Raw genomic sequence first — 56458 nt, 5'->3', positions numbered from 1 at the left:
GATCGAATGTTTCTGGACGTCCCCGCTCGACGCACTCGCCATCGGTTCCTTCCTGTTGGAGAAATCGGCATGAGCACCCCTCCGGCCCTGCTGGTTTCGGTGGTCGTGCCGACCTACCGACGGCCGCGCATGCTGCGACGCTGCCTGCGGGCGCTGACCTGGCAGGACGTCGATCCCCGGCGCTTCGAACTCCTGGTGGTCGATGACGGCCCGGATCGCGAGACCCGCCGCGTGGTCGAAACGCTGGCCCGGGAACATGCCGCGCGCGGGTTGAGCGTGCGCTACCTCGACGCCGAAGGCACGCAAGGCCCCTCCGGCGCACGCAACCGGGGTTGGGAAGAGGCGCGGGCGCCCATCGTCGCCTTCACCGACGACGACACGATTCCCACGCCGTCGTGGCTGCGCCGCGGCCTGGACGCGATGACCGACGGCGTCGATGCCGTCGTCGGCCGGATACGCGTGCCGCTGCCGGACCGGCCGCGCGACCATGAGCGGGATACCGGTGGACTGGAACACGCGGAATTCGCCACCGCCAACTGCCTGGTGCGCAAGCGGGCGCTGGTCGCCGTGGGTGGCTTCGACGAGCGGTTCACGCTGGCCTGGCGCGAGGACTCCGACCTGCAGTTCACGCTGCTGGCGCACGGGCGCCGGATCGCGCGGGCCGAGGACGCCATCGTGCTGCATCCGGTCAGGCCGGCGCCCGTCGGCGTCAGCGTGGGCCAGCAGCGCAAGGTGTTTTTCGACGCCTTGCTCTACAAGAAGCATCCGCTGCTGTACCGGGCCCGCATACGCCGCCGCCCTCCCTGGAACTACTTCGCCATCGTCGCCGCCGCGCTGGCCACCGTGGCGGGCGCCGCGGCCGATCTTCCATGGCTGGCATGGTGCGGGTTGGCGGTCTGGTCGGCCCTGACCCTGCACTTCTTCCTTGCCCGGCTGCGCGGCGCCTCGCTCGCGCCGTCGCACGTGGTCGAGATGCTGGTCACATCGGTGCTGATCCCCCCGCTTTCGCTGTTCTGGAGGCTGCGCGGTGCATGGCACTTCAAGGCGAGATTCCTATGACCGGCACACCGGGCTCCCATCCCCTGTGGCAACCCGAACCCGGCAGCATCGCCGTGTTCCGCGCCCTGCAACTGGGCGACATGCTATGCGCCGTACCGGCGCTGCGAGCCTTGCGCGCACGCTTTCCCCGAGCCCGGATCACCCTGGTCGGCCTGGCGGGCGCGCGGGGATTCCAGCAACGCTTCGCCCGCCATGTCGACGAACTGGCCGTCTTTCCCGGACTGGACGGGCTGCCGGAACAGCCCGCCCGCGCGGACGCGCTGCCCGCCTTCTTCGACTGGGCCCGGGCGCAGCGCTTCGACGTCGCCCTGCAAATGCACGGCAGCGGCCGTCTGACCAACGACATCGTGCGACGCCTGGGCGCGGCGCGCATCGCCGGCTTCCAGCCCGAGCGAGAGCACGGCCTGGAACGCGACGCGTGGTGGATGCCCTGGCCTGACCACCTGCCCGAGGTCGAACGCTACCTGGCCTTGATGCGCTTCCTGGACGTACCCTGCCCGGACGCCGCGCTGGAGTTTCCGCTGACAGACGAGGACAGGCAGGCGGCTGCCCGGTTGGCCGAGCGGGAAGGACTCCGGCCGGACCGCACGGTGCTGGTCCATCCCGGCGCCCGCCTGTCCTCGCGCCGCTGGCCGGCCGAACGCTACGCGGCCGTGGCCTCGGCGGTCGCCCGGGCGGGCTTCGACGTGGCGTTGACCGGAAGCGGCGAAGAACGCGCGCTGACGCGCCGGGTCGGACGCCTGGCCGGTACCCCGCTGCGCGACCTGGCGGGCCGCACGGACCTGGGCGCGCTGGCGGCCATGCTCGAACGATGCCGCCTGCTGATCTGCAACGACACCGGCGTCTCCCATGTCGCGGCGGCGATGCGCACCCCCAGCGTGGTGATCGCCAGCGGCAGCGACGTGCACCGCTGGGCGCCGGCCGACCACGCGCGGCACGTGGTGCTCTGGCATGACGTTGCCTGCCGGCCCTGCGCCTACCCCGATTGCCCGATCGGCCATCCGTGCGCCCTCGGGATCAAGGCCTCGGACGTGATCCGCCAGGCCGAACGCATGCTTTGCAAGGAGCCCAGCCATGCCTGACACCCTCGCGCGACCATTGCGCATCCTGACCTGGCACGTACACGGCAACTATCTTTATTACCTCACCCAGGTGCCGCACGAGTTCCATGTCGTCACGCGCCCGGGCGGCGGGCCGGGCTACGCGCCGCTGGGACACGGTCTGCCCTGGGGCCGCAACGTCCACGAAGTGTCCGCCAGCAAGGTACGCGACATGCGCTTCGACTGCGTGCTGTACCAATCCAAGCAGGCCTACCTGGAGGATCGCGGGCAGTTGCTGACGGCCGCGCAGCGCCAGCTGCCGCAGATTTATCTGGAACACGATCCGCCGCAGCTGCATCCCACCAACACGGTGCACTGGTTCCAGGAGCCTCGCGGCACACTGGTCCACGTCACCCCGTTCAACGCCCTGATGTGGGACAGCGGTTGCACGCCCGCGCGCGTGGTCGAGCATGGCGTGCGGCTGCCCCCCGACATCGAGTATCAGGGCACGACACCGCGCGGCATCGTCGTGGTGAATCACCTGAAGCGGCGCGGCCGGCGCCTGGGGGCCGATGTCTACGACGCGCTGCGCGCCCGCGTGCCGCTGGACCTGGCCGGCATGGACGCGCAGTCGCTGGGCGGCCTGGGAGAGGTGCCCAACCTGGAGCTGCCCGCGCTCGTGGCCCGCTACCGCTTCTTCTTCAACCCCATCCGCTACACCAGCCTGGGGCTGGCGGTAATCGAGGCCATGATGGCGGGCGTGCCCGTCATCGGCCTGGCCACCACCGAGATGAGCACCGTGATCGAGAACGGCGCCAACGGCTATGTGGACACCCGCCTGGACTGCCTGGCCGATGTCATGCACGAGCTGCTGGCCGACCCCGAACTGGCCCGCACCTGGGGCCAGGAGGCGCGCCTGAGGGCCTTGCAGCGTTTCGGCATCGACCGCTTCGTGCGCGACTGGATGGACGTCTTCGCGCAAGCGACGCGCACGACCGCGGACCTGGCCGCCCAACCCGAGGAGATGCCATCATGAGCCCGCTTCTGCCACGCCGCATCGTCGTCACAGGCGGTGCCGGCTTCCTGGGATCGCACCTGTGCACGCGGCTGATCGAAGCCGGGCACGAGGTCCTGTGCGTCGACAACTTCTATACCGGCACCAAGGCCAACATCGCCCACCTGATCGGGCATCCTTCCTTCGAGCTGCTGCGCCACGACATCACCTTCCCGCTCTACATCGAGGCCGACGAGATCTACAACCTCGCCTGCCCCGCCTCGCCGGTGCACTACCAGCACGATCCCGTGCAAACCACCAAGACCTGCGTGCATGGCTCCATCAACATGCTGGGCCTGGCCAAGCGGCTGAACGCGCGCATCCTGCAGGCCTCGACCAGCGAGGTCTACGGCGATCCGAACCGCCATCCGCAGCGCGAGGACTACTGGGGCCACGTCAATCCCAACGGGATACGGGCCTGCTACGACGAAGGCAAGCGCTGCGCGGAAACGCTGTTCGCCGATTACCAGCGCCAGTATGGGCTGCAGGTCAAGATCGCCCGCATCTTCAATACCTACGGCCCCCGTATGCGGCCCGACGACGGCCGGGTGGTATCCAATCTGATCATGCAGGCGCTGGCGGGCGAACCCATGACCCTCTACGGCGACGGCAGCCAGACCCGCTCGTTCTGCTACGTGGACGACCTGATCGACGGCCTGATGCGCCTGATGAACAGCCCCGACGATTTCCACGGTCCGGTGAACCTGGGCAACACGCACGAGACCACGGTGCTCGACATCGCCCGCACCATCCGGAGCCTGGCCGGCTCGGCGTCGGACATCGAACGGCGGCCGCTGCCCCAGGACGATCCGGTGCGGCGCTGCCCCGACATCGGCCTTGCCCGCCGCATGCTGGGCTGGGAACCGGGCACGCCGCTGGAAGAAGGATTGCGGCGCACCCTGGACGATTTCCGGCAACGATTCTTCCCGCAACGGCCGGCGCCCGCCGCCCAGCTTGTAACCAGCCTTGCTCATGCGGCCGCCAGTCCGCCCTAGGATCTACAATTCGCCGGCAAGCATGCCGGCGCCCTGCCGTGCAGCGCTATCCCACGCGTGGCCATATATGCCGGGAGGGGCTATGAGACTGGCCGACTTCATCGACGCGAACCTGGACCTGCTACTGAGCGACTGGCGCAATTTCGCCCGGCAACTGGACCTGCGGCGCTCGGCCGTGTCCGAGCATGCCCTGCAGACCTCGGCCCGCTCGCTGCTGCGCCAACTGGCCGCGGACCTGCGAGCCGGTTCCGACGGTTCCGCCCCCGGGGAACGTCCGGCCGGCGCCATTCGCCAGGCCCACGTCCATGCCCGCAACCGGCTGCGAGCCGGCTTCACGCTGACCGAGATGGTGTCCGAGTTCTGCGCGCTGCGCGCCAACATCCTGGAGCGCTGGGTGCGGGAAACCGGCGAGATGGGCGCCGAGGCCTGCGACGACCTGGTCCGCTTCAACCAGGCGCTGGACCAGGCCCTGAGGGAGTCGATCTCCCGGTACTCGGCCGGCCTGGAACGGGCCCGCGACCTGTTCGTCGGCATCCTGGCCCATGACCTCAGGACCCCGCTGGGCGCCATCGCCATGTCGGCCCAGGCCCTCATGCTGGCCGACGAGCTTCCCGACCGCTGCCGCGAGGCCGCCACGCGGATCGGCCATAGCGGCTCGCGCATGCAGCGCATGATCGACGACCTGCTGGATTTCACCCGCACCCGCCTGGGTAGTCCGCTTCCGCTGGCGCTCTCGCGCAGCGACCTGGAAGACATCTGCGCGCGGGCCCTGGACGAGATCCGGGCCGTGCATCCGGAACAGACCTTCGTGCTGGAATGCCAGGGACGGCTGGCCGGCCGCTGGGACGCCAACCGCCTCGCCCAGTTGCTGGCCAACCTGCTGGGCAACGCGGTCCAGCACGGCTATGCCGACCGCCCGGTCGCGCTGCGGGTGCGGCGTGGCGAGGACGGCGTGATCGCCGAAGTCCACAACCACGGGGCTCCCATCCCGCCCCACATGCGGCACCAGATCTTCGACCCGCTGATGCGGGGGCCGCGCCACGGCATCGAGCGGCGCCGCGCGGGCCTGGGGCTGGGCCTTTACATCGCCCGGCAGATCGCGGTGGCCCACCAGGGCACGCTGACTGTCGCGTCCTCCGAATCGGGCACCACTTTCACCTTGTGGCTGCCCGACGATCCGTCCCCCGACTGACCGGCGCCAGCGGCGATCAGCTCCGGTTGTCCGTCTCCGGAGCCTCGGGCGTCTGCCGGCCCGGATCGGCGGCGGTTTCGCGGTCGACCCCGACAGGCAGCCCGATGCGAGACGGCATGCTGTTGGGATCCACCGGATGGTTGCCCACGGTGCGCTCGCGCTTGGCGCCGCCGGACTGCCCGCCCCGTTCGTCGGGCGGGATGCCGGCGTGCTCCTGCTTTTCGTGCTCGGGCAGTTCGGTCAGCTCGGCACCGGGATCTTCGTTGCCGGTCTCGTCCACCGCGGCTTCGGGAAGATTCGAGGGCGTGGACGCCTCGGGTTTGTCGCGCCTGGGATCGATGGGCATGGTGGCCTCCTTCGTGTCTGGCGGGCTAGACAGCAATATGCGTGCCTGTCCTTGTCTATACTGCGCCCTGGCGTTTCACGAGCACGTAGCATGACAGACCCTTTCTCGTCCTTGGCCGGCGCCTGGTCCAGGTTGGTGGTGGGCATCTCCACTACCAAGGCCGAACCGGCGCTGCGGCCCCACAAGGACGGCATCGGAACGTATACGGCGGCGCTTTTCGACCATCTTTCCCATCATGACTGCCGTCCGGTCGGCTACGCTTGGCCCGGTGGGCGTACCCGGCCAGTACTCGTGCACGGCAGTTATTTGCCGCACTCATACGGGCTGCTGACCGCGGGCCAGATGCTCGGCCTCGTGCGCCCCGTCAAACTGGGCGTGGATGTTTTCCACTGCACCGACCACATGGCATTCAGGACGACATGCCCGAGCGTCATCACCCTGCACGACGCCGCTCCGCTCAGTCACCCGGAATGGGCGTCTCCACGCCTGCGGATGCTGCGCAACCTGCTGCTGGCGCGGGCGGGAAGGCTCGGCGACGCATATATCGCGATCTCTCAGGCCGCGGTCGCCGAGCTTGTTGCCCATTTCGGGGTCGATGAACGAAAAATCCATGTCGTGCCCAATGGCATCGATCCCGTCTGGTTCGAGGCAGGAGACTCGGATGAACGCTACGCCCGGTTGCGCTCCAGGTTGGCGTTGCGAGGACGCCATTTTCTTTTCGTCGGAACACTGCAACCTCGCAAGAATGTCGATCGCATTCTAGACGCCTATCTTCTGCTGCCTGCCGCCTTGCGATGCGAACACCAGTTGCTGATCGTAGGACGGCCGGGCTGGCGCAGCGAGACGACCATCGCGCGCCTCCAGTCCATGCGCGACGAAGGAGTGATATGGCTGAACGACCTGCAGGACGACGGCGACGTGCGTGCCCTGTATCGCCACGCCGAAGCCCTGGTTTTCCCCTCGCTGCACGAGGGCTTCGGCCTGCCCGTGCTGGAAGCATTCGCGAGCGGCACCCCGGTGGTGACCTCCAATACCACCTCGCTGCCCGAAGTGGCCGGCGATGCCGCAATCCTGGTGACTCCCGAGAATACCGGCGAAATAGCGTCCGCCATGCAAGACCTGATCCGCTCTCCAAGCATCCGAGCCCAATGCGTGGCTCGCGGCCTGCGGCGATCACGGCAGTTTTCACTGGACCGCACCGCCTCGAGAACGGCCGAAGTCTATCGAAGCGTGATGTGAAGCATGCGCCGCTGTCCTGGGCGGGCGAACACGGAACCGGCTACCGGCCCAGCACTTCCCGGTAGCACCTGGCATAGCCACGCACCATGGCGTCCTCGGTGAATAACTCCAGGTAGCGGGCTCGGGCATTCCTGCCCCAAAGTCTCGCCTGCTCAGGATCGTTCCAGAAAAGGTCCATGGCCTCTCCCAAAGCTCGCGGATCCCGCGGCGGAACCACGAGGCCCGTTTCCTGGTGCAGGTTGACGAAACTCGTACCCGTACCAATTTCGCACGAGATCATCGGCAGGCCTTGCTGGGCGGCCTCCGCCAGGGCAAGACCAAAAGCTTCGGTGCGGACGTGCGATGGAAACACAAAACCGCTGGCAGCCGCCAGCACATCGGATTTTTCTTCGTCGCCGAGCAGGCCGAGGAAATGCACATTCTTCAACCCCAGAGCACGCGCGCGAGCCTCGAGCGCGGCACGTTCGGCGCCATCACCGATCAACGCCAGCGGGTAGTCGCGCCCCACCTGCGCTTCGAGCAGAAAGTCCAGACCCTTGTAGTACCGAGGCACGCCCAGGAAGGCGAAAAACCTTTCGCCGATCTGCTGGCGCCAGCGCCAGATGGCTTCCTGGTCTCGCGGCTTCACTATCGCAATGCCGCAGGGCACCACCTCTACCTTGTCCCGCCACTGCTGAAGCACCTCGCTGCTGGCGACGTAGTTCGGCGAAGTCGCGACGATACGCACCATGCGTGCAAGATGACGGTCTCGAAGCGGTCTGTAGAACTTCAACAACTGCGCTTGCTTGACGATGTCTGAGTGGTAGGTCATGACCGCCGGTGTCTCGACACCCGACATGAGATAGGCCAGGTCTCCAAAAGGCCACGGAAAATGAAAGTGCAGCAGATCGGCCCAGGCGGCTTCACGCCGGAAATTCACCAGGAACTGCAGCGACATCCCTGTGGACGCGACGTCCAGATTCCTGGTGTAGCGATGGATGGAGTACCCCGACGCATCGGCATCGATCATCTTTCCTCTTGGCGACAGCGTCAGGACCCGGCTCTCGATGCCCTGCGCCATACCTCGTGACGCAAGACTGTGGATGGCCTGCTCGATTCCACCGTAGGCATCGGGAAAGTAGATCTTGAAAATATGAAGAACACGCATAGCAAGGCGGATGGGCTTGAAGCGACTTTGATTCTAACCTCCCGGGCCGGAACTGCCGAGACGAACAGACGTGGCTGAACGCCTTACCTCCACCTATTGAAACAACCTTCAGGTCTTGCGCCAGTACAGCAGCGTCAGCAGCCCGATGCACGCGGCCAGCACCGCGGCCATGGTGCCGAACGCGCCGGTTACCGTGAAGGCCTCCGAGAACGAGCCGACCAGCAGATAGCCGAAAGGCATGGTGCCGTTGTAGGCCATGCCGTAAAGGCCGACCAGCGCGCCGCGCACGGATTCCGGGCAGCGGCGCTGGATGGTGGCGTTGGTCGAGGTGGCCGAGAAGCTCAGGCAGAAGCCCAGCAGCACGAAGGCCACGCCGCTGACGGCGCTGCTCCAGCTGATGGACAGCAGCGCCATCGCCACGCAGGCGATCCAGGGCGCGAACCGGAGCAGGTTGGCGGTGCGCGAGGCGATGGAGGACGACAGGACCACGGCGGCGGCCAGCGCGCCCATGCCGGCGCAGGCGAAGAAAACGCCGGTGTATCGGGCGGCGTCGTGGAAGACCCGGTCCGCCAGCAGCGGCACCAGCGTCTGGTAGCTGCCCGCCAGCAGGCCCATGCAGGCCAGGATGGACAGATACTTGGCGGTGAAGCGGTCGTCCAGCACATAGACCAGCGCATTGCGCAGGCCCCCGCGATCATGCGAAGGCGACGCGGCCGCCGCCGCGCGGCGCGGCATCGATCGCACGCACCAGGCCATGAACACCAGCGCGGCGGCATAGGTCAGGAAGGCTGCGGCCTGGCCGAACATGGGATAGATGATGGCGGCCATGCTCGGCCCCACCATGCGCCCCACGTTGTAGACCATGGTGTTCATGGCGATGGCGTTGGGCAGCAGCGCCGGGTCTTCCAGGCCGGTCAGCAGCAGCACCTGGCGGGACGGCGTCTCGATCGCGTTCAGCACGCCGGCGCACAGCGCCAGCCCCAGAATGATGGGCAGGGTCAGCCAGTGCAGCAGCGACAGCACCGCCAGGATGCAGGCCACGGTCATCGACGAATAAAGGACGCCGAGCGTCGAGCGGCGCGCGTTGGCCGCATTGACCCGCGCCCCCGCCAGGGGCGCGATCACCAGCTGCGGCCCATACAACAGGAAATTGAGCAGGGCCAGCACGGCGGCCGATCCCGACAGGTGGTAGACGACCAGGTTGAGCGTGACGTTCTGCGTCCAGCTCCCCAGCACCGATACCCCCTGCCCCATCAGGTAGCGCCGCATCGTGGGTTCGGACAATGCGGGAAACACGCGTTCGAGCTGCAGCATGGGACGGGGCGGCGTAAGTGTGGCGGGACGACCCTGGATGTTAGCTTACGGCGCGCCGTGGAACGCATCCACCCAGGCCCGCAGGGCCTCGATGGGCATGGGTCGGGCATACAGGAAGCCCTGCGCATAGTGCACGCCCTGGGCGGCAAGATAGTCGAGCTGCTCGCGCGTCTCCACGCCTTCCGCGGTCAGCTCCACCCCCAGCCGCGAAGCCAGCCCGATGATCATCTCCAGCACCGAGGCATTGATCGCATCCGTGCCGATGGCCGACACGAAGCCGCGGTCTATCTTCAGATAATCGACCGGGAACCGTTCCAGGTAGGCCAGCGAGCTGTGGCCCGTGCCGAAGTCGTCGATGGCCAGCTTCACGCCGCTGGCGCTGAGCACCCCCATGTGCTCGTAGACCTGCTCGATGGGGGGCAGGGGCTCGCGCTCGGTGATCTCCAGCACGAAATCCGCCGCCCCCGAACCGACCACTTTGCGCAGCCGGGCAACGTCGTCGACGATGCCCGGCTCCACCAGATGGCTGGCGGTGACGTTCAGGCCCACGCGGAATAGCGGCCCCATCGGACAGCGGCGCAGGTCGCGCCCCACCAGCTTGAACAGGTGCCGGGTCAGCGGAATCGCCAGGCCGCTGGACTCGGCCACGGCGAAGAACAGGTCCGGGCGTACGGCCCCCTGCCCGGGACGAAACCAGCGCATCAGCGCCTCGGCGCCCGCGCACGACCCGTCGCGCAGGTCGATGACGGGCTGATAGTGGACCTCGAACTCGCCCCGCCGCATGCCGCGCCGGATCGCGGCCACCAGCGAGAACCGGTACTTCAGGAAGTGGTGGCACAGATAGCCCAGCAGCAGGGCCAGCAGCACGACGAAGGGCGCGTAGCTGCCCGCCAGGCGCTTCCGGTATTCGGCCAGCAGGGCCGCATCCGCCAGGGAGCGCACCCGGAATGGATAGATCGTCGACACCACGTCCTGCACGAAATAGGCGCCGGGAGGCGGGACACCGACCCGCCGGCCCGCCAGCCCATGCCGGCCATCCAGGGCCTCGATGCCGATCCGGTAGCGGCCGGTGCCGCCGACGGCGTCCAGCAGATCCCGCAAGTAGCGGCCATCCACCGTGACGATGACACCGTCGCCGGCCTGGTCCAGGCGGATCGCCATCACCGCGGGCCGGTCCGGGACCATGGGCGTGCCGGGGACGAAATGAAAGGACCGCCCCGGCGGCACCTCGCCGTCCGGCAGCAGTTGCGCCAGCGGCAGCGTGAAGGATTCCGTGATCGAGGAACAATAGAGCACGCGGTGCCGCACCAGGACGATGGCGCGGAAATACGGCTGGAAGGCCGCCTCGCGCAGCGTGGCGTCGGCCTCGGCACAGGACTTGCCGGCCTGCGGCGCCATCTCGGCGGCCAGCCTGTCGGCCTCGGCGAAAATGGCATCGGCCTGGCGCATCACCACTTCGGCGGCGCCGCGCGCGTCATGGCGCGCCAGCAGGCTGGCCTGCAGATAGACAAAGGGTACCGCCACTCCCAGCGGCAACGCGGCGGCGGCCGCCACCAGCAGCCACCTCAGCCACCAACGCTTGTCGTGCCGTCCCTCGGTCGTCACGCCCCCCCCTTCACGCCCGGATCATGGGTCGCATCCTACCGTGCGGGCGGCACGCCCCGCTACTGGAACGCGGTCTCCAGGAAGCTGCGCAGCTTGCGCGAATGCAGCCGCTCGGGCGGCATCTTGCTCAGGATCTCCAGCGCCCGCAGCCCGATGTCCAGGTGCTGGCCCACCTGCCGGCGATAGAAGGCGCTGGCCATTCCCGGCAGCTTCAGTTCGCCGTGCAGGGGCTTGTCCGACACGCACAGCAGGGTGCCGTAGGGCACGCGGAAGCGAAAACCGTTGGCCGCGATGGTGGCCGACTCCATGTCCAGGGCAATGGCGCGCGATTGCGAGAAGCGCTGCACCGGCTCCAGGTGCTCGCGCAGTTCCCAGTTGCGATTGTCTATGGTCGCCACCGTGCCGGTGCGCATGATGCGCTTGAGCTCCCAGCCGGACAGTCCGGCCACTTCCTCCACCGCCTGCTCCAGCGCCACCTGCACCTCGGCCAGCGGCGGTATCGGCACCCAGGTCGGCAGGTCCGCATCCAGCACGTGGTCGTCGCGCACGTAGCCGTGCGCCAGCACGTAGTCGCCCAGCCGCTGCGAGGCCCGCAGCCCGGCACAATGTCCCAGCATCAGCCAGGCATGCGGACGCAGCACCGCGATATGGTCGGTGATGGTCTTGGCGTTGGACGGCCCCACGCCGATGTTGACCAGGGTGATGCCCGAATGTCCTTCGCGCACCAGGTGATAGGCGGGCATCTGCGGCAGCCGCGACATCGGCGCCGCCGGGTCCGGCACCGGATCGCCCGCGCGGGTGACGCGGTTGCCCGGCTCGACCAGCGCGTCGTAGTGGCCCTGCGCCACCAGCGTACGCGCGCGCAGGCAGAACTCGTCCACGTAGAACTGGTAGTTGGTGAACAACACGAAATTCTGGAAATGCGAGGGTGCGGTGGCGGTGTAGTGCTGCAGGCGATGCAGCGAGTAATCGATGCGCGGCGCGGTGAACGGCGCCAGCGGCTGCGGCCCGTCCGGCGGGTGGCGGTGGCTGCCGTTGACGATGGCATCGTCCGTGACCGCGAGATCGGGCGTATCGAACAGGTCCCGCAGGGGCCGCTTCAACGCCTCGATGTCCTCGCCCTCGACATAGATGCCGTCGGGAAACGCGAAATGCAGCGCGATGGGCACGTCGGATTCGCCGATCTCCACCGCGACGCCATGGTTGGCCATCAACTGGCGGAGCTGCTCGGTCAGATAGGAGCGGAACAGCTTGGGCTTGGTGACGGTGGTCTGATAGACGCCGGGCTCGGCCACGTGTCCATACGACAGGCGCGAGTCGACCTCGTCGTAGGTGTCCACGCGTATCCTGATGAACGGATAGCAGGCGCGGATCCGGCCGGGCGAGGACGCCTGCGTGGCGACCACTTCGCGGAAGCTGTCGCACAGGAAGGCGGTATTGCGCGTGTAGATGTCGATCAGGCGCTGGACGGCCGCGTCGGGATCACGGAAGGATTCGGCGGGCCAGGGAGCAGGATGGCGAAGAAGGACACTGGCGGGCGGGGTCATGATCGGCTTTGAGGAAGGGCTTGGCATAGCTTAGCCTACCGCGGCCTGGCCGGTCCGCCGCGCTCGTACTACACTAGCCCGCCTTAGCAAGGAGTCCCTCATGCTGCTCGCGGTAATCGCGATCGCCGTCGGCGCCGCCATCGGGGCGCTGCTGCGCTGGGTATTGGGGCTGGGCCTGAACGCCCTGCTGCCGGCCATGCCGCCGGGCACCCTGGCCGCCAATCTCATCGGCGCCTACATCATCGGCCTGGCCGTGGCCTATTTCGCCGGCAACCCCGCCCTGCCGCCCCATTGGCGGCTGTTGATCATCACCGGCTTCTGCGGCGGCCTGACCACCTTTTCCACCTTCTCGGCCGAACTGGTCGCCCTGATCCAGCAGCAGCGGCTGGGCTGGGTGGCCGCGACCATCCTGGTCCACGTGGGCGGCTCCGTCGCGATGACCCTGCTCGGCATCGCCACCTACGCCGGATTGCGGCAGTCCTGACCCCGCAAGGAGACACACCGTGAACGGCTTCCAACTGACCTTCTTCACCCAGCAGGACCGGCGCCACGGCGGCCAGCCCCTGGCCCACTGGCTGCTGGCTTTCGCCAAGGCGCAGGGCGCGCTGGGCGGCACCCTGGTGGCCGCCGGCGAAAGCTTCGGGCACACCGGCCGCTTCCACTCGGCACGCTTCTTCGAGCTGGCGGACCAGCCGGTCGAGGTGTCGATCGCGGTCGATGCGCCGACCTGCGACCGGCTGCTGGCGGCGCTGGCCAAGGAACCGATCGACCTGTTCTACGTGAAGCAGCCGGTGGAGTTCGGGCGGGTGGGCGCCCAGGCGCCGGCGGCGGGCTGAAACGATCGGATCATTTGCAAAAAAACCCCGCCGGCTCGGACGGGGTTTGGCTAGGGCCTGTTCAGGCCGCCGTGCTGATGACAGCCTCGATGCGGTTGCCTTCGGGGTCGACCACGAACGCCGCGTAGTAGGCCGGACCGTAGCGCGGCCGCGGCCCCGGCGCGCCATTGTCGGCGCCCCCGTGGCGCAGGGCCGCCTCGTGGAAACGGTCGACGGCATCCCGGCTGGGCGCGGAAAAGGCGAGATGGAACCCCGGTCCCGGCACGCTCTCTCTTTTCGAGCATTGCTTGAGCGCGAACTTGTCGCCCCCTCCGGGAAGGCCGTACCCGACGGCGTGCCGGTCGGGATCGCCGTCGAAGTCCGTCCAGACACGCTCATAGCCCAGAGGCCCGAGTACCGCGTCGTAAAAACCGGCGGCGGTACGCAGGTCGGCCACGCCGAAAGAAAGATGGTGGAGCATCGAGGCGGATGGGCGTACCCGTCAGAACGGGATGTCGTCGTCCATGTCGGCGAAGTTCGGCGCCGAGCTCGACTGCGAGGCCGGACGCTGCTGGCCGCCGCCACCGCTGGCCGGGCGGTTGGACTGGCGCGGGGCCGGCGCGGAATCGCCATAGCCGCCTTCGCCACCACCGCCGCCGCCTTCGCGGCCGCCCAGCATCTGCATCTGGTCGGCGACGATCTCGGTCGTATATTTATCGGCGCCAGTGTCCTTGTCCTGCCACTTGCGGGTCTTCAGGCGGCCCTCCACGTACACCGAACGGCCCTTCTTCAGGTATTCGCCGGCGATCTCGGCCAGGCGGTTGTAGAACACCACGCGGTGCCACTCGGTTTCCTCGCGGCGTTCGCCCGAGTTCTTGTCCTTCCATTGGGACGTGGTGGCGATGGACACGTTGCAGATCGCGGCGCCATCGGGCGTGTAGCGAACTTCGGGGTCGCGGCCCAGGTTGCCGACCAGGATGACTTTGTTGACGGATGCCATTACCACACTCCTATTGACTGTATTCACCGGCCCGCAGCGAGGCGGAGGGATTGTAGCCACCCCCGCCCGGCGCGGCCACGGGCCACAAGAAAAAAAACATCATTGGTTGAAAATGCGCCGACCGCAATACGGTCTCGTGCGTAAATGGGACAGAAAGGGCTCAGGAGGCGGGGTGGGACACCCGCTCCGGCTGCGCGGCCCGCCTGGCGGGCAGGGGCTTCATCCCCCAGGCCGCCAGCAGCCATATTACCGCCAGCCCCGCCGCAGACTGGAATACCGCCGCGGGCCCCAGGTGGGAGAGCAGCCAGCCGCCCAGCGCCCCGCCGGCGAAAAGCCCGATGGCCTGGCTCGTATTATAGAAACCCAGGGCCAGCCCCTTCAGCGACGGCGGCGCCACGCGGGACACCAGCGAAGGCTGCATGGCCTCGAGGATGTTGAACACCGAGAAGAAGGCGATCATGGCGCCGACCAGCCAGCCATAGCGGTCCTGCGCCCACGGCAGGAACATGCACACCAGCACGAGTCCGGCAACGGCCCCCAGCAGGGTCTTGCGGTGGGTGGCGTAGCGCTCGGTGACGCCGATCACCGGCACCATCACGACGAACGAGGCCAGCACCACCGGCAGGTAGACCTTCCACAGCGTGGCCGCGTCCAGGCCGCCGGTGCGCGCCAGCGCGGCCGGCACCACCACGAACAGCGCGACCTGGATCAGGTGCAGGGTGAAGACCCCCAGGTTCAGCCGCAGCAGGTCGGGGTGCGACAGCACGCTGGACATGGATACCGGTTCGCCCCGCGGCGCCGGCGGCGCGGCCGGAACCACCCAGGCGGCCACGCCCAGCGCAGCCACGCCCAGCGCGGCGATGGTCCAGAACAGGCCGGTCAGCCCGCCCCAGCCCACCACCACCGGGGCCAGTACCAGCGACACCGCGAAGGTCAGCCCGATCGAAGCGCCTATCATGGCCATGGCCTTGGTCCGCACCTCGTCGCGCGTGGCGTCGGCCAGCCACGCCGTCACCGCCGCCGAAATCGCGCCCGAGCCCTGGATGGCCCGGCCGATCGTGATCCAGAACAGGTCGTCGGTCGTGGCGCAGACCACGCTGCCGACGACGAACAGCACCAGCCCCATCACCACCACCGGCCGCCGGCCCCAGCGGTCCGAGGCCAGCCCGAACGGAATCTGCATGAACGCCTGGGTCAACCCGTACATGCCCAGCGCCAACCCCACCCGCGCCGGATCGTTCCCCCCCGGCAAGGCCTTGGCCGCCACCGCGAACACCGGCAGCAGCAGGAACAACCCCAGCATCCGGCACATGAAAAGCGCCGCCAGCGACAAGCTCGCGCGGCGCTCGAAAGGGGTCATCCGAAATGAAGGGTTAGCCATTCGTGAAAAAACCAATTAAAGGGACTTCCCCATGCGGCACCGCAGCCTCCCCTGCCAGCCAGCGAAGCACAGGTGCCCCACCCCAAGAAAGCCGAACTAGACCAGGGCACGGGGGATCCGGCTCCGCCGGTCCCCCGCCGCCCGCCCCCTGGGGGGCGCGCGTCAGCGCGTACGGGGGGGTTATATTACCAAGTTGGCTTTCGCCACCGCTCGCGTAAAGGTTTGCTTGATGGATGTCATCCGCATCAGGGGTGCGCGCACCCACAATCTGAAGAACGTCTCGCTGGAATTGCCCCGCCACCAGCTTGTCGTGATCACAGGGTTATCCGGGTCGGGCAAATCTTCCCTGGCGTTCGACACCCTGTACGCGGAAGGCCAGCGGCGCTATGTGGAAAGCCTGTCCGCCTACGCCCGCCAGTTCCTGCAATTGATGGACAAGCCCGAGGTCGACCTGATCGAGGGCCTGTCGCCGGCCATCTCCATCGAACAGAAGGCCGCCAGCCACAATCCGCGATCGACCGTGGGCACGGTCACGGAAATCCATGACTACCTGCGTCTGCTGTTCGCCCGGGTGGGCACGCCCTACTGCCCCGACCACCAGTTGCCGTTGCAGGCGCAAAGCGTCAGCCAGATGGTGGACATCACGCTGGCCCTGCCGGCCGAGAGCCGGCTGGCGATCCTGGCGCCGCTGGTGCGCGACCGCAAGGGCAGCTTCGAGGACGAACTGGCCAGCCTGCAGGCCCAGGGTTTCGTGCGGGTGCGCGTGGACGGCGAGGTGCTGGACATCGACAGCGTCCCGCCGCTGAAGAAGACAGAGAAACACAGCATAGACGTGGTGATCGACCGCCTGCGCGTGCGGCCCGATGCCCAGCAGCGGCTGGCCGAGAGCTTCGAGACGGCCATCGGCCTGGCCGAGGGGCGGGCCATCGTGCTGGAAATGGATGCCGGCACCGACGACCGCGAACGCGAGCATCTGTTCTCCAGCCGCTACGCCTGCCCGGTGTGCGGGCACAGCCTGCCGGAACTCGAGCCGCGCCTGTTCAGCTTCAATAATCCCATCGGTGCCTGCCCGAGCTGCGACGGCATCGGCCACATGGGTTTCTTCGATCCGAAGCGGGTGGTGGCGTTTCCCGAGTTGAGCCTGGCGGGCGGCGCGATCCGCGGCTGGGACCGGCGCAACCCCTTCTACCACCAGTTGCTGACCAGCCTCGCGGCCTTCTACGACTTCGACGTCGACACGCCGTTCGAGGAACTGTCCGAGGACACCCAGCAGCGCGTGCTGTACGGCTCGGGCGAGCAGGAAATCGCCTTCACCTACGTCAACGAGAAGGGCCGCACGACCGTCCGCTCGCATCCCTTCGAGGGCGTGATCCCCAACCTCGAACGGCGCTGGAAGGAAACCGACTCGGCCACCGTGCGCGAGGAACTCGGCAAGTACCGGAACGTGCGGACCTGTCCCGACTGCGGCGGCTCGCGGCTGCGCGCCGAAGCCCGCAACGTCCGCGTGGGCGAGGACGACCAGGGGCGCGCGATCTATCAGCTGGAGGCCCTGCCGCTGTCCGACTGCCTGCACTGGTTCGAGCAGCTGGCGCTGACCGGCGCCAAGCGCGAGATCGCCGACCGCATCGTGCGCGAGATCGCGGCCCGCCTGACCTTCCTGAACAACGTCGGGCTGAGCTACCTGTCGCTGGATCGCAGCGCCGACACCATCTCGGGCGGCGAGGCCCAGCGCATCCGCCTGGCCAGCCAGATCGGCTCGGGCCTGACCGGGGTGATGTACGTGCTGGACGAGCCCTCCATCGGCCTGCACCAGCGCGACAACGACCGGCTGATCGGCACCCTGCGGCACCTGCGCAATCTCGGCAACAGCGTGATCGTGGTCGAGCACGACGAGGACATGATCCGCGAGGCCGACTGGGTCGTGGACATGGGCCCCGGCGCCGGCGAACATGGCGGGGAAGTCGTGGCGCAGGGGTCGCCGGCCGACATCGTGGCCGACCCGCAGTCGCTGACCGGCCAGTACCTGAGCGGCCAGAAGTCCATCGCCATCCCGGCCCGCCGGCCGGTGGCGGGGCAGGACGAACTGCCGTGGCTGGAACTCAAGGGCTGTTCGGGCAACAACCTGAAAGGCGTGGACCTGCGCATCCCGGCGGGCCGCCTGGTCTGCATCACCGGAGTCTCGGGCTCGGGCAAGTCGACGCTGATCAACGACACGCTGGTCAACGTGGTCTCGCGCCACCTGTACAACAGCCAGACCGAGCCCGCGCCCTACGAGGCCATCGAGGGGCTGGAGCATTTCGACAAGATCATCAGCGTCGACCAGAGCCCGATCGGCCGCACGCCGCGCAGCAACCCGGCTACCTACACCGGCCTGTTCACCCCGATACGGGAATTGTTCGCGGGCGTGCCGGAAGCCCGGGCCCGGGGCTACGATCCCGGCCGCTTCAGCTTCAACGTCAAGGGCGGCCGCTGCGAGGCCTGCCAGGGCGACGGCGTGGTCAAGGTGGAAATGCATTTCCTGCCCGACATCTACGTCCCCTGCGACGTCTGCCACGGCAGCCGCTACAACCGCGAAACGCTGGAGATCCGCTACCGCGGCCGCAACATCAGCGAAGTGCTGGACCTGACGGTCGAACAGGCGCTGGAGTATTTCGAAGCCGTGCCGGCCATCGCCCGGCGGCTGCAGACGCTGATCGACGTGGGGCTGGGCTACATCCGGCTGGGGCAGAGCGCCACCACCCTGTCGGGCGGCGAAGCGCAGCGGGTCAAGCTGTCACAGGAACTGTCCAAGCGCGGCACCGGGCGCACGCTGTATATCCTGGACGAACCGACCACCGGCCTGCATTTCCATGACATCTCGCTGCTGCTGGAAGTGATCGGGCACCTGGTGGACGCCGGCAACACGGTGGTCGTGATCGAGCACAACCTGGACGTCATCAAGACCGCGGACTGGATCATCGACATGGGGCCGGAGGGGGGCGGCGGGGGCGGCAGCATCGTGGCCCAGGGCACGCCCGAGGAAATCGCGCAGGCGCCCGGCAGCCATACCGGCAGCTATCTGAAGAAATTCCTGGCTGCCGGCGCTTCGTCGGCGCCCCCCAGGGCGGCGCGCGCGCCCAGGCGCAAGGCCGGCTGACCCGGCCGGGCGGTCACTCGTCGAATTCGCAGACGGTGTACAGATTCAGCCCCGAATCGCGTATCGCCTTCGACCCGCCCAACTGGGGCAGGTCGATGACCGCGGCCGCCTCGACCACGTTGGCGCCCAGCCGCTGCAGCAGCTTCATGCCGGCCAGCATGGTGCCGCCGGTGGCGACCAGGTCGTCCACCAGCACCACCCGCTGCCCCGGGCGCACGGCGTCGGCGTGCATCTCCACCGTCGAGCTGCCGTATTCCAGGGCATAGTGCTCGGCGATGGTGTCGTAGGGCAGCTTGCCTTTCTTGCGCACGGGCACGAAACCGAGGTTCAGTTCGTGCGCGATCACGCTGCCCACGATGAATCCCCGCGCGTCGATGCCGGCCACCAGGTCCAGGCGCTGGTTCATGTAGCGGTAGACGAACAGCTCGATCAGCACGCGGAAGCTGCGGGGATCCTGCAGCAGCGGCGTGATGTCCCGGAACTGCACGCCGGGCTCGGGCCAGTCGGGCACCGTGCGTATGCGGTCTCGGATGTAGTTCGGGTCCAGGAACATGGCGGGCTCGACAGGAAGGAATCGGGGGCGACCAGGGTCGGCGCTCCCGCGGCACAGGACGCCACTGTAACGCAAAGAGCGTAAAGCAAGGATCGTGCCCTTGCTACTATACTGGTAGATCGTCGCAATTGAATGACCGTTGCCGCGCGAGGCGACGCGAGGCGCATTTTTCGCCGCCCGCCCTCCTGCGGCACCGGCGCGGACCCATCATGAACACCTCAGACAACGGCACGTCCAACGTATACGTTCCCGGCGCCTCCGGCCCCGTCGACGTCATCGACTCGGCCCGCAGCACCCTGGCGGTGGAAATCGAGGCGCTCAAGGCCCTGTCCGGGCGCCTGGACCGCACGTTCGTGCGCGCGGTCGACATCCTGCTGGCCTGCCCCGGACGCGTGGTGGTCAGCGGCATCGGCAAGTCCGGACACATCGCCCGCAAGGTCGCCGCCACGTTCGCCTCGACCGGCACGCCCGCGTTCTTCGTCCACGCTGCCGAGGCCGTGCACGGCGACCTGGGCATGATCACCGCCAACGACGTGCTGGTCACGATCTCGTATTCGGGCACCACGGCCGAACTGCTTACCATCGTGCCCGTCGTCAAGCGCCTGGGATCGCCGCTGATCGCGATCACCGGCAACGCGGACTCCGAACTGGCCCAGCTTGCCGACGTGCACCTGGATGCCAGCGTGCCGCAGGAAGCCTGCCCGCTGAACCTCGCGCCCACCGCCAGCACCACCACCGCGCTGGCGCTGGGCGACGCGCTGGCGGTAGCCTGCCTCGAGGCGCGCGGCTTCGGCCCCGAGGACTTCGCCCGCTCGCATCCGGGCGGCGCCCTGGGCCGCCGCCTGCTGACCCACGTCAGCGACGTCATGCGCACCGGCAAGGACGTGCCCATCGTGCCGATCACGGCGTCGGTTACCGAAGCCCTGGTGGAGATCACCCGCAAAAGCATGGGCATGACCGTCGTGGTCGACGGCGACCGCGTGGCCGGCATCTTCACCGACGGCGACCTGCGCCGCCTGATCGAGCGCGAAGGCGACATCCGCAACCTGACCGTGGTTGCCGGCATGACGCGCAATCCCCTTCACATCGGCCCGGACGCCCTTGCCACCGAGGCGGCCGCGCGGATGGACGACAACCGCAAGAACCAGCTGCTGGTGCTCGATGCCACCGGCCGGCTGGTCGGCGCCCTTCATACCCACGACCTGATGGCAGCAAAGGTGCTCTGAGTTCCATGGCGATTCCTCTTCCTCCCCATCCGGCCGAAGCCCTGATCCTGGCCCGCGTGCCGCAAGACGTGCGCGAACGCGTCGCCCGCCTGCGGCTGATGATTTTCGACGTCGACGGCGTCCTGACCGACGGCCGCCTGTACTACGGCGAGCACGGCGAGACCATTAAGCGCTTCCATGCACTGGACGGCTTCGGGCTGCGCATGCTGCACGAAAGCGGCATCGAGGTCGTGTTCATGACCGGACGCGACTCGCCCACCGTGTCGCGGCGCGCCGCCGAGCTGGGCATCTCCGAGGTCCAGCAGGGCGTGCGCGACAAGAGCGCGGCCGTGACCGCGCTGGCGCAGCGCTGCAACGTCGAGCTGGACGACGTGGGATTCATGGGCGACGACATCATCGACCTGGCCGCCATGCAGCGCGTGGGCTTCGCCGCCAGCGTGGCCGAAGCGCCGACCTACGTCGCCCAGGCCGCCCACTGGGTGGCCACCCGTCCCGCGGGCGACGGCGCGGCGCGCGAATGCTGCGACCTGATCCTGGCCGCGCAGGGCCGGCTGGGCGGCTACATCACCAGCCGCACCCTCACGACCATCACCGCCGGATCCTCTGCCCAATGAAAGACCGACTCGCCTCCGGGGTATCGATCGCGCTGCTGGCCGCCCTGGTGGCCGGCACGTGGTGGGCGGCCGACTACGCCAAGCGGGCGGTGAAGGAAGATCCGCCGCGCCGGCTGACCCACGAGATCGACTCCTTCGTCGAACAGTTCGTCATGGTCCGCAGCGACGAGCAGGGCATGCCCACGACGCGGATGGAAGGCGACCGGCTCGAGCACTACCCGGACGACGATTCGTCGGAAGTCACGCAGTTCCGCGCGGTCAGCCAGCGCACCGAGCGGCCGACCATGACGGCCACTTCCCGGCACGCGCGAATGGACCAGGACGGCGCGCGCGTGATCATGCGCGGCGACGTTCAGTTGCGGCGGCTGCCCGGGCAGGGGCGCCCCGAGCTGAACATACGCAGCGAGGAAGTCACCCTGCTGCCCGACGAGGACGTCGCCTACACGGACCTGCCCGCCACCGTGGTCAACGGCACCACGCGTATACAGGGACGCGGCATGCGCTATGACAACGTCTCGCGCGAATTGAAGGTCAACGAGCAGACACGGGTGCAGATCGTGCCGGGCAGCACGCGGCCGGCCGCGCCCCCGGCCCGACAGCCATACAAAGGATAAAAACACCGTGCCACATCATCGATTCTCCCGATACGCCGCCCAGGCCGTGCTCGCCCTGGCCGCCCTCGCCTGCGGCGCCCAGGCGCTCGCGGCCGCCGCCGACCGCAACCAGCCGACGACGGTGGATGCCGATTCGCTGCGCTACGACGACCTGAAGCAGACCAGCATCTTCACCGGCAACGTCGTGCTGACCAGGGGTTCGCTGATCCTGCGCGCCGACAGGCTCGACCTGCGCGAAGACGCCGAGGGCTATCAGTTCGGCGTCGCCACCGCCAACAGCGGCAAGCTCGTCAACGTGCGCCAGCGGCGCGAGGGCACCGACGAATACGTCGAGGGCGTGGCCGAGCGCGTCGAATACGACGGACGCGGCGAGCTGATCCATTTCATCTCGAAGGCGGTGGTCAAGCGGCTGGCCTGCGAACAGATGGTCGACGAAGTGCGCGGTCAGCGCGTGACCTACAACCAGCGCACCGACACCTATACCGCCACCGGCGGGCCGCAGGCCCCCACGCCCAACCAGCGCGTGCGCACCATCATCCAGCCGCGCGGCCAGACGGCCGCCGGCGCGCCGGCGGCGGGCTGTGGCGCCCCGGCCTCGGGCAAGGCCGCGCAATGAACGCGCCGATCATAGAAGCCGGAGCGCCGGCCGGGGCGCCGCGCGCCGAGGAGTCGACCCAGGGCGAGGGCCGCCTGCGGGCCGAGGGCCTGCGCAAATCCTATCAAGGGCGCACGGTGGTCAAGAACGTGTCGCTGCACGTGGACGGCGGCGAGGTGGTCGGACTGCTGGGCCCCAACGGCGCCGGCAAGACCACCTGCTTCTACATGATCGTCGGGCTGGTGCCGGCCGATGCCGGCACCATCGACATCGATCGCGTCTCGGCCACGAGCCTGCCCATCCACAAGCGCGCGCGGCTGGGGCTTTCCTACCTGCCGCAGGACGCCTCCGTGTTCCGCCGGCTCAACGTCGAACAGAACATCCGCGCGGTGCTGGAACTGCAGCGCAACGAACAGGGCGCGCCGCTCGGCACGAAGCAGGTGAACGAGAGCCTGGAGTCGCTGCTGGACGAATTGCAGATCGGACACATCCGCAGCAACGCCGCCATCTCGCTGTCCGGCGGCGAACGCCGCCGCGTCGAGATCGCGCGCGCGCTCGCCACCAATCCGCGCTTCATCCTGCTGGACGAACCGTTCGCCGGCGTGGACCCCATCGCCGTCATCGAGATCCAGCGCATCGTGCGCTTCCTGAAGGGACGCGGCATAGGCGTGCTCATCACCGACCACAACGTGCGCGAGACCCTGGGCATCTGCGACCGCGCCTACATCATCAGCGACGGCACGGTACTGGCCAGCGGGCACCCCGAGGAGATCGTCGGCGATCCTGCCGTGCGACGGGTCTACCTCGGAGAACACTTCCGCATGTAAGCGGTGCCCATGCTCAAACCCGGACTCCAACTTCGCACCTCCCAGCACCTGGCGCTGACGCCGGCGCTGCAGCAGTCGATCAAGCTGCTGCAGTTGTCGACGCTCGAACTCGAACACGAGATCGAGCAGATCCTGCAGGAGAACCCGCTGCTTGAACGCGAGGACGACCCTGTGGCGGCCACGCTGCGGGTCGACGCCGACGGCAGCATGCACACGACCACGCCCGCCTCGCCGGAAGCCGACGCCGAACCGGGCGGCGAGGCCGTGGAGGCGCCGTCGCCGGCCGACGCCGGCGACGCGCCGGACCTGCCCGACATGCCGGAGCTGCACCGCCCCGGCGGCGAGCACGACGACGACACCGCGCCGCAATTGGCGGCGCCCGATGCCTCGCTGCGCGAGCACCTGCTGGGCCAGCTCGCGCTGACGCAGGCCACGCCGCGCGATGCGGCGCTGGTGACGGCGCTGGTCGACGAACTGGACGACAACGGCTACCTGGACGTGTCGCTGGAAGAACTGGCCGCGCTGTTCCCGCCCGAGCTGGAAATCGACGCCGACGAACTGCGTTCGGCGCTGGGGCTGCTCCAGTCCTTCGATCCGGCCGGCGTGGGCGCCCGCAACATCTCCGAATGCCTGTGCCTGCAATTGCGCGTGCCGGACCTCGATTGCCTGCCCGAGGCCCGCGATGCCGACGTGCTGGCCCTGGCCCGCCAGATCGCCGCCCAGCACCTGCCGCTGCTGGGCGCGCGGGACTACGCCAAGCTGCGCAAGGCGCTGGGCTGCAACGACGACCAGCTGCGCGCGGCCCAGAGCCTGATCCGCCGGCTCGACCCGCGACCCGGTTCGCGCTATTCGTCGCCCGCCGCGGACTACGTCGTGCCCGACGTGATCGTGCGCAAGGCCGGCAACCAGTGGCGCGCCATGCTCAACGGCGAAGCCATGCCGCGGCTGCGCATCAACCAGATGTACGCGCAGATCCTGAAGTCCGAGCGCAGCTCGGCCCATCCCGGGCTGTCCTCGCAGCTGCAGGAGGCGCGCTGGCTGATACGCAATGTCCAGCAACGCTTCGACACCATTCTGCGCGTGGCCCAGGCCATCGTCGACCGGCAGCAGGGTTTCCTCAACCATGGCGAAGTCGCCATGCGGCCTCTTGTATTACGCGAAATAGCAGATACACTAGGCTTGCATGAGTCGACGATCTCACGCGTCACTACGCAGAAATACATGCTCACCCCGCTGGGGACTTTCGAGTTGAAGTATTTCTTCGGCAGCCACGTCGCCACGGAGACCGGAGGAGCGGCATCGTCCACGGCGATCCGTGCGCTGATCAAGCAACTCATTGGTGCGGAGGATCCTACCCAGCCACTATCCGACAGCCAACTTGCGCAGACGCTGGGGGAGCAGGGTATCGTCGTGGCCCGCCGCACGGTGGCCAAATACCGCGAAGCGCTCAAGATTCCGCCGGTTTCCCTGCGTAAGAGCATCTAGTACGGATCGCGCCCGCGCGGCATCGCATGCCGCGCATCCATCACCTGATCGCGATGCTAGGGTTAGACCGTACTTGAAAGCCCCGGATAAAGGCTCATCTTTATAGCAACCGCTGAAAACGCATGTGCCAGCCACTTCGATTGCGTGGCGACATCCGGAACGTTCGGAGCGACGCAAGCAAAGTGGCACGCTCGTGCCACAAGCGCCCATGCCCTGCGGACATGGGCGCGGGCTCCGGGGAAGTCTCCCGGTACATTGCTTCAAGGAGGGCTTTACATGAATCTGAGCATCAGCGGACATCACCTCATCGTGACCCCTGCCATACGTGAGTACGTCCTGAACAAGCTCACGCGGGTGCTGAGGCATTTCGATCACGTCATCGATATCCAGGTGCTGCTTTCCGTGGAAAAACTGCGCCACAGCGCGGAAATCACCATGCATCTCCGAGGCAAGGACGTCCATTGCGAGGCCCAAGAAGAAAATCTATACGCGGCCATCGACGCCCTTGTCGATAAAGTCGACCGACAGGTCATCAAGTACAAGGACAAGGTCCAGCGACCTCGGGTCGAGGAAGCAATGAAGAGAATTCCCCCCCCTACGCCCTGACGGGCGCCCCCCGGGGGGCGGCACTGGCGGACCGGCGGAGCCGGATCCGCGGTGCCCCTGGATAAAACATCGGCTGGCGGGGGAAGGAGGCTTTTCCCGCCGTTGTTTCGTTTAAAGGATGAGTTCGCGTCCAGTTACCCGTGATCAGAATCGAGAAATGCCGCGCTGCGCCATGGTTTTCGAGGGACTGGGTAGGGCCCCGGGTGGGCGCTTCCTTCGTGGGACGAGGGCGTGTGATGCCAGGTCGGGATACGGACGGGTTGTTTGCGGGGCACAAAAGTGCCGCTTTTCGTGACAGAACCGGGACGCTGGCTATAATCGACGTCCATCTCCAAAAGATGTCGCCCGGTCCATCTATTGTGCGAATTTGTATCGCCCGACCGGCGCATACGTTATGAATCTGATCTCGCGGATACTCCCCCCTTCGAACGTGCTGCTTGATCTGGAAGTCACCAGCAAGAAGCGCGTTTTCGAACAAGTCGGCCTATTGTTCGAGAACAATCACGGCATCGCCCGCTCGGTGGTGTTCGACAGCCTGTTCGCGCGCGAACGGCTCGGCTCGACCGGCCTGGGTCAAGGCGTAGCCGTGCCGCACGGCCGCATCAAGGGGCTGACCGATGCGGTGGCCGCCTTCGTGCGCCTGGCTCAGCCCATCAATTTCGACGCCCCCGATGGCAAGCCCGTGCAAATGCTGGTATTCCTGCTCGTACCCGAGCAGGCCACGCAGGTGCACCTGGAAATCCTGTCCGAGCTGGCGCAGATGCTGTCCAACCGCGCGCTGCGCGAGGCCCTGGCCACCGAACCCTCGGCCAGCGCGATCCACTCGCTGCTGACCCACTGGGAACCGGCCCAGTCCGACGCCGCGGTCTGACCCGGCCGGCCCCGGTCGGCCGCCTTTTCCGTGTGCCCCATGCTTACTATCGAAAAACTGGTCGACGAAAACACCGACAAGATTTCCTTGAGCTGGCTGGCGGGGCGCTCGAACGCGAATCGCTCGCCGCTGCCCGACACCTGCCTGGCCGCTGCCGACCTGGTCGGCCACCTGAACCTCATCCACCCGTCCCGCATCCAGGTCTTCGGCCACGAGGAACTGGCGTTCTACGCCCGGCTGGAAGCCCGCCGGCGCGCCCACCACCTGGATGAACTGCTGGCCAGCGGCGTGCCGGCCATCATCATGGCCGACGGCCTGGCCGCCCCGGCCGACCTGCTGGAACACTGCGAACAGCGCAACGTGCCGCTGCTGGCCTCGCCCCGCTCGGCGGCGCAGGTCATCGACCTGCTGCGCATCTACCTGGCCAAGAAGCTCGCCCCCGTCACCACCGTGCACGGCGTGTTCATGGACGTGCTCGGCATGGGCGTGCTGATCTCCGGCGAATCGGGCCTGGGCAAGAGCGAGCTGGCGCTGGAACTGATTTCGCGCGGCCACGGCCTGGTCGCCGACGACGCCGTGGAGTTCTCGCGCATCGCTCCCAACCTGATCGAGGGCCGGTGCCCGCCGCTGCTGCAGAACATGCTGGAAGTGCGCGGCCTCGGGCTGCTGGACATCCGCGCGATCTTCGGCGAGACCTCGGTGCGCCGGAAGATGAAGCTCAAGATCATCGTCCACCTGGTCCGCACCACCTCGCCCGAAGCCAATTTCGAGCGCCTTCCCCTCCAGGCCATGACCCAGGACGTGCTGGCCCTGCCCATACGCAAGGTCGTCCTGCCCGTGGCCGCCGGCCGCAACCTGGCCGTGCTGGTCGAGGCGGCGGTCCGCAACGCCATCCTGCAACTGCGCGGCATCGACACCATGACCGAGTTCATGGAACGGCAGATGGACGCCATCCAGAACGGCGAGCCGTAGAGGTCCCCCCCCTACGCCCTTCGGGCGCCCCCCAGGGGGCGAAACCGGCGGACCGGCAAAGCCGGATCCGCGGTTTCCTGGCAACCAATAGGCTGGCGTGGGTAGGGGGAAAGGGGGACAGGTTTGGGAGTGTGCGTTATTGTTCAGGCTTCGAACGAACCTCTTTTACGAGGCAAAGCCTGCTGTGTTACGTGTCGTTTTCATCACCGGTATCTCGGGCTCGGGCAAGTCCGTGGCTCTTCGTACCCTGGAGGATTTCGGCTACAACTGCGTCGATAATCTTCCTGTCCGTTTTCTTCACGATTTCATCGCGGCCGCGCACGATGAAGGGCTGCAGCGTGTCGGGGTATCCATCGATGCGCGCTCCAGCGGGGCGATCGCCAGCCTGCCGGGCACCATCAATGCGCTGCGCGCGCTGGGCACCGAGATCCGCGTGGTATTCCTGGACGCCGATACCGGTACGCTGGTGCAGCGTTATTCGGAGTCGCGCCGCCGCCATCCGCTAACCGACAAGCTTTTCCACGAAGGCGTCGCGCCCTCGGTCGAGGCCTGCATCGCGCATGAGCGCGAGCTGCTGGGACCGCTGCGCGAGCTGGGGCACGTCATCGACACCACGGGGCTGACGCCCTCGCAACTGCGGTCCTGGGTGCGCAACGTGGTGCAGGCCGATACCGTGCCGCTGGTCCTGACCTTCGAATCGTTCGCGTTCAAGGAAAGCGTGCCGCTGGACGCGGACCTGATGTTCGACGTGCGCTGCCTGCCCAACCCCCACTACGACCCGGTCCTGCGGCCGTTGACGGGGCGGGACGCCCCGGTGGCGAACTTCCTGGCGGCCATCCCCAGCGTGGGGCGCATGATCGACGACATCGCCGCCTTCATCCGCACCTGGCTGCCCGAGTACATGCAGGACACGCGCAGCTACCTGACGGTGGCCATAGGCTGTACGGGCGGCACGCACCGGTCGGTCTACGTGGTGGAACAGCTGGCCGCCATGTTCGCGGGCCAGGGACAGGTGCTGGTGCGCCACCGTGCACAAAAGCAGTTCGACCTTTATGATCCGGGCGGCGGCCCCGCCGAGGCGCCGCCGCTTGCCAGACCCCAGCATCCAGGACCCTAGACGATGAAGCAGACCGACCGGCCTCCCCTGCCTGGCGCGCGCCCCACGACCAGCCGCCCATTGCGCGGGGGGACCAAAGGTCCCCTGCTCTGGGCGGCGGTCTGCGCCACGGTGCTCCTGGCCGCCTGCGGCACCACGCCCAAGGGGCCGTCTGGTTCGCGCGGCGGCGGCTACTACAAGGACGACGGCCCGCCGTCCAATCCGCCCGCCAACCTGGACCTGGTGCCCGACCCGCTGCCGGCCGTGGAACCGCTGGCCAGCGGCGCGAACAAGCCCTACGTGATCTTCGGCAAGCGCTACGTTCCCGACACCTCCATGCAGCCCTACAAGGTGCGCGGCGTCGCGTCGTGGTACGGCCGCAAGTTCCATGGCGCGCGCACGTCGAACGGCGAGATCTACGACATGTACGCGATGACCGCGGCCCATACCACGCTGCCCATCCCCAGCTACGCCCGCGTCACGCGGGTCGGGACGGGCAAGTCGGTGATCGTGCGCGTGAACGACCGCGGCCCGTTCCACAGCGACCGCATCATCGATCTTTCCTACACCGCCGCCTACAAGCTGGGCCTGCTCTCGCAGGGCAGCGGCGAAGTCGAGGTCGAATGGCTGGGCCCGCAGGAAATCGCCAGGATCCGCAACGAGCGCGGCAGCGCTCCCATGCTGGCCGCGGCGCCCGCGCCGGTGGCCGAGGCCGAGGTGGTCGCCATCCCGGTGGCCACGCAGCCACCGGCCAGCCAGGTACGGGAACTGCCGCCGCTGGCGTCCCCCTTGCCGGCAGCAAGCCCCGCGCCCATGGCAGGCGGCGTGCAGGTCCCGCTGGCGGCCACCACGCCGGTGGTGTCGTCACCGCAATCGGGCATCTTCCTGCAAGTGGGCGCCTTCAGCGGCCAGCGCAACGCCGAGGACCTGGCATCCCGGATCCGGACCCAGTTGGGGGACCAGACCGAACCGCTGCGCATCGTGAACACCGATAGCCTGCACCGCGTGCACCTGGGCCCCTACCCCTCGCGCGAAAGCGCGCTGGCGGCCGCGCAGCGCGTGCAGGCCAGGCTGGACATCGCCCCGGTCATCGTCGTGCGCTGACCGGGCGCCACCGCTATTCCAGCTCGCCGCCCTTGGTCTCGGGCAGGAAGAAATACACGATGACCGCGGCCAGCGCGAAGAACCCGGCGGTGGCTCCCAGCGCGCTCGCGACGCCGTGGGTAGCCGAGAAAAAGCCCACCGCGGCCGGCGCCAGCGCGCTGGTGGCCCGGCCGGTGTTGTAGATGAAGCCCTGCGCGGTCGCGCGGATGCTGGTCGGGAACAGCTCGGCGAAGGTAGGCGCGAAACCGCTGTAGAACCCCGTGCCCACGAAGGCGCGCGGTCGCGCGGATGCTGGTCGGGAACAGCTCGGCGAAGGTAGGCGCGAAACCGCTGTAGAACCCCGTGCCCACGAAGGCGACCAGCGGTCCGAACGCCAGCAGCACCAGGCTGGACTCGATCTGCACGTACAGCGGCACGCACACGGCCGAGAGCAGGAAGAACAGGATGAAGGCCATGCGGCGGCCGATCCGGTCGGCGATGTAGCCGAAGCAGATGAAGCCCAGTGCCGCGCCCACCTGCATGATGACGATCCAGGTCGTGGACTTGGTCAGGTCCAGGCCGGCGCCGCCCGCGCTGACGGGCGTGGCCAGATAGGTCGGAATCCACGTGAACAGGCCCCAGTAGCCGCACATGGCCGCGGCGGTGAAGGCCAGGCCGACCACCGTGCTGCGCAGGTGCTGGCCGAACAGCAGCTTCAGGGTGGCGCCGACGCCCAGGCGCTCTTTCTGGCCCGCCCAGATCTCGGGCTCGGACGCATGGCGGCGCACCCAGAATGCGAACAGCGCGGGCACCAGGCCGACCGCGAACACCCAGCGCCAGCCCAGCGTGGGCAGCACCAGCGCCGCGACGATGGCCGCCAGCGCATAGCCGGCGGCGAAGGCGCTCTGCACCCAGGCCATGACCTTGCCGCGGTGCTTGGCCGGCCACGTCTCGGTGACCAGGGCCGCGCCCGCCGACCATTCCCCGCCCACCCCCAGGCCCAGCAGGAAGCGGAAGATCAGCAGTTGCGTGACGTTTTGCGAGAAGCCGCACAAGGCCGTGCCGATGGAATAGCACGCGATGCTGAGCACCAGCGACCGCGTCCGGCCCAGCCGGTCGGCCAGGAAACCGAAGATCAGGCCGCCGAAAGCCGTGGCCAGCAGCGTCATCGAGGCGATGACGCCGGCCGCGCCGCTGTCGAAATTCAATTCGGCACGCATCTGCGTGATCACCATGGCGAACAGCATCAGATCCATGATGTCCAGCATCCAGCCTATGTAGGCCGAGCCGAACGCGCGCCATTGTTCCTTGGTACGCCCTACGTACCATTTTTCCTGGGCCACGCCGGATAGCGAGGTCGCGGAGGATGCCATGCTTCGTCTCCTTGATGTATCGATCAACGATACAAACGTATCGATAAATATTCTATCCGAATATTCACAAGCCATGCATTCATGGTTTACGATAAATGATACGAACGTATTGTTTATCGATACAAACTGGTCCGTTGCCCGGCATGGGGCCGGCCATAGCCTCAGGAGTCATCCATGCGCAGTTTCATCATCAGGCTTTACGAAGACAGCATTCCCGCCGGCCATGCGCCGGTCTACCTGCCGCGCATGCCGCGATCGGTCTACATCGTGCAGGGTGGAATCACGGTGGAATTCCTGGACGGTACCCAGCACCAGCGCCAGGAATCCGCCTGGGTGGGCCAGGACCCGATCGCGCTGGTGGCGGGCGAGGAAGACGCCGTGCTGTGGCGCTGGGAACTGGTTTCGCCCGACGCCCCCGCGGGCACGCTGCGCAGCGCCCCCGGCGCCACGTCCACCCTCAAGCTGCAACAGGAGATCGAGCTGGACGACCAGTTCGACTGGCTGATGCGCTGCGACCGCGTCGACTTCCCGCCCGGCGGCGTGGCGCTGACGCACGTGCACCAGGGACCCGGCATCCGCTGCTGCCTGAAGGGCGAGATCACCATCGAGACCCAGGGCAGGACCACGGTGCATCCGGCTGGCTCGGCATGGTTCGAACTGGGCCACGCCCCGGTCCTGGCCCCGACTACCGAGGCCACGGATACCAGTTTCATCCGCTGCTTCATCCTGCCCCAGGGATGCCGCCAGCGCAGTTCCCTGCGCTACGTCCTGCCGGAAGACGCCGGCAAGCCCAAGCGTCAGCATTATCATGTGTACGGCGAGCGCATGCTGACCCTGCCCTGAGGGGCATCTTCCCGGCCCCTGGCGGGGCGGGCATGCGTCCATCGAGAACCCACCGGCCTTGCCAAGACACGCTTCGATCCATGCATCTCCCCGCCCCGGACCTCCTGCCCCCCGACGCCACCGCCCCCACCGCGGACGACGCCCAGACCGGCCATGCGCTGCCGACCTCGGGCGACGAGGCCACGATCTCGTCGACCTCGGTCATCTCCTTGCGCATCCTGGAATTGATGGCGGCCCAGGGCACCGAATGCGGAGTCACGGAACTGGCCGAGCTGCTCGGGATGCCCAAGGCGCGCGTGCATCGCCACCTGACGGCCCTGCGCCAGCAGGGCTACGTCACGCAGAACAAGCGCACCAGCCGCTACCGCGTGGGCTGGCGCCTGTTCCTGCTGGGACGAAAACTGGTGCAGCAGTTCGACGCCGTGTCGCTGGCCAAACCCATCATGGAAGACCTGCGCAACCGCGTCGAGCAGACCATCGTCATCACCACCTTCGATCCCAACAAGGTCGTCGTGCTGGATGTCGTGCGCGGCCGCAGCGCGCTGGAGATCCTGCTCAGCCCCGGCACACAATTCCCGGGCTTCCATACCCTGGCCCAGGGCAAGGTCGTGCTGGCCTTCGGCCCGCCGTCGCTGCGCGAGGCGGTACTGTCCCAGCCCCTGGCGGCCAGCACGCCCAAGACCATCACCGATCCCGACCGCCTGCGGGCCGAGATCCAGCTCGTCCACCAGCGCGGCTGGGCCGAGGCACCCGAGGAAATCTTCACCGGCATCAACGCCCTGGCGGCGCCGATCTTCCAGGCCGACGGCTCGCTGTTCGGCGCGCTGGCCATCGTCGCCTCGATCCACTACCTGCCGGCGCGGGCCCATCCCGACACCGTGCGGGATCTGATGCAGGCGGCCGCCGCGATCTCCGCCGTCCTGGGCGCGGGCCAGGCGGGCGCGACCGGGCCGGGCTGAAACCGGGACACGCCTGTCCTACCGGCGCCCCGGTACCCGTCCGATTGGGGCATGCTGGGCGCTCCGCGTTCCGGTCGCCGCCATGCCCCTTCCCGTTCCCGTCCCAGCCTGTGGCCAGGCCTTTCCGCTACGCGTCCTTCAGCGCCAGCGCGCGGGCATACAAGGCATCCCGCGGCGCACCCGTGATGCGGGATGCCACCTTGGCGCTGTCGCGCACGCTCAATACCTCCAGCAGCGCCCGCAGCACCTCGTCGGTCCGGGCATCCAGCGCGCCCGCCGCTTCCTCGGGCGCCGCCTCCACGATCAGCACGAACTCGCCCTGCGCCCGCTGGGGGTGGGCAGCCAGCCAGGCCTGGGCCTCGGCCAGCGGCACCGTGGCGATTTCCTCGAAACGCTTGGTCAGCTCGCGCGCCACGGTCAATTGCCGCGCGGCGCCGCAGACCGCCAGCAGGTCGGCCAGGGTCGCCGCCATCCGGTGCGGCGATTCGTACATGACCACCGGCGCGGGCAGCGCGCACCACTGGGCCAGCCAACGCTGACGGGCGGCCGCCTTGGGCGGCGGAAAGCCGGCGAAGACGAACGCCGGGTTCTCATCCGAGGTCGCGCCGCTGGCCATCAGCGCGGCGATCACGGCGCTGGCGCCGGGCACCGGCACCACCGGGTGGCCGGCCGCACGCACCTCGCGCACGATGCGCGAGCCGGGATCGCTGACGCCGGGCGCGCCCGCGTCCGACACCAGCGCCACCCGTTCGCCCGCGGCCAGCCGGCCGACGATGGCCTGGGCCGCCTGCGCCTCGTTGTGCCGGTGGGCCGCCATCAAGGGGGTGGAAATGCCCCAGGCATCCAGCAGGGGCCGGGTCATGCGCGTGTCTTCGGCGGCGATCACGTCGGCCCGCTGCAGGCAGGCCTGGGCGCGCAGGCTCAGGTCGCCCAGGTTGCCGATGGGCGTGGCCACCACGTACAGCGCCGGGGCGGGCCAGTGCTGCGCCGCCACCTTGTCCGCCAGCCGTTCCCAGGCACCCGTGGCGGGCCTGGAGGATTCGATTTCATTGTCCATGGCGCGAGAATACCGCGAGGGCGCCCGTGACGGCGGCCGACACCCAGGCCTATGCACTGGCCCATGCGGCGCAGCGGCGGGCGATACGTCGCAGCCCCCGGCCGGGCCGCAGGCAGGAAGCGGCCTTGCCGCCCCGCCGCTCGCCCGCGCAGCAGGCCGGCGACCGGGCCGAGCGCGAGGCGCTGGCGCACCTGCACGCCGCCGGGCTGGTCCTGGTGGCCCGCAACGTGGCCTGCCGCGCCGGCGAAATCGACCTGGTCATGCGCGAGGGCGCCGTCCTGGTCTTCGTCGAAGTCCGCGCGCGTGCCCGTAACCGCTACGGCGGTGCGGCGGCCAGCGTGGGCCCGGCCAAGCGGCTGCGCCTGGCGCGCACGGCCGCCTATTTCCTGCGCGCCTGCTGGAAGGGACCACCGCCCGCCTGCCGCTTCGATGTCCTGGCCTTCGAGGCCGATGCCCCGCCGCGCTGGATACGGCACGCCTTTTCGCTCGAGGCGCTGCCCGGTTTCCGGTAGCGGGCGGCCTCCCGTCGGCCGGCCAGGGAAACTATCATTGCTCCAACCGCTCCAACGCCATGGCTGTCGCCCCGCAACCGGGGCGTCACGGCCGGTTACAGCGGACACACTTGCCGGCGCGGCCGGCAAGCCGGCCGTTTCCCCTGCATGAGATAATCCCGGCATGGACCTTATCGCCCGCATATCCGCCCATTTCCGCGACGCCGTCGCGCTGTTCGAACACTGCCAGGACACCCTGTCGGCGCCTACCGCGGCGGCCGTGGATGCGCTGGTGTTCAGCCTGTCCAACAACGGCAAGATCCTGGCCTGCGGCAATGGCGGGTCGGCCGCCGATGCCCAGCACTTCGCCGCCGAGCTGGTCGGCCGCTTCGAACGCGAACGGCTGCCGCTGGGCGCCATCGCGCTCAATACCGATACTTCCATCCTGACCGCGGTCGGCAACGACTTCGGCTACGACCGGGTGTTCTCCCAACAGGTCAACGCACTGGGCCAGCCGGGCGACGTGCTGGTGGCCATCTCCACCAGCGGCAACTCGGCCAATGTGATCGAGGCCATCGAAGCGGCCCATTCCCGCGAGCTGCGCGTCATCGCGCTGACTGGCAAGGGCGGCGGCCGGATCGGCCAGATGCTGACGGAAGACGACGTGCACCTGTGCGTGCCGCACGACCGCACCCTGCGCATCCAGGAAGTCCACATATTGCTGCTGCACGCCATGTGCGACGGCATCGACGCTCAACTGCTGGGAGATCTCTGATGTTTCGCAAACCGGCCGCTTCGGTACGCCCCCTGGTCCTGGCCCTCGTGGTCGCAAGCTCGGCATGGGCGGTATCCGCCTGCGCCCCCATCGTCCTGGGCAGCGCCTACGTCGGCACGATGGCCGCCACCGACCGCCGCACCGTGGGCATCCAGGTCGAGGACAAGAACATCGAGCTCAAGGCGTCCAGCCGGCTGTCGGGCCGCTATGGCGACAAGGGCCATATCAACGTCAACGCCTACAACCGCAAGCTCCTGCTGACCGGCGAAGTCCCCGACGAGACCGCCAAGCGCGATGCCGAGGAACAGGCGCGCGGCGTCGAGAACGTCCGCGCCCTCGTGAACGAACTCCAGATCGGCATCCCGACCTCGCTGGCCACCCGCTCGAACGACGTCTTCATCGAAGGCAAGATCAAGGCTTCGCTGGTGGACGCCAAGGATCTCTTCGCCAATTCCTTCCGCATCACGGTCGAGAACGGCGTGGCCTACCTGATGGGCCGCGTCACCGAACGCGAGGGCAAGCGCGGCGCCGAGATCGCCGCCGGCGTGAGCGGCGTCAAGAAGGTGGTCAAGGTGTTCGACTACATCACCGAAGAAGAACTGCAGGACCTGTCCAAGGTGAAGGCCGAGCAGGACCAGTCGACGGCCGCCGGCGGCTCGTCCGCCAGCCGCTGACCGGCGTCCCCGCCCGCGGCGAAGCGGGCGGGCCGCGCATCCCGGCCTATAATGGGCCGCATCGCGGGCGCGGACACACGCCGCCTTGCCCGCCACGCAACGGATCGCTCCCTATGCCGATTTCAGCCCCCTTCAACGCAACCGCCCGCGCCCAGCGCGGCGCCGCCAAGCTGGCCGCCATCCTCGTGGTCGCGCTGCTGGCCGCCGCCGGCGCCTGGTTCGCGCTGGCCCCCGCCGCCAAGGCGCCCGACACCACCTTCACCTCCATCCACGGCGACCAGTTCACCACCGAAAGCCTGCGCGGCAAGGTGGTGCTGGTCAACTTCTGGGCCACCAGCTGCGTGACCTGCGTGAAGGAAATGCCGATGATGGTCGAGACCTACAAGAAGTACGCGCCGCAGGGCTACGAAATGGTCGCGGTGGCCATGAGCTACGACCCGGCCAACTACGTGCTCAATTTCGCGCAGACCCGCGAGCTGCCCTTCAAGGTCGCGCTCGACCCGATGGGCGAGATCGCACGCAGCTTCGAGGACGTCAAGCTCACGCCCACCTCGTTCCTGATCGACAAGCAGGGCCGCATCATCAAGCGCTATCTGGGCGAACCCAACGTGGCCGAGTTCCACGCCACGATCGAGAAGGCGCTGGCCAGCTGACGCCATGAGCGCGCCCTCCCGCATCGTCCGCATCGACCACCGCTCCTGGGACGACGCGCCCGGCCAGGCCGGCGCGTCCACGCCCGTGGCCGAGCTGGAAGAAGGCAAGGTCCTGTATTTCCCCGAATTGCGGTTCGAATTGAGCCAGGCCGAAACCGGCTTGCTCGACCCCGCGCTGGTCGATCCCAAACGCAAGAACATCAGCCTGAACGCCACGACCGGCAAGCTGACCGGCGTAGCCGTGGAAGACGAGCGCCAGGCCGCCATCGGCGCGCTGGTGCGCCGCTATTACGAGACCACGCGCCGCTTCCTGGACCGCCTGCTGCCCGAGTACGCCTCGCACCTGCACGCGCCCACCACCAGCCTGCGCCTGCATCGCATCGGCACCTGGAAGATGTCCTGGCGCAAGGACGACACCCGCCTGCACGTCGATGCCTTCCCTTCACGGCCGGTGGGCGAACAGCGCATCCTGCGCGTCTTCAATAACATCAACCCGCACGGCGACACCCGCCTGTGGCGGGTCGGCGAAGCCTTCGACACGCTGTCGGCGCGCTATCTGCCGCAGATGCCTGCCTACCACCCCGGCGTGGCGTGGCTGCTGCACAAGCTGCACATCACCAAGAGCCGCCGCAGCGCCTACGACCACTTCATGCTGCAATTGCACGACCGCATGAAGGCCGACTCCGGCTACCAGCGCGACGGCCAGCAGGAGAGCATCGAGTTCCCGCCGGGCAGCACCTGGATCTGCTTCTCGGACCAGACCCCGCACGCGGCCATGACGGGCCAGTTCATGCTGGAGCAGACCTACCTGCTGCCGGTGTCGGCCATGGCCCGGCCCGATATGTCGCCCCAGCGCGTGCTGGCGCGGCAGGTCGCCGCGGCGCACTAGCCCCCTTACTTCCCCGCACGGCCCTTCAGGACTGTCCTTCGGCCTGCTGGCGCCGCTGCGCGGCCGCCTCGCGTATGCATTCGATCAGCGCCCGCACCGCGTGCGAGGGCACGGCATCGCTGCGCAGCGTCAGTCCGACCGAGGCCGAGGTGTGCTGCGTGTCGCAGGCCAGCCGGACCAGGCTGCCGGCGCGCAGGTCGTGCTCGACCACGCCCAGCGCGATCATCCAGACCGCGTCGGTATGGGCCACGTAGGACCGGGCGAAGGCATCGGACAGCGTCTCGATCGCCTCGCGTCCCACTCCCACGCCGTGCCGGACCATGTACGAATCGATAGTGTGGCGAATGGCCGTGCCCGGCAGCGGCACCACCATGCCGCAGGCGGCGATCTCCTCGGCCTCCACCCGGCGGGCGGGCGCCAGCGGATGCCCGGGCCGCGCGACCACCACGACCGGCTCCTCGTACAGGTGCTCGTACGACAGGCCCAGCATTTCCGAGGGCTCGGCCACGCGCCCCAGCACCAGATCCAGTTCACCCTGCTTGAGCAGCGCCAGCAGCCCCGCGTTCACGCCCGTATGCACGCTCAGCCGCACCGACGGCCACTGGCGCTTGAACAGGCTGGCCGCCTGCGGCCCGATGGTGGGCGCGACGGTAGGCAAGGTGCCGATCGCGATGACGGCCACGTCGTCCCGCACGACCGAGGACACGCGGTCCAGGCCCTCGCGCAGCGTGCGCAGGCTGCTGCCGGCATAACCCAGCAGCACACGGCCCTTGTCCGTCAGCGACGCGCCGCGCTTGCTGCGGACCACGAGCTGCGCCTGCACCACGTCCTCGAGTTCCGCCAGGGTTTTGGAGATGGCCGGCTGCGAGATGCCCAGCGCATCGGCCGCCTGCCCCATGTGGCGGCACGCGGCGATGGCGACCAGGCATTGGAGATGCCGCAGCTTGATGCGGCCCAGTCCCGTGGATATGCCGTGTTCCTGCATGCTCTCCTCCCGATCAGGTCGAATCATAACCAAAAGGAAATCAACGCTTCTTATTTTTCATTTTTCATAACCAAAATAACTAAATACACTGCGGCAAAACATCAGCATCAGGAGTGAGACCCATGCCCGTTCTTCGACCGGCCCTGCTGGCCGCCGCCATCCTTGCCGCCTCTTCCGTCGCGCACGCGCAGTCCGGCTACCCGGCCAAGCCGGTACGCGTCCTGGTCGGCTCGCCGCCGGGGGCGCCGTCGGACATGGTCGCCCGCATCCTGGCCGAGCGACTGGGCAGCCGCTTCAAGCAGACCTTCGTGGTCGAGAACCGCGCCGGCGCCAACAACGGCCTGGCCGCGCAGCAGGTGGCCAAGGCCGCGGCCGACGGCTACACGCTGCTGGTCACGCCCGACACCGTGGTCACGGTCAACCCCTTCGTCTACAAGAAGATGGATTTCGACCCGCGCACCGACCTCGTACCGGTTTCCCTGGTGGCCAACTTCAACCAGATGATGGTGTGCAATGCCGCGCTCAAGCTCACGTCCATGGAGCAACTGATCGCGCGCGCCCGGCAGACGCCGATGACCTATGCCTCCGGCGGCCAGGGCTCGCCCGGCCACCTCGCGGCCGAACTGGTCCTGAGCAAGGCCGGCGTCGCCATGACCCACGTCCCGTACAAAGGCCCGAGCCCGGCGATGACCGACGTCATGGGTGGGCAGGTCGACTGCGGCTTCCTGGCGACGCCCACGGTGCTGCCCAACGTCCAGGCCGGACGGCTGACCGCGCTGGCCGTCTCCTCGGCCCGGCCCTCGCCCATGGCGCCCACGGTGCCCACCTTGCCGCAGGTCGGCCTGCCCAACATCGACGCCTCGTTCAACCAGTACCTGATGGCCCCCAAGGACACGCCGGCCGCCGTGGTGCAGGCGCTGCAGGAAGCCGTGGCGGCGGCGCTGCAGGAAGCGCCCGTGCGCCAGCGCCTGACCTCGCTCGACCTGACCCCGGTGGGCCAGGTCGGCGCGCAAGCCGCGGAAACCTTGAAGCGCGACACGGCCAAGTGGGCCGAAGTGGTGAAGCGCATCGATATCAAGGAATAGGCTTCCCTCACTACTACACTACGGGGGCAGGCCGCCACGTAGCGGCCGCGCCGACAAGATATCCGCCTTCGGAGACCCCCATGCCCGTATTCACCCATCTGGCCGCCACCGGCATCGTTGCCACGCTTGCCCTGTCTGTCGCCGCGCCCGGCCACGCCCAGGACTATCCCAGCCGCCCCATCCGGGTCATCGTTCCCTACTCGGCCGGCGGCGGCGCGGACAATGCGGCGCGGGTGATCGCGCAGCGGCTGGGCACGGCGCTGCGCACCCAGGTCGTGATCGACAACCGGCCCGGCGCCAGCGGCATGATAGGCGCGCAGGCGGTGGTCCAGGCCGCGCCTGACGGCTATACGGTGCTGTACGACGCCTCCACCTACGCGGTCAACCCCGCGCTGCGCAAGATGCCCTTCGATCCGGACAAGGATCTCGTGCCCGTGTCCCTGGCGATCACGGTGCCCAACATCCTGGTCGTCCATCCCGACGCCCCCTACAAAAGCTTCAAGGAATTCGTGGACTACGCGCGCCAGCATCCGGGCAAGGTCAGCTACGCCTCGTACGGTGCTGGCAGCCCCGCCCATCTGGTGGGCGAGCTGCTGAAGAACCAGGCCGGCATCGACATGCTGCACGTACCCTACAAGGGCGGCGCCCCGGCCCTGGCGGACGTCATGGGCGGACAGGTGAACGCCTACTTCGCCAACGCCGCGTCGGGCCTGTCCTACGTCCAGTCCGGCCGCCTCAAGGCGCTGGCCGTCACCTCCGCCAAGCGCATGGCCGCGCTGCCCGACACGCCCACCATCGCGGAAAACGGCTTCAAGAACTTCGAAGTGCTGGAATGGAACGGCTTCTTCGTGCCCAAGGGCACGCCGGCGGCGGTGGTCGACCGCCTGGCCAGGGAGATCAAGGCGGCCGTGTCGGATCCCGATACGCGCGCCAAGCTGAACAAGCTCGGGCTGGACACCGTGGGCAGCACGCCGGCCGAGTTCGCCACGTTCATCCAGGGGGAGACCCGCCGCTGGAAGGAGCTGGCGACGGCGAACAAGATCACGGTGGAGTAAGAGGAGCTTCCAGTCGCCGAGGCGGACAAGCGCCCGCTGTCGGGCGTTTCATCCCCGCTTTCGCGGGGAACACCTGCGCCTGGCCAGGATCGCGGCCGACCCCGACGGTTCATCCCCGCTCTCGCGGGGAACACAAGCCGGCAGGCGATGGCCTGGACGAGTCCTACGGTTCATCCCCGCTCTCGCGGGGAACACTCCGGCACGGTGAACTGTTGCTCCATCGGGTACGGTTCATCCCCGCTCTCGCGGGGAACACATCCGCACCGGCCCCCCCTACGACGATCCGGCCGGTTCATCCCCGCTCTCGCGGGGAACACTGGACGAGGACGCAGTCGACGACGTGGACGAGCGGTTCATCCCCGCTCTCGCGGGGAACACCGCGTTGTGCCGTCTGCGCGATACCAGCAATACGGTTCATCCCCGCTCCCGCGGGGAACACGTCAAATGCGGGCGGCTGCGGGGCCTTCTTGGCGGTTCATCCCCGCTCCCGCGGGGAACACACGATGGAGCGACCAATGACCCAGGACAACCCCGGTTCATCCCCGCTCCCGCGGGGAACACATCGTCCTGTTTGCCCGCGTCTCCGGCCTTGGCGGTTCATCCCCGCTCCCGCGGGGAACACAAGGCGTTCATGGTCCGCTGCGCCGCCAAGGGCGGTTCATCCCCGCTCCCGCGGGGAACACATCCACTCAAATCCCATGACCTACGCCGATACCGGTTCATCCCCGCTCCCGCGGGGAACACATAGCTGCTGCGCAGATTCGCGTCGTAGATCACGGTTCATCCCCGCTCCCGCGGGGAACACTGGCTGAACGTGACGACGTTGCCCTTCGAGTCCGGTTCATCCCCGCTCCCGCGGGGAACACCTGGATCTTAGGGTTTTTCAGGAGGTCGTGAGCGGTTCATCCCCGCTCCCGCGGGGAACACAAGGAGTTCCTGGCCAAGGCCCACGAAGCGGGCGGTTCATCCCCGCTCCCGCGGGGAACACGGAGTGTTTATGAACGACACCATCACCGCCGCCGGTTCATCCCCGCTCCCGCGGGGAACACGCCGAAGCCGAGAAGCGCATCAACGGGGATACCGGTTCATCCCCGCTCCCGCGGGGAACACGCCACAGCATCGTCCTGGCTGATGTCCTGGAGCGGTTCATCCCCGCTCCCGCGGGGAACACATGGTGGCGCCCACCGTGCCCTTCTCGGACGGCGGTTCATCCCCGCTCCCGCGGGGAACACACCAAACATAACCGATTGTTTTCAAAAGAGAAAATCGGACGCCAAGAATCCACCAACTTTTTTCCAGGAAACCCAACTCGTTAAAAAGCCGAAAAAACAGGCTTCAACTCGTCATGACAACCAGACATTGCAGCTTATTTCTCAGCGGACAGAACTTAGCGGAGCAAGGCCATCGACCTTGTCAGCCACTACTTGGCACGCCGCCACAAGGTCTGTGACGATCCGATCATCGACACTCAGATCTCCTTCATACTCACCGAGATTGCGGATATCGTGACACTTCGAGAGCACTCGCCAGACCGCCGGTCCGAGACCCAATGTGTGGGGTAGCAATTGGAAAACCAGATAGCGATTTGTTGACCGATACCCGTTCCATCGCAGCGCAGCCAGGCAAAGAGCGTGGGCGGCGTTGTAGGCCAGATCGAAACGGCTCTCGATGGACAGGGACGAATTGAGTGCGTCCTTCAGCCTCGCATGACCTGACCTCTTCAAGCCGTCGAATTCCTTGGCGTCCGGCGGCTCCGCCTTGAGCGGCTTGCCTGGGCCGGCCAGGCTCTCAAACGGGGAGGTCATCGGGGCCTCCCAGGATCCAGAGCTTGGGCTGATCCAGCACTCGGGAAAGGAAAGACTCCTGTGCGGTCACCCGCTTCAAGAATTCCGCGCGAGTCAAGATAGTGGGGTTCACTGGCCGCCCCAGTGTGTGGCTTGCCTCTTCCAATGCTTCAAAGACATCTCCGTAGCTCACGTCATCGCTCACAAGCATAAGATCAATGTCGCTTCGCGACGTGTCCATTTTCTTCGCAACAGAACCGTAGACAAACGCCGCGGTGATTCGACGCTCCAGAGGCCGAAGGGCACTGCGCAGAGGTTCTGCCAATCCTATCGTCTTCTGCACGATCGCACACAGCTCCTCAAAAATCGGGGAGTCTGGGTTGGCCTGATAGTGCTTTTGATTGCCAACAGCCTTGACGGTGACCAGACCGCTCTGAGCCAAGGCCGCCAACTCACGCTGAACCGCGCCGGAGCCACTGGCCACGATTCCCATCACCTCGCTGGCATAGAAACTGCGCCAAGGCTGGCCGAACAACAATCCCAACACGCGCTGTTTGGTTCGAGGAAATAGGGCATCGGCCAAGTTAGAGTGCATGGTGAAGCAAAACATACCTATATTGGGAACGAAGTTACCCAATATGGGCATTTAATTCAAGGCATTTTTACAGGTGAATTGGCTACTGCAAGAATTGCACCCTTGCCCAAGATCAGGCATTCACCCGAGTAACCTCCCCCACTCTCGCGGGAACACATCGTTCAGCGTGTAGACGGACACCTCGTCCGCGGTTCATCCCCGCTCTCGCGGGGAACACACTTTGGTCTTACGTGCGCTCATGATAGATACCGGTTCATCCCCGCTCCCGCGGGGAACACGCTGCGGTGCCGCCTCCTACTAGCAGGGCCAGCGGTTCATCCCCGCTCCCGCGGGGAACACGCGCCGCCGACACTTATGTATCGCGCCCACCTCGGTTCATCCCCGCTCCCGCGGGGAACACTTTGGCCAGTTCGATCTGGTCTATGCCCCGGCCGGTTCATCCCCGCTCCCGCGGGGAACACGGAGTCGGCGACAGCTTCCAGGAAGATTTCGACGGTTCATCCCCGCTCCCGCGGGGAACACCCCACGATAGCGGAGGCCTGCGGCGACTGGATCGGTTCATCCCCGCTCCCGCGGGGAACACGTGTACGCGCTCTACCGGCAAGAGCTGTCCGACGGTTCATCCCCGCTCCCGCGGGGAACACGGTCGCCCGCAAGCGCTACCACGTCCAAGACGCCGGTTCATCCCCGCTCCCGCGGGGAACACTCGAGCTACCGGTCGCCATGCTCTCCCTCCGTCGGTTCATCCCCGCTCCCGCGGGGAACACCTATCCCGACGGGAGGTTGCGCGCCGCCGACACGGTTCATCCCCGCTCCCGCGGGGAACACTATCCCGACAGGGAGGTTGCGCGCCGTCGATACGGTTCATCCCCGCTCCCGCGGGGAACACGTGACGATGGGGAAGTCGGTGGCTTGCCAGGACGGTTCATCCCCGCTCCCGCGGGGAACACACCGCAGTTCGAATACGACGCGAATGGGCGACCGGTTCATCCCCGCTCCCGCGGGGAACACTCGTCCGCGTTCTGCGCGATGTTCTTCAACCGCGGTTCATCCCCGCTCCCGCGGGGAACACGCGGGCCGGGCCGGACAGCCGCGCGAGGACCGCGGTTCATCCCCGCTCCCGCGGGGAACACGGCGTTCGCCCAGGTGACGAACGCCGCCGCAAGCGGTTCATCCCCGCTCCCGCGGGGAACACCGCATTGTTCCCGGCGGCATCAACGGGCTGAGCGGTTCATCCCCGCTCCCGCGGGGAACACGAAGCGGACCGCCTAAAGCTCGAGGGGGTTGGCGGTTCATCCCCGCTCCCGCGGGGAACACAACATCCACGCGTCCAACTTCGATGCCGCTGGCGGTTCATCCCCGCTCCCGCGGGGAACACTCGTTGAGCGCCACTTCGCGCTCGGTCGAGGACGGTTCATCCCCGCTCCCGCGGGGAACACACCAAACATAACCGATTGTTTTCAAAGGAAAAAATCGGACGCCGAAAATCTACCAATTTTTTTGTTAAAGAGCCGACCCTTCTGGCGGAAGAAACGCAACCAGCCTCAACCCATCGTAGTCGATCGGTTCCCGGCGGTTCGCCCCAAGCGTCTGGAAGTCATAACCGGACTCGCTGTTGCTGGCCCAGGCCATCACGACGTTGCCGTCTTCATGCCCCGCGTCGAGCTGCTGCCAGATCATCTCCCGCGTTCGCCGCGAGACGTCACCGATATAGACACCGGCTCGGACCTCGAGCAACCAGATGGCCAATCTCCCGCGCAATCTTGGCGGGACGTTCTCGGTGACGACCACGAGAAAGCTCATCAGCGGCTCCGATGCCCGACGTCGCCATCGCTTTCCGGATTCGGAATGGCTGGAGGGACGGATTCAGGAGGAGCCTCGGGTGGCAGGATGCCCCCGGCCGCGAGCACATCTTCGATCAGCGGAATGATCCGTCCGAGCAGTTTGTCCGACCGGAACAAGTCCCGGCAAGCCAGACGCACCTCGCGCTCGGGCGCTTCGGGGGATTTGGCCGCGATGCGAAAGGCGAGCGGTACCACGGTTTCGAATTTGTACAGGTCGGCGATGTCGTAGACGAAGGAGAGCGGCTTTCCCGTATGGATGAAGCCGACCGCCGGCGCGTATCCCGCCGCGAGCACGGCGGCCTCGGTGATGCCATACAGGCAGGATGTGGCGGCGGACAGGCAGCGATTGGGAATGTCCGCGGCATCCCACTGCTGGCGGTCATAGTTGCGGGCCTGCCAGTTCACCTTGAACTGCTGCGCCAGGAGCTTGTAGGTACCACGCACGCGCGCGCCTTCGATGCCGCGCAGTTGCTCGACGCTGCGCCTGGCGGGAGCCGGTTCACCGAATCGGATTTCGTACATCTTGCGTACGACTTTCAGGCGCAGGTCGTCGTCCAGCGCAAGCTTGGCCTGGTAGAGCAGGCGGTCGGCTCGTGCGCCGCCGGGCTGTCCGCTCGAATACAGACGCACGCCGGACTCGCCTACCCAGACCAGCAGCGTCCCCACGGTGGCGGCAAGGTTGACCGCCGCGTGGGAAATACGCGTGCCCGGTTCGAGCATGATGCACGCCACCGAGCCGACCGGAATGTGTTTGCGCACGCCGGTCTTGTCTATGAGGACGAACGCTCCATCCAGCACGTCGATCTGACCGTACTGGACGAAGATCATCGAAATGCGGTCTTTCATGGGCAAAGGCTTGAGGGGCGGAAGCAAGTGATTGCCGGCCATGCTCCCCCCTCACACGTTCAGGCGAACCGTCATAGCGGCCTGCGAACAAGCATCAGGCCGCACCCGAAGGCCTTGGCATGCCCCAGCCCCGATGCCAAGGTAGCTGCGAAGGCATCGGGATCGGTCACACGCAGTCCCCCACGAAAATCCACGGAGCTGAAGCGGATACTGTCCGCCTTGCCGACATGCTGGGTATAGCCGTCCACGGACAGCCCCACCTCGTCGATCAGAAAGCCGTGCTGCCCACCCTGCTGATTGAGCCACGCGGTACATGCGGATCGCACCAGCGAATAGCCCGACGCTCGCTCCGAACCTTCCTCCTTGGCCCGCCGCTTGGCATCCATCACCACATCGTGGCGGCGACTCTTGCCGTCCTCGTGCTTGCGGGTGACCACGGGGTTGGCTCGTAGTTCGAACTCCAGCTCGTCACCGGCTTGCAGCCTGGGAGCATAGGGCCGCGTTTTCACGGACCAGGCGTCGCTGAAAGCCACGGGAGGACGCTTGGAGACCACGTAGAAACGCATGGCCTGTCCCTGGTCCGCCCGGCGGAAGATATGGTCCCGGGCCGAGCCGGCTTCGGAAGGGAAAAAGCGCCACAGCCACTGGTGCTCGGCATAGACCCCCGGGAACAACTGGTGCGTGGCCTCGTTTTCCCGGCCCGGCGTGGGGGTGATGACACTGAAATGCATGTCAGGCCTCCTGGGGCAGCATTGCTACGTGCTGAGTGCGTTCGCCGTACTGCCAGGCGCCCCGATGAATCAAGCGGTCACGCTGGCGAACGGTCAAACTGGATTCGACGCCCGGTGTCATACCATCGCACCAGGTCAGCTTGAAGGGGCGACGGGTCGATCCGTCCGCGGCGTGCGGGTACTCGGACAATGCGGCCAGCACGTCGTCGACATCCATCAGGCAAGGCGCCATGGGAGCCTCGAGCGGGCACGATTTTCGTCCCAGGTAGGGCACGAAAGCTGGAGTCAACAAGGCCTGGCGCAAGGCATCCAGCGGGTAAGGTGCCTCGTCGTCGGCCTGGACGGCGACGCGATACCGGACGCCTTGCACGTGATCGCGCGTGGACAAAATGGTGTTCAACTCCGTTCTGCGAAATGCCAACTCATCCTTGCGAGTGGCATGCCGCATTCCCTTGAGCTGGCTGCGCGAAGCGACCTGTGCGGTATGGTAGTCGCGCAGCATCGGACCGCAGGCATACACGCCGACCGCCATCAGGTAGTGCCGGTGGACAGCCTGGATCTCCTCTTCCTGATCGCGTCGCAGACCCAGTGCCGCGCACAGCAAGCCCGCCAGGGCCGATACCGTGGGAAGATCGTGCGTGCCCCGGTATTCGCCCACGGCCGCTTCTCCCCAGGACGCCATGGCGCCTTGCAGTTGAAAGACCAGGTACGCCATGGCTCAGTCCTGGATGAAATCGATCAGGGCTTGCAGCGAACCCGTGCCCGCATCGGTATCCATCCCCAGACTGGCATCCGAGCAGGCACCGTAGGTCTTGTCGAAATTCGCGCGCTGCTTCTGCAGGGACTCGATGGCCTCGGTCAGCATCGATCGATCGTCGCTACCCTGCACGGGCCGCAGGAAAGCCTGAGAAAGACTGCGTGGCTGCTGAGCGCCCTTCTCCGCCAGCACGTAGGCGGCATAAGCCCGCGAAGCATAGCTGTTCTGCATGCCGGTGGGGCTCACTTTGGCGATGGCCTCCAGCAAGGAAGCCATTGCGCGGTTCGCCAGCGCCTTGTCGCCTTGCAGATTTTCTTGCAGCAGCGTGCGGTTCACGCACACGTACAAATAGAACAGGCCCGCACCGTATCCTCGGTCACCGATGTGACCCGCCCCTGTGTCCGTGCCCAGGTCGTCCACGGCGCTGAAATAATCGTCTTCGACTTCCGCGCGATGAACCGTAAAAGCGTGCGCGACCTGCACGGCCGCATCCACATTGAACTCATTGGCACTGGCAAGCATGCGGCCGAACATGGAAACGTCCACGGCGGTAGCGTCCTTGCTGAGCAGATTGAGTTCGGCGGCCTCGGGGCCTTTACCGCGCTGAACACAACTCGCCGCCAATTGCAGCGCAGCCTGTCGCTCCGCAGGTGAAACGTGCACGATCTCCTTGATCTGCAGCAGTTTCTTCAAGTCCGGTTCCTGCGCGCCTTCGCCGTCGGCTTTCTTCTTCTTTGACTCCGGCTTCTCGACTTCCAGGGAGCCGAAGGCGGCGGCGATCTGGCGGGCCCACTCCAAGGCCTTCTGCGCATCCAGCCCCTGGGCCAGCATGGCGTCATGCACGTCCTTTCCAAGCAGGCGGGTACGCGTTCCCAGGTGTTCTCCCACCGCGGCCTGGAACAGATCGGAGGTACGCCAGGCGCGTTTGAGGCTTTGCGAGGAGACCCGCAACCGCAAGGCGCCCCCCATCAGCGCCGTCTTGGGGCGGCCCGTGTCGTCGCGGTTCAGGTTGGCGGGCGCGTAGTGAGTCAGGATATGCAATTGGATGAAGTCGGACATGGCGTTCCTCTGTACAGCGCAAGTGGGATGAAGCGGATGGGCGAGTGGGCAAGGCTGGCCTAGTTGGGCCAGCGGTAATAGTCGTACGCCCAGGCACGCTTCACTTTGTCGCCCCAGAACACGACATCGCGGGCGAGCAGAACCGGGCATACGAGACCATCGATCAAGGGCAGCATCCGACGCAGCCCCGTGAACAGAGCTTCGTCGTTGTGTGCGTCGAGCAGTCGGCGAAAACGTAACTCGCTGACGGCATTTCGATCAGAGCCCGCCACACGCTCGCTCATGGCCAACGGCAAGGCAAGGCGGCCGACGGGCTGCTTCAGACGCGCCATCAACGCGCAAGCCATGGCCAGGCGATCGGCCCGTTGATTACTGAACGCTCCCGGATGAAGTTCCTCCAACTGGTGGCGCAAGCGATGCACTGCGGGACACATGATGGCATCGAGCACCGAAGAAGCTCGGCGCAACTGCGCTCGCCCCCCTTTGTCGTATTCGTCCAGATAGGCCAGCCAGCGCCGGATGGATTGCCCTTCGGGGCTATCAGAGTTCAGGGTCAAGGGCATCACGCCTCCTGCTCATGCTGGGTTTTGGACTGCCTGTTTGCGGCGGGCTTTGCAGGCTCGACAGGCAGGTTCAGTGTTTTCCTCAGTTTTTCGCCGAACATGGTGGCGCGCAGCAATTTGTTGGCCGCCGCAACGCGGCGCGGGTTGCTGCGGTCGATTGCTCCCGCCCCGACGAACACGTCATCGAACAGAGCAAAATTGGTCTGCTGCAATGTGTTCAGCCACGACTGGCCAAGCCCTTCCAGATCGACGTCGCTCGCCCCCGAACGGATGGCGTGGATCAGCTGTCGGAGCAGTTCATAGAATGCCGCTTCGGTTCGGTTCCAGAACGCAGCGTCCACCGCGCTGTAATCGCCTCGGGCCTCGCCGCTGAACCAGGCCATCTTGACGGCACTGCGCAGGACATAGACGCTATCCCTGGCGCCAGCCAGCCAGCTTTGAAGAGTGAATTGCAAACGCTTGATTTCACTCGGGCCGCAATCCTCAAGGCTGTACACGGGCAATCGCGCTTCGTACCAGCATCGGGCCTTCATCTTGTCGATGTCAAATCCAAAGGCCCACAGGCTGGGGGTGGCTCCCGCCTGCCGTGCCCTGCGGCTGGTTCGGAAGTGGGCCACTACACGGGCCGGGCGTTGAAGAGCCCTTTCGTCGTTCACCCCCACCAGCCAGGGTAGCCAATGGCGATAGCCGAATCCTCCGGGTTGCGGATGCAACGGCAGCCAATCGACCTTGAGCTGATAGTAGGGCGAAAACACATGATCCCAGGGACCCTTGTAGTTGAATCCATAGGGGACCGTAGCGTATTGAGTCAGCAGCCCGGAATGGGCCCTGTGGCAGATGTCGCACGTGCCTTCGACGGTACTGCCGAAGTCCAGCCTGATCCGCCGCGGCATCGCCCAGAAAATATGCATAGGGTGAGTCTGGTCAGGACTCATCTGCCCCTGATCAGGCTGGATCGCCTCGACCGGCGCCAGCCAAGGGAACGTAAAGTGAGGCGAGGTTTTCTTGACGTCTCCGCCGTGCGCATTGCGCTCCGGTGGTTCGATGACATTCACCCACAGATCGTGCCACAGCGACCGGGCCGGTTCGCAGACCAGCAAAGTGGTCAATGGCCCGCCCCCTCGCAGGCCCGTAAAGTGTCCGGCCCCTCCCGAGGGGGCGTTAATCTGCAAAGTCAACAACGCAGTTATTGCGCAATGCGGGCAAAGGCACTCGATTCGGCCCCGTTTGACGAAATGGTCGCTGTTGTTCTTGATCGTGTTCTCACCGGGAGAGTCGATCAACAGCCCCGAAATTCCGAAATCGGCCTTAGCCGTCAGCGCATGGTCCTGCATGAAACGCGCGCCGTCACCGTCGTAAGTGAAATGGGCAACGCTGCCTTCCCACCAGGATTGCAACGTGCCGGTATCGGGGGGTGAGGCAAACCAGCGCTCCCAGTCGCGGGCGTTGTTCAGGGGAGCATGCGTGAACAACAGGCCGATGGCGAATTGGGCCAGGGCACCGTTGAAATCCGCGCGATCCGCGTCGAAGGCGATCAGATCCGGAGCAGCCAGCTCGCTGGGGGCGATCCAGCGGCGCTTCCCTGAACGGTCGCGTACGGGCATCCATGCATCGGTTAGCAGTGACACTATCCCCCCCGATTTCAAATTATTTATGTCGATAATGAATCACAAAATAGGTAGATATGCATGCGTCATTCGCAATACCATGCATCGGCCAATGCAATGGTGGGGCAAGGGCAGGGCCACCTACCCTCGCTCGTTCTCTCCAGACGGGCGAGCAAGCAACCCGAACCTCCCGTCATAAATCCACTCCCGAGTCATCTGCTTGCCAACATCACCCGTCTTCCCCATAGCGCTCCCCACCCAATCGCCCCCCACCCGCTCCAAAACCAGCAACACCGACCACTTCCCCTGATCCGGCAACGTCAACCGGGCGGCCTCCCAAGCCTGCAAGCGCTGCGGGTCTTCCGGCGGAACGGCTTCCGCGACCAACCGTTCCGGCACCCGTACCGTGCTGTAGGACCAGGCATGCCGGAGCTGCTCGTGAGCACTCCATGGCACCACGCGATCACCCTCCCACCGGCACAGCACCACGTTTGCACTGGGCTCGCCCAGGCGCGTGGGGGTCTGCGCATCCGACCACCAGTGCTCTCCTCGCCAGACGTACCCGACATCCAGCTTGATGGTGTTTCGATGCGCGTGGGAGGCCTCGCTGCTCTCCGCGCCGATCGCCTCATTGGCCGTGAACTGCAGACCAGCCGGCATTTCCACGTCCTCCGCGAACACGCCTTCGATCAACCGCCGCGCATCGGCAGGCATGCTCAGTTGGCCGTCCTGCATGAAGCGGGCCGTCCACCACAACTGGCCATGATGGCGGTAGACCTTCACCGACTTGGGGAAGGCATCCTTGAACCAGGTCGAACCGGGCTCCTGCGTCCAGACGGGCCCCAGCACCCACAGGCACGGCTGATCGCGGCCATCGGGTTCAGCGGAGTCGGCCAGGCGATTACCCCATGCGTCGCGCCGATGGCGCTGCAGGCGACCCGCCCGCTGGATGAGACGATCGATGGGCGCCAGATCGCTGATCATCCAGTCCCAGTCGGCATCAAGTGATTGTTCGGCGACCTGTGTCGCGATGACCAGCCGTCCGCGGCGCTGTTCCGCGGTGCTGTGCGCGCCAAAGTGATCCAGGACGCGTGCCTCCATGTCCAATCGATCGCGCAAGGTGAAGCGCGCATGAAAGAGCATGAGATGCTCTGCGTCCAGCTCATCGGCGAACAGCGCATGGGCGGCCATGGCATCCGCGACCGTGTTGCGCACCCAGCAAACACAGCGCCCCGCCGCCAGCGCGCGGCGGATGCCGGCAACCACCTCGTCCTGGTCCGATACGTAGCGTATCTTCACCGTCCGACGGACGTCCGCCCGCGTTTCCACGCAACGGGTCGCCACCTGCCGCGGCTGGTCGGCGCGCCAGCTCGTGATCAGGGGATAGTCCGCCTCGACAGGCAACTCGGGGGGGGCGTGACGGCAGCCCGCGGCGAACGCCGCCAGCAAGGCGCGCTTCATGCGCTCGGGCAACGTGGCCGAAAGCAGGATCGCGCTGCCTCCCGCCGACGCATGCGCGCGGAGCAGGACCTCCAACACGCCCTGCATGTAGGCATCGCAAGCATGAACCTCGTCGATGATGAGCACCTTGCGGAACAGGCCCAACAGCCGCAAGGACTGATGCTTGCCCTGCAGCACCGCCATCAAGGCCTGATCGATGGTGCCCACGCCAGCCGGTGCCAGCAGCGCGCGCTTGTTGTGGTCGGCCAGCCAGGCAGTGCAACGGGCCGAGGCCGTTTCGTCCCCTTGCGCCTGATCGTGCTCGGCGGGCCCGGGGCTCAGGACCGAGGCGGCAAAGGCCTCCACCAGTTCGCGCTGGCCGTTCGCCAGCACCAGACTGGCCAGGCCCTCGAACAGCCGGACATAGAAATGACTCAAGCGGCCGTACATGGCGTTGGCCGTGGCCATGGTGGGCAGGCCGATGAAGAAACCGTCTGCCGCCCCGGCGCTCATCAGCCGGTGGGTCAGCATCATGGCGGCCTCGGTCTTGCCCGCGCCGGTGACGTCTTCCAACAGGTGAATCTGCGGACCGTCGTGCAAGGAAACCTGGTTCGCCCAGGCTTGCAGTGGAGACGGTTGCGTCAACGCCGGGAACAACTCGACGAAGGTGACACGCTGGCGGGCTTCGACAGGCAGAACACCGATAGCTTCACAAGCGTCGGCAGCGAGCTTCTGCGCCTGCGTCCAATACTCCGCAAGCGAAACCTCATCGTCCCGATACGGAAAATAATCCTGGTTGGAGCCGACCCAATCCGCAAGTACCGCCACCCCGGCTATCCACCAGGAGAGCTCACGGCTGGCGTCCTCGAACGCGTCGACATCGACAAAACAAGGGGCTTCCCAATCCATGTCCGCGAGAAACAATTCGCGCATGTGATCGACGAATTGCCGAATGGCCCGATGATCGTCCGGACTCACGAAGTGGGGCCAGGGGTTCTCCACGCTCTCGGAAGGGGGCTGGCCATGATGGCCAGTCACTGCGCGCACCCAATGATCGATCGCGCGCATCAGCGAGACGCTGTCGGGACCGAACCAGCCCAGGCCGATCGCTTCGCCCTCCAGCACCGACGACCAGTAGACCAGCCCGAGCGTATCGTGCCGGATCGAATAGCCATGGCGGCTTTCCCGACCCTGCAGCTTCAGCAGGATATCGCTCCGCTGGCCCTGAAAAGTCGTGGCGAACTTGCCCAGATCGTGCAGAACGAGCCAGAAAGCGACCCATCCTTCCAACTGCTCGGCGGTCATGCCCAGGCGGGCACAAAGCATGCGGCGAAGCGACGAAGCGCGCCGGAGATAAGCGGCGCCACAAGCGGCCACGTCCAGGCAGTGGTATGGCAACAGATGCCAACCGACCGAACCGTTCTTCGACGGCTTCGCTTTCCCCCAGTAGTTCAGCGACAGATCAGCCATGACTACACGATGCGGATGAAGACTCCGTTTTTCGTTACGCCATCAAAGGGCCACGTGACGGCTGCGAGGGCACGACGGTTCACTGATGGCTTTTCATCAAGATAACATTTTGATAAAAACGGATACAAATCGGGTTATCCCGGCAGGAGCAAGCCAGCCATACCGACGGATTAGCGACCGCAAGATGGCTTATCGCCGTCTTGGGATTGCGGGGTAGAACGTGCGAACAGAACAGAGTGTCCCGCCTCGTCTTGGACTCTGGACACCATCCTTGCTATTCATCCAGTGCGGAATGCACGCCACACGCGCCGTCACCAGATGATTCCCAAGCCTGCGACTTCGCAAAGGATCGCCCAGGCGGCGAACGGGATATTCGATTGGCCACCGGTCCAACGGCGAACGGTGCGGCTGTCGGATAGGCCGACCAGTTGGGCAGCCTCGCCGCCAGTCAATCCTGCCAGTTGGATCACGGCCCGAACCTCGGCGGGCGTAGGCTGTTCCCAGCCGGCGCCATACTTGCGCAGGGTTTCAGGACGAATCTCAGCTGGCTCTTGGCCGTATTGAGCGGGGGTTTCCATGATGGCTTCGAAAGCCCGGTGTCCCGGGCCGATGGAGGCTACAGCAAGCCGGCTTCGTTATTTGTCCAGGACTGCGCGCTTACGCAGAGAACTTTCTTCTCAATACCCTACTTCTTTTTGATGGCGCACAGCCAAAATGGAAGCGGTTTCGCCATGCAATCGATATAGGACAACATAGCCGCTATCCCCGAAATCGATAAGCCATTCACGAAACTCCGCGTCCATGTCTTCGATCGGACGACCGACGCGCGGCTGCTTGGCAAGCATCCTCACCCCGACGCGGATTGCTTGTACGGCACGTCGCGCGGCGCTTATATCCTTCTGCGCGAGAAAGCGATAGAGGTTCTGCACATCGTCCAGTGCCAGTGGCGTCCATATCACTCGTGGCACTTAGGTGGCTCCGCATCCTCGCCCGCTTCGAGCTTCGCCAGCCAGGCATCCGCTTCTTCAAGCGTCACGTGCAATCCGTTGGCCTGATAGTCATTCCATGCACGCATCGCATCCTGCTTGAACGCCTCGCGCTTTTCTTCGCGCTCCACGTATTGCGTGATTGCTTCGCGCATGATCCAGTGGGCCGAACGGTCCCGCTGATCTGCAAGGCGATGTATGCGAGCTTTCAAGTCGTCATTGAGCTTGATGGTCGTAGCCATGATGGAATGTATATTCGAAGGTAATACCAATGAATACTATAGTCCTTGTGCGAGTGTCCGTCTATGACGGGTGGCAGTGGCTTATGACTCACGCACAGAAAGGGCCACGGACAAGACCCTCGCCATATGGATCGGCTCATCCCCGCTTACGCGGGGAACACGGCCGGTACGTCTGCATCAGACTATGGATGTGCGGTTCATCCCCGCTCGCGCGGGGAACCCGAGATCCGCGCGCCTGAGTCGATCGCCGCAAACGGTTCATCCCCGCTCTCGCAGGGAACCCCTCGGTATGGATGGTCTCGCGCGCCACTGTCGCGGTTCGTCCCCGCTCTCGCCGGGAACCCGTCCTGCTTGACCTTCGAGATTTTCGGCCAGACGGTTCATCCCCGCTCTCGCGGGGAACACAGATCGCCGTTGATGTCGTTGAGCACTTCGACCGGTTCATCCCCGCTCCCGCGGGGAACCCGCGAGGGATGCCGAATGTATCAACGTACATCCCGGTTCATCCCCGCTCCCGCGGGGAACCCTCCAACCATAAGCACTTGTTTTAAAAAGAAAAAACCGCCCCCACAAAATCCACCGTTTTTTTTCAACAAGCCACGCCGCCCAACAGAACAACCGCTGTCATCGCCAAACCATCATACTCAACCCGCCCCGCTTCTATCCAATTCACGCGCGCCGATCGGCACTCGCTCTCCCTTCACGCCCACGCTGGACCGCCAGCCCGCGAAAATCCAGCCCCCCAGATCCAGCTGACGGACAAAGGCGCAAGCGTTTTTCGGAGAAATTCAGCGTATCCTAGTCAGCTGATTTTTCTTCTCTTGTGTTAGAGCAGCATGGCTAGCCTGTCACGCGACGAACAGATCGCGGCACTGCGCCGGGATGGTCTGGTGGTGGTGCGCAATTTCCTCGATGCCGATGCGTGCGCGGCGCTGCTGCAGAGTGCGCGTGCGCAGCTCAACGCTCATATCGAGCCCATCGAGTACGAAGCGGACCTGGGCTACCCGGGCGCCCCGACCTCGCGCGAGGCCGAGGGCGGGCGGACGGTGCGGCGGCTGCTGGATGCTTGGTCACGCGACGAAGCCTATCGGCAGTACGCGACCTGTGCGCCCATCCGCGACTGGATGGCCGCCTATTTCGCGGAACCGGCCAAGCTGTCGCTGGCCCATCACAACTGCGTCATGACCAAGCATCCGCGCTACGGCACGCTCACGGGCTGGCACCGCGATTTCCGCTACTGGTCGTTCCAGCGCGACGACATGGTCTCGATCTGGCTGGCGCTGGGCGACGAAGTGGATCGCAACGGCGCGCTGCATCTGGTGCCGGGGTCTCATCGGGAAAGCTTCGATGCCTCGCGTTTCGACGAACGCAAGTTCTTCCGTGACGACCTCCCGGCCAACCGGGCGATCATCGAGCGCGCCATCGTGCCGGAACTGCGTGCCGGCGACGTGATGTTCTTCCACTGCAATACCCTGCACGCGGCCGACCGCAACGCCACGGACGACGTGAAGTTCTCGGTGGTGTTCACCTACCATGCCGCCAGCAACCGCCCCCTGCCCGGCACCCGCTCGGCCGCCAAGGGCAGCATCAGCCTGGAAGGCAGCTAGCGCGCATGCGCGCGCAGTTCCTGGGCCGCCAGTTCGTCGGCCAGCGCGCTGGCCTGCAGCAGAAACAGTGAACGGTCGTCGCGGCGGCGGCTGACGATTACCGGCGAGGTGAATCCCGGGCTGTCCAGCGGCACATAGGCGATGTCTTCGCGCTGCAGGCGCTGCACCGACGCGGGCACCACGGTCACGCCCAGGCCGGCCGCGACCAGCCCGATCGCCGTCTGCAATTCGTTGGCTTCCTGGACCACGTCCAGGCCATGCCCCGCCGCCCGGAACAGGCCCAGCACATGGTCGGCATAGCTGGGCCTGGGGCGTGCCGGATACAGGATGAAGGGCTGCTTGGCCAGCTCGGCCGCCCGCACCCCGTTCCGGGTACGCCTGGCCAGCGGATGGGAGCGCGCCACCACCGCCACCAGCGGTTCGGCCATCAGTACCTTGCGCTCGATGTCGGGATCGTCGAACAGGATGCGCCCGAACCCGATGTCGATGCGCCCCGCCTTGAGCGCTTCCATCTGCTGCAATGTCGTCAGTTCCGACAGGCCCACTTCGACGTGCCGGTCCGCGCCCCGCAGGCGGCGGATCAGTTCCGGCACGAATCCGTACAGCGTGGAGGGCACGAAACCCACGCCGAACCAGCGCCGCCCCTGCTGCCCAAGGCGCCGGGTGGCCTCGGTGA

General features: G+C 66.6%; 57 protein-coding genes, 1 pseudogene and 2 CRISPR repeat arrays (2 of these 60 running past the window's edge). Of the genes and pseudogenes, 31 read left to right on the top strand and 27 right to left on the bottom strand.

What is annotated here, in order from left to right; all coding sequences use genetic code 11:
• The 6 genes from EGT29_RS04105 to EGT29_RS04080 all read left to right on the top strand — a co-directional run.
• Positions 1-73, top strand: partial view of a carbamoyltransferase C-terminal domain-containing protein gene (locus EGT29_RS04105; protein ID WP_124687823.1) — the 3' portion only. The gene continues 1667 nt to the left of window position 1, outside the view; the window shows 73 of its 1740 coding nt (coding positions 1668-1740); its start codon lies off the left edge, out of view; it ends in the stop codon at positions 71-73.
• Entirely contained in the window at positions 70-1059 is a 990-nt protein-coding gene (locus EGT29_RS04100) for a glycosyltransferase family 2 protein (protein WP_238160284.1), read from the top strand. The genes EGT29_RS04105 and EGT29_RS04100 overlap by 4 nt, the downstream gene beginning before the upstream one ends.
• Positions 1056-2141: a glycosyltransferase family 9 protein gene (locus EGT29_RS04095; protein WP_124687821.1), complete on the top strand. Its 1086-nt coding sequence runs from the start codon at positions 1056-1058 to the stop codon at positions 2139-2141. The genes EGT29_RS04100 and EGT29_RS04095 overlap by 4 nt, the downstream gene beginning before the upstream one ends.
• On the top strand, positions 2134-3135 hold the full coding sequence (locus EGT29_RS04090; RefSeq protein ID WP_124687820.1) for a glycosyltransferase family 4 protein: 1002 nt from the start codon (positions 2134-2136) through the stop codon (positions 3133-3135). Before EGT29_RS04095 ends, EGT29_RS04090 begins: the two co-directional genes overlap by 8 nt.
• Complete coding sequence (locus EGT29_RS04085) at positions 3132-4148, top strand: UDP-glucuronic acid decarboxylase family protein (protein WP_124687819.1); 1017 nt, start codon at positions 3132-3134, stop codon at positions 4146-4148. Before EGT29_RS04090 ends, EGT29_RS04085 begins: the two co-directional genes overlap by 4 nt.
• A gap of 82 nt (positions 4149-4230) precedes the next feature.
• Entirely contained in the window at positions 4231-5340 is a 1110-nt protein-coding gene (locus tag EGT29_RS04080; RefSeq protein ID WP_161567692.1) for a sensor histidine kinase, read from the top strand.
• Positions 5341-5356: 16 nt separating this feature from the next.
• Here the strand turns inward: EGT29_RS04080 and EGT29_RS04075 are convergent, their stop codons facing one another.
• A complete protein-coding gene (locus tag EGT29_RS04075) occupies positions 5357-5686 on the bottom strand; it encodes a hypothetical protein (protein ID WP_124687817.1) in 330 nt (109 codons plus the stop codon).
• A gap of 90 nt (positions 5687-5776) precedes the next feature.
• Here EGT29_RS04075 and EGT29_RS04070 point away from each other — a divergent pair, with 90 nt between their 5' ends.
• A complete protein-coding gene (locus EGT29_RS04070; protein ID WP_238160283.1) occupies positions 5777-6925 on the top strand; it encodes a glycosyltransferase family 1 protein in 1149 nt (382 codons plus the stop codon).
• 40 nt (positions 6926-6965) lie between these two features.
• Here EGT29_RS04070 and EGT29_RS04065 read toward each other — a convergent pair whose 3' ends face one another.
• The 4 genes from EGT29_RS04065 to EGT29_RS04050 form a co-directional block, all read right to left on the bottom strand.
• Positions 6966-8072, bottom strand: coding sequence for a glycosyltransferase (locus EGT29_RS04065; protein WP_124687816.1), 1107 nt, complete (start codon positions 8070-8072; stop codon positions 6966-6968).
• A 108-nt stretch (positions 8073-8180) separates the two neighbouring features.
• A complete protein-coding gene (locus EGT29_RS04060; protein ID WP_124687815.1) occupies positions 8181-9386 on the bottom strand; it encodes an MFS transporter in 1206 nt (401 codons plus the stop codon).
• 45 nt (positions 9387-9431) lie between these two features.
• On the bottom strand, positions 9432-10991 hold the full coding sequence (locus EGT29_RS04055) for an EAL domain-containing protein (protein WP_124687814.1): 1560 nt from the start codon (positions 10989-10991) through the stop codon (positions 9432-9434).
• A 59-nt stretch (positions 10992-11050) separates the two neighbouring features.
• Positions 11051-12538 carry an AMP nucleosidase gene (locus EGT29_RS04050; protein WP_124687813.1) on the bottom strand — a complete coding sequence of 496 codons (1488 nt, stop codon included), beginning with the start codon at positions 12536-12538 and terminating at the stop codon, positions 11051-11053.
• A gap of 100 nt (positions 12539-12638) precedes the next feature.
• On the opposite strand from EGT29_RS04050, the gene crcB reads away from it, so the two are divergent.
• Positions 12639-13022, top strand: a complete 384-nt coding sequence (gene crcB, locus EGT29_RS04045) for a fluoride efflux transporter CrcB (protein ID WP_124687812.1) — start codon at positions 12639-12641, stop codon at positions 13020-13022.
• A 19-nt stretch (positions 13023-13041) separates the two neighbouring features.
• A complete protein-coding gene (locus EGT29_RS04040; protein WP_124687811.1) occupies positions 13042-13374 on the top strand; it encodes a DUF190 domain-containing protein in 333 nt (110 codons plus the stop codon).
• Positions 13375-13435: 61 nt separating this feature from the next.
• Here EGT29_RS04040 and EGT29_RS04035 read toward each other — a convergent pair whose 3' ends face one another.
• The 3 genes from EGT29_RS04035 to EGT29_RS04025 all read right to left on the bottom strand — a co-directional run bounded on the left by EGT29_RS04035 (position 13436) and on the right by EGT29_RS04025 (position 15713).
• Entirely contained in the window at positions 13436-13834 is a 399-nt protein-coding gene (locus EGT29_RS04035) for a VOC family protein (RefSeq protein WP_124687810.1), read from the bottom strand.
• Between the two features lie 21 nt (positions 13835-13855).
• Entirely contained in the window at positions 13856-14353 is a 498-nt protein-coding gene (gene ssb, locus EGT29_RS04030; protein ID WP_124687809.1) for a single-stranded DNA-binding protein, read from the bottom strand.
• Positions 14354-14513: 160 nt separating this feature from the next.
• Complete coding sequence (locus EGT29_RS04025; RefSeq protein WP_124687808.1) at positions 14514-15713, bottom strand: MFS transporter; 1200 nt, start codon at positions 15711-15713, stop codon at positions 14514-14516.
• A 250-nt stretch (positions 15714-15963) separates the two neighbouring features.
• Here EGT29_RS04025 and uvrA point away from each other — a divergent pair, with 250 nt between their 5' ends.
• Positions 15964-18870, top strand: a complete 2907-nt coding sequence (gene uvrA / locus EGT29_RS04020) for an excinuclease ABC subunit UvrA (RefSeq protein ID WP_124687807.1) — start codon at positions 15964-15966, stop codon at positions 18868-18870.
• Positions 18871-18883: 13 nt separating this feature from the next.
• Here the strand turns inward: uvrA and EGT29_RS04015 are convergent, their stop codons facing one another.
• Positions 18884-19423: an adenine phosphoribosyltransferase gene (locus EGT29_RS04015; protein WP_124687806.1), complete on the bottom strand. Its 540-nt coding sequence runs from the start codon at positions 19421-19423 to the stop codon at positions 18884-18886.
• A gap of 209 nt (positions 19424-19632) precedes the next feature.
• On the opposite strand from EGT29_RS04015, the gene EGT29_RS04010 reads away from it, so the two are divergent.
• From EGT29_RS04010 to EGT29_RS03960, 11 genes are all read left to right on the top strand, one after another.
• Positions 19633-20649, top strand: coding sequence for an SIS domain-containing protein (locus EGT29_RS04010; protein ID WP_124687805.1), 1017 nt, complete (start codon positions 19633-19635; stop codon positions 20647-20649).
• 5 nt (positions 20650-20654) lie between these two features.
• The gene (locus EGT29_RS04005) at positions 20655-21263 is read left to right on the top strand and encodes an HAD family hydrolase (RefSeq protein ID WP_124687804.1); all 609 of its coding nucleotides are present in this window, start codon (positions 20655-20657) and stop codon (positions 21261-21263) included.
• On the top strand, positions 21260-21877 hold the full coding sequence (gene lptC / locus EGT29_RS04000; RefSeq protein ID WP_238160282.1) for an LPS export ABC transporter periplasmic protein LptC: 618 nt from the start codon (positions 21260-21262) through the stop codon (positions 21875-21877). The genes EGT29_RS04005 and lptC overlap by 4 nt, the downstream gene beginning before the upstream one ends.
• 7 nt (positions 21878-21884) lie before the next feature.
• Entirely contained in the window at positions 21885-22493 is a 609-nt protein-coding gene (gene lptA, locus EGT29_RS03995) for a lipopolysaccharide transport periplasmic protein LptA (RefSeq protein WP_124687802.1), read from the top strand.
• Positions 22490-23299, top strand: coding sequence for an LPS export ABC transporter ATP-binding protein (lptB, locus tag EGT29_RS03990; RefSeq protein WP_124687801.1), 810 nt, complete (start codon positions 22490-22492; stop codon positions 23297-23299). Before lptA ends, lptB begins: the two co-directional genes overlap by 4 nt.
• A 9-nt stretch (positions 23300-23308) precedes the next feature.
• Positions 23309-24784: an RNA polymerase factor sigma-54 gene (locus EGT29_RS03985; protein WP_124687800.1), complete on the top strand. Its 1476-nt coding sequence runs from the start codon at positions 23309-23311 to the stop codon at positions 24782-24784.
• 276 nt (positions 24785-25060) lie between these two features.
• On the top strand, positions 25061-25390 hold the full coding sequence (hpf, locus tag EGT29_RS03980; protein WP_124687799.1) for a ribosome hibernation-promoting factor, HPF/YfiA family: 330 nt from the start codon (positions 25061-25063) through the stop codon (positions 25388-25390).
• Positions 25391-25784: 394 nt separating this feature from the next.
• On the top strand, positions 25785-26261 hold the full coding sequence (gene ptsN / locus EGT29_RS03975) for a PTS IIA-like nitrogen regulatory protein PtsN (RefSeq protein WP_087837517.1): 477 nt from the start codon (positions 25785-25787) through the stop codon (positions 26259-26261).
• 39 nt (positions 26262-26300) lie between these two features.
• A complete protein-coding gene (gene hprK / locus EGT29_RS03970; RefSeq protein WP_124687798.1) occupies positions 26301-27233 on the top strand; it encodes an HPr(Ser) kinase/phosphatase in 933 nt (310 codons plus the stop codon).
• Between the two features lie 184 nt (positions 27234-27417).
• Positions 27418-28350 (top strand): RNase adapter RapZ, encoded by a 933-nt coding sequence (rapZ, locus tag EGT29_RS03965; RefSeq protein ID WP_124687797.1) that lies wholly within the window; start codon positions 27418-27420, stop codon positions 28348-28350.
• Positions 28351-28353: 3 nt separating this feature from the next.
• Positions 28354-29433, top strand: a complete 1080-nt coding sequence (locus tag EGT29_RS03960; RefSeq protein WP_124687796.1) for a septal ring lytic transglycosylase RlpA family protein — start codon at positions 28354-28356, stop codon at positions 29431-29433.
• A gap of 13 nt (positions 29434-29446) precedes the next feature.
• On the opposite strand, the gene EGT29_RS28915 is transcribed toward EGT29_RS03960, so the two are convergent.
• Both EGT29_RS28915 and EGT29_RS28910 read right to left on the bottom strand, forming a co-directional pair.
• Positions 29447-29701, bottom strand: coding sequence for an MFS transporter (locus EGT29_RS28915; protein ID WP_370283017.1), 255 nt, complete (start codon positions 29699-29701; stop codon positions 29447-29449).
• A 70-nt stretch (positions 29702-29771) separates the two neighbouring features.
• Positions 29772-30632: pseudogene (locus tag EGT29_RS28910) on the bottom strand (MFS transporter); the annotation flags it as partial.
• A 327-nt stretch (positions 30633-30959) separates the two neighbouring features.
• On the opposite strand from EGT29_RS28910, the gene EGT29_RS28420 reads away from it, so the two are divergent.
• Positions 30960-31628 carry a hypothetical protein gene (locus EGT29_RS28420; protein ID WP_161567691.1) on the top strand — a complete coding sequence of 223 codons (669 nt, stop codon included), beginning with the start codon at positions 30960-30962 and terminating at the stop codon, positions 31626-31628.
• Between the two features lie 80 nt (positions 31629-31708).
• Positions 31709-32587, top strand: a complete 879-nt coding sequence (locus EGT29_RS28415; RefSeq protein WP_161567690.1) for an IclR family transcriptional regulator — start codon at positions 31709-31711, stop codon at positions 32585-32587.
• A gap of 127 nt (positions 32588-32714) precedes the next feature.
• Here EGT29_RS28415 and rsmI read toward each other — a convergent pair whose 3' ends face one another.
• A complete protein-coding gene (gene rsmI, locus EGT29_RS03945) occupies positions 32715-33644 on the bottom strand; it encodes a 16S rRNA (cytidine(1402)-2'-O)-methyltransferase (RefSeq protein WP_124687794.1) in 930 nt (309 codons plus the stop codon).
• Between the two features lie 26 nt (positions 33645-33670).
• On the opposite strand from rsmI, the gene EGT29_RS03940 reads away from it, so the two are divergent.
• The 5 genes from EGT29_RS03940 (at position 33671) to EGT29_RS03920 (ending at position 37126) form a co-directional block, all read left to right on the top strand.
• Complete coding sequence (locus EGT29_RS03940; RefSeq protein ID WP_124687793.1) at positions 33671-34156, top strand: YraN family protein; 486 nt, start codon at positions 33671-33673, stop codon at positions 34154-34156.
• Positions 34157-34319: 163 nt separating this feature from the next.
• A complete protein-coding gene (locus EGT29_RS03935) occupies positions 34320-34910 on the top strand; it encodes a phosphoheptose isomerase (protein ID WP_124687792.1) in 591 nt (196 codons plus the stop codon).
• Positions 34910-35584, top strand: a complete 675-nt coding sequence (locus tag EGT29_RS03930) for a BON domain-containing protein (protein ID WP_124687791.1) — start codon at positions 34910-34912, stop codon at positions 35582-35584. The genes EGT29_RS03935 and EGT29_RS03930 overlap by 1 nt, the downstream gene beginning before the upstream one ends.
• A 113-nt stretch (positions 35585-35697) precedes the next feature.
• Entirely contained in the window at positions 35698-36237 is a 540-nt protein-coding gene (locus tag EGT29_RS03925; RefSeq protein ID WP_124687790.1) for a TlpA disulfide reductase family protein, read from the top strand.
• Between the two features lie 4 nt (positions 36238-36241).
• Complete coding sequence (locus EGT29_RS03920) at positions 36242-37126, top strand: Kdo hydroxylase family protein (protein ID WP_124687789.1); 885 nt, start codon at positions 36242-36244, stop codon at positions 37124-37126.
• A gap of 25 nt (positions 37127-37151) precedes the next feature.
• Here the strand turns inward: EGT29_RS03920 and pcaQ are convergent, their stop codons facing one another.
• Positions 37152-38111, bottom strand: coding sequence for a pca operon transcription factor PcaQ (gene pcaQ / locus EGT29_RS03915; protein WP_161567689.1), 960 nt, complete (start codon positions 38109-38111; stop codon positions 37152-37154).
• Between the two features lie 122 nt (positions 38112-38233).
• Here pcaQ and EGT29_RS03910 point away from each other — a divergent pair, with 122 nt between their 5' ends.
• Together EGT29_RS03910 and EGT29_RS03905 are read left to right on the top strand one after the other, a co-directional pair.
• Positions 38234-39196, top strand: a complete 963-nt coding sequence (locus tag EGT29_RS03910) for a tripartite tricarboxylate transporter substrate binding protein (RefSeq protein ID WP_124687787.1) — start codon at positions 38234-38236, stop codon at positions 39194-39196.
• 80 nt (positions 39197-39276) lie between these two features.
• Positions 39277-40251 (top strand): tripartite tricarboxylate transporter substrate binding protein, encoded by a 975-nt coding sequence (locus EGT29_RS03905; protein WP_124687786.1) that lies wholly within the window; start codon positions 39277-39279, stop codon positions 40249-40251.
• 44 nt (positions 40252-40295) lie between these two features.
• Positions 40296-41483: direct repeats of the CRISPR family, unit length 29 nt; unit sequence CGGTTCATCCCCGCTCCCGCGGGGAACAC.
• 141 nt (positions 41484-41624) lie between these two features.
• On the opposite strand, the gene EGT29_RS03900 is transcribed toward EGT29_RS03905, so the two are convergent.
• From EGT29_RS03900 to EGT29_RS03840, 13 genes are all read right to left on the bottom strand, one after another.
• The gene (locus EGT29_RS03900) at positions 41625-42056 is read right to left on the bottom strand and encodes a hypothetical protein (RefSeq protein ID WP_124687785.1); all 432 of its coding nucleotides are present in this window, start codon (positions 42054-42056) and stop codon (positions 41625-41627) included.
• Positions 42040-42618, bottom strand: a complete 579-nt coding sequence (locus EGT29_RS03895) for a nucleotidyltransferase domain-containing protein (protein WP_238160281.1) — start codon at positions 42616-42618, stop codon at positions 42040-42042. Before EGT29_RS03895 ends, EGT29_RS03900 begins: the two co-directional genes overlap by 17 nt.
• Positions 42619-42818: 200 nt before the next feature.
• A CRISPR array of direct repeats spans positions 42819-44069; the repeat unit is 29 nt; unit sequence CGGTTCATCCCCGCTCCCGCGGGGAACAC.
• A gap of 64 nt (positions 44070-44133) precedes the next feature.
• The gene (gene cas2e / locus EGT29_RS03890) at positions 44134-44433 is read right to left on the bottom strand and encodes a type I-E CRISPR-associated endoribonuclease Cas2e (RefSeq protein WP_124687783.1); all 300 of its coding nucleotides are present in this window, start codon (positions 44431-44433) and stop codon (positions 44134-44136) included.
• Positions 44433-45320 (bottom strand): type I-E CRISPR-associated endonuclease Cas1e, encoded by an 888-nt coding sequence (gene cas1e, locus EGT29_RS03885; protein ID WP_124687782.1) that lies wholly within the window; start codon positions 45318-45320, stop codon positions 44433-44435. The genes cas2e and cas1e overlap by 1 nt, the downstream gene beginning before the upstream one ends.
• Positions 45321-45391: 71 nt before the next feature.
• Positions 45392-46051 carry a type I-E CRISPR-associated protein Cas6/Cse3/CasE gene (gene cas6e, locus EGT29_RS03880; protein ID WP_124687781.1) on the bottom strand — a complete coding sequence of 220 codons (660 nt, stop codon included), beginning with the start codon at positions 46049-46051 and terminating at the stop codon, positions 45392-45394.
• 1 nt (position 46052) lies between these two features.
• Positions 46053-46766, bottom strand: coding sequence for a type I-E CRISPR-associated protein Cas5/CasD (cas5e, locus tag EGT29_RS03875; RefSeq protein ID WP_124687780.1), 714 nt, complete (start codon positions 46764-46766; stop codon positions 46053-46055).
• 3 nt (positions 46767-46769) lie between these two features.
• Positions 46770-47867, bottom strand: coding sequence for a type I-E CRISPR-associated protein Cas7/Cse4/CasC (cas7e, locus tag EGT29_RS03870; RefSeq protein WP_124687779.1), 1098 nt, complete (start codon positions 47865-47867; stop codon positions 46770-46772).
• Between the two features lie 59 nt (positions 47868-47926).
• Positions 47927-48430 carry a type I-E CRISPR-associated protein Cse2/CasB gene (gene casB / locus EGT29_RS03865; RefSeq protein WP_087836805.1) on the bottom strand — a complete coding sequence of 168 codons (504 nt, stop codon included), beginning with the start codon at positions 48428-48430 and terminating at the stop codon, positions 47927-47929.
• Positions 48430-50058, bottom strand: coding sequence for a type I-E CRISPR-associated protein Cse1/CasA (casA, locus tag EGT29_RS03860; RefSeq protein ID WP_255465719.1), 1629 nt, complete (start codon positions 50056-50058; stop codon positions 48430-48432). The genes casB and casA overlap by 1 nt, the downstream gene beginning before the upstream one ends.
• Before the next feature lie 120 nt (positions 50059-50178).
• The gene (gene cas3 / locus EGT29_RS03855) at positions 50179-52947 is read right to left on the bottom strand and encodes a CRISPR-associated helicase Cas3' (protein ID WP_124687777.1); all 2769 of its coding nucleotides are present in this window, start codon (positions 52945-52947) and stop codon (positions 50179-50181) included.
• 311 nt (positions 52948-53258) lie between these two features.
• Positions 53259-53525, bottom strand: coding sequence for a transcriptional regulator (locus EGT29_RS03850; RefSeq protein WP_238160280.1), 267 nt, complete (start codon positions 53523-53525; stop codon positions 53259-53261).
• Positions 53526-53624: 99 nt separating this feature from the next.
• Complete coding sequence (locus EGT29_RS03845; RefSeq protein WP_124687776.1) at positions 53625-53915, bottom strand: type II toxin-antitoxin system RelE/ParE family toxin; 291 nt, start codon at positions 53913-53915, stop codon at positions 53625-53627.
• Entirely contained in the window at positions 53903-54175 is a 273-nt protein-coding gene (locus EGT29_RS03840) for a CopG family ribbon-helix-helix protein (RefSeq protein WP_124687775.1), read from the bottom strand. The genes EGT29_RS03845 and EGT29_RS03840 overlap by 13 nt, the downstream gene beginning before the upstream one ends.
• An 836-nt stretch (positions 54176-55011) precedes the next feature.
• Here EGT29_RS03840 and EGT29_RS03835 point away from each other — a divergent pair.
• Positions 55012-55782: a phytanoyl-CoA dioxygenase family protein gene (locus tag EGT29_RS03835; protein ID WP_124687774.1), complete on the top strand. Its 771-nt coding sequence runs from the start codon at positions 55012-55014 to the stop codon at positions 55780-55782.
• On the opposite strand, the gene EGT29_RS03830 is transcribed toward EGT29_RS03835, so the two are convergent.
• Positions 55779-56458, bottom strand: the 3' portion of a protein-coding gene (locus EGT29_RS03830) for a LysR family transcriptional regulator (RefSeq protein ID WP_124687773.1). 232 nt of this gene lie beyond the right edge of the window; only the last 680 of its 912 coding nucleotides appear in the window; its start codon lies beyond the right edge, outside the window; it ends in the stop codon at positions 55779-55781. The two genes, EGT29_RS03835 and EGT29_RS03830, sit on opposite strands and share 4 nt — an antisense overlap.

Source organism: Pigmentiphaga sp. H8, assembly GCF_003854895.1.
Classification (GTDB): Bacteria; Pseudomonadota; Gammaproteobacteria; order Burkholderiales; family Burkholderiaceae_B; genus Pigmentiphaga.
This window is presented reverse-complemented; position numbering and strand designations above follow the sequence as displayed.

Coding starts and splice junctions, on each gene's coding strand:
- EGT29_RS04100 (WP_238160284.1), top strand. CDS start 70: ATGAGCACCCCTCCGGCCCTGCTGGTTTCGGTGGTCGTGCCGACCTAC.
- EGT29_RS04095 (WP_124687821.1), top strand. CDS start 1,056: ATGACCGGCACACCGGGCTCCCATCCCCTGTGGCAACCCGAACCCGGC.
- EGT29_RS04090 (WP_124687820.1), top strand. CDS start 2,134: ATGCCTGACACCCTCGCGCGACCATTGCGCATCCTGACCTGGCACGTA.
- EGT29_RS04085 (WP_124687819.1), top strand. CDS start 3,132: ATGAGCCCGCTTCTGCCACGCCGCATCGTCGTCACAGGCGGTGCCGGC.
- EGT29_RS04080 (WP_161567692.1), top strand. CDS start 4,231: ATGAGACTGGCCGACTTCATCGACGCGAACCTGGACCTGCTACTGAGC.
- EGT29_RS04075 (WP_124687817.1), bottom strand. CDS start 5,686: ATGCCCATCGATCCCAGGCGCGACAAACCCGAGGCGTCCACGCCCTCG.
- EGT29_RS04070 (WP_238160283.1), top strand. CDS start 5,777: ATGACAGACCCTTTCTCGTCCTTGGCCGGCGCCTGGTCCAGGTTGGTG.
- EGT29_RS04065 (WP_124687816.1), bottom strand. CDS start 8,072: ATGCGTGTTCTTCATATTTTCAAGATCTACTTTCCCGATGCCTACGGT.
- EGT29_RS04060 (WP_124687815.1), bottom strand. CDS start 9,386: ATGCTGCAGCTCGAACGCGTGTTTCCCGCATTGTCCGAACCCACGATG.
- EGT29_RS04050 (WP_124687813.1), bottom strand. CDS start 12,538: ATGACCCCGCCCGCCAGTGTCCTTCTTCGCCATCCTGCTCCCTGGCCC.
- crcB (WP_124687812.1), top strand. CDS start 12,639: ATGCTGCTCGCGGTAATCGCGATCGCCGTCGGCGCCGCCATCGGGGCG.
- EGT29_RS04035 (WP_124687810.1), bottom strand. CDS start 13,834: ATGCTCCACCATCTTTCTTTCGGCGTGGCCGACCTGCGTACCGCCGCC.
- ssb (WP_124687809.1), bottom strand. CDS start 14,353: ATGGCATCCGTCAACAAAGTCATCCTGGTCGGCAACCTGGGCCGCGAC.
- EGT29_RS04025 (WP_124687808.1), bottom strand. CDS start 15,713: ATGACCCCTTTCGAGCGCCGCGCGAGCTTGTCGCTGGCGGCGCTTTTC.
- uvrA (WP_124687807.1), top strand. CDS start 15,964: ATGGATGTCATCCGCATCAGGGGTGCGCGCACCCACAATCTGAAGAAC.
- EGT29_RS04015 (WP_124687806.1), bottom strand. CDS start 19,423: ATGTTCCTGGACCCGAACTACATCCGAGACCGCATACGCACGGTGCCC.
- EGT29_RS04010 (WP_124687805.1), top strand. CDS start 19,633: ATGAACACCTCAGACAACGGCACGTCCAACGTATACGTTCCCGGCGCC.
- EGT29_RS04005 (WP_124687804.1), top strand. CDS start 20,655: ATGGCGATTCCTCTTCCTCCCCATCCGGCCGAAGCCCTGATCCTGGCC.
- lptC (WP_238160282.1), top strand. CDS start 21,260: ATGAAAGACCGACTCGCCTCCGGGGTATCGATCGCGCTGCTGGCCGCC.
- lptB (WP_124687801.1), top strand. CDS start 22,490: ATGAACGCGCCGATCATAGAAGCCGGAGCGCCGGCCGGGGCGCCGCGC.
- EGT29_RS03985 (WP_124687800.1), top strand. CDS start 23,309: ATGCTCAAACCCGGACTCCAACTTCGCACCTCCCAGCACCTGGCGCTG.
- hpf (WP_124687799.1), top strand. CDS start 25,061: ATGAATCTGAGCATCAGCGGACATCACCTCATCGTGACCCCTGCCATA.
- ptsN (WP_087837517.1), top strand. CDS start 25,785: ATGAATCTGATCTCGCGGATACTCCCCCCTTCGAACGTGCTGCTTGAT.
- hprK (WP_124687798.1), top strand. CDS start 26,301: ATGCTTACTATCGAAAAACTGGTCGACGAAAACACCGACAAGATTTCC.
- EGT29_RS03960 (WP_124687796.1), top strand. CDS start 28,354: ATGAAGCAGACCGACCGGCCTCCCCTGCCTGGCGCGCGCCCCACGACC.
- EGT29_RS28420 (WP_161567691.1), top strand. CDS start 30,960: ATGCGCAGTTTCATCATCAGGCTTTACGAAGACAGCATTCCCGCCGGC.
- EGT29_RS28415 (WP_161567690.1), top strand. CDS start 31,709: ATGCATCTCCCCGCCCCGGACCTCCTGCCCCCCGACGCCACCGCCCCC.
- rsmI (WP_124687794.1), bottom strand. CDS start 33,644: ATGGACAATGAAATCGAATCCTCCAGGCCCGCCACGGGTGCCTGGGAA.
- EGT29_RS03935 (WP_124687792.1), top strand. CDS start 34,320: ATGGACCTTATCGCCCGCATATCCGCCCATTTCCGCGACGCCGTCGCG.
- EGT29_RS03930 (WP_124687791.1), top strand. CDS start 34,910: ATGTTTCGCAAACCGGCCGCTTCGGTACGCCCCCTGGTCCTGGCCCTC.
- EGT29_RS03925 (WP_124687790.1), top strand. CDS start 35,698: ATGCCGATTTCAGCCCCCTTCAACGCAACCGCCCGCGCCCAGCGCGGC.
- EGT29_RS03920 (WP_124687789.1), top strand. CDS start 36,242: ATGAGCGCGCCCTCCCGCATCGTCCGCATCGACCACCGCTCCTGGGAC.
- pcaQ (WP_161567689.1), bottom strand. CDS start 38,111: ATGCAGGAACACGGCATATCCACGGGACTGGGCCGCATCAAGCTGCGG.
- EGT29_RS03910 (WP_124687787.1), top strand. CDS start 38,234: ATGCCCGTTCTTCGACCGGCCCTGCTGGCCGCCGCCATCCTTGCCGCC.
- EGT29_RS03905 (WP_124687786.1), top strand. CDS start 39,277: ATGCCCGTATTCACCCATCTGGCCGCCACCGGCATCGTTGCCACGCTT.
- EGT29_RS03900 (WP_124687785.1), bottom strand. CDS start 42,056: ATGACCTCCCCGTTTGAGAGCCTGGCCGGCCCAGGCAAGCCGCTCAAG.
- cas2e (WP_124687783.1), bottom strand. CDS start 44,433: ATGAGCTTTCTCGTGGTCGTCACCGAGAACGTCCCGCCAAGATTGCGC.
- cas1e (WP_124687782.1), bottom strand. CDS start 45,320: ATGAAAGACCGCATTTCGATGATCTTCGTCCAGTACGGTCAGATCGAC.
- cas6e (WP_124687781.1), bottom strand. CDS start 46,051: ATGCATTTCAGTGTCATCACCCCCACGCCGGGCCGGGAAAACGAGGCC.
- cas5e (WP_124687780.1), bottom strand. CDS start 46,766: ATGGCGTACCTGGTCTTTCAACTGCAAGGCGCCATGGCGTCCTGGGGA.
- cas7e (WP_124687779.1), bottom strand. CDS start 47,867: ATGTCCGACTTCATCCAATTGCATATCCTGACTCACTACGCGCCCGCC.
- casB (WP_087836805.1), bottom strand. CDS start 48,430: ATGCCCTTGACCCTGAACTCTGATAGCCCCGAAGGGCAATCCATCCGG.
- cas3 (WP_124687777.1), bottom strand. CDS start 52,947: ATGGCTGATCTGTCGCTGAACTACTGGGGGAAAGCGAAGCCGTCGAAG.
- EGT29_RS03850 (WP_238160280.1), bottom strand. CDS start 53,525: ATGGAAACCCCCGCTCAATACGGCCAAGAGCCAGCTGAGATTCGTCCT.
- EGT29_RS03840 (WP_124687775.1), bottom strand. CDS start 54,175: ATGGCTACGACCATCAAGCTCAATGACGACTTGAAAGCTCGCATACAT.
- EGT29_RS03835 (WP_124687774.1), top strand. CDS start 55,012: ATGGCTAGCCTGTCACGCGACGAACAGATCGCGGCACTGCGCCGGGAT.